General features: G+C 35.5%; 59 protein-coding genes, 2 pseudogenes and 1 other annotated feature (2 of these 62 cut by a window edge). Of the genes and pseudogenes, 6 read left to right on the forward strand and 55 right to left on the reverse strand.

The features are described from left to right. The 23 genes and pseudogenes from AC4BB5_RS12790 to AC4BB5_RS12900 form a co-directional block, all read right to left on the reverse strand. Positions 1-140 carry the 5' end (the start) of a type I restriction endonuclease subunit R gene (locus AC4BB5_RS12790; RefSeq protein ID WP_490456504.1) on the reverse strand. It extends 2,974 nt beyond the left edge of the window, so only the first 140 of its 3,114 coding nucleotides appear in the window; it begins with the start codon at positions 138-140; the stop codon falls past the left edge of the window. Positions 141-142: 2 nt separating this feature from the next. Then, the gene (locus AC4BB5_RS12795; RefSeq protein WP_490456505.1) at positions 143-1,399 is read right to left on the reverse strand and encodes a restriction endonuclease subunit S; all 1,257 of its coding nucleotides are present in this window, start codon (positions 1,397-1,399) and stop codon (positions 143-145) included. After that, positions 1,389-2,915 (reverse strand): class I SAM-dependent DNA methyltransferase, encoded by a 1,527-nt coding sequence (locus AC4BB5_RS12800; RefSeq protein WP_490456506.1) that lies wholly within the window; start codon positions 2,913-2,915, stop codon positions 1,389-1,391. Before AC4BB5_RS12800 ends, AC4BB5_RS12795 begins: the two co-directional genes overlap by 11 nt. Before the next feature lie 67 nt (positions 2,916-2,982). Further along, positions 2,983-4,593 carry an FRG domain-containing protein gene (locus AC4BB5_RS12805; RefSeq protein ID WP_490456507.1) on the reverse strand — a complete coding sequence of 537 codons (1,611 nt, stop codon included), beginning with the start codon at positions 4,591-4,593 and terminating at the stop codon, positions 2,983-2,985. A 177-nt stretch (positions 4,594-4,770) separates the two neighbouring features. After that, the gene (locus AC4BB5_RS12810) at positions 4,771-5,184 is read right to left on the reverse strand and encodes a hypothetical protein (RefSeq protein ID WP_490456508.1); all 414 of its coding nucleotides are present in this window, start codon (positions 5,182-5,184) and stop codon (positions 4,771-4,773) included. A 20-nt stretch (positions 5,185-5,204) separates the two neighbouring features. Further along, positions 5,205-5,645: a hypothetical protein gene (locus AC4BB5_RS12815; protein WP_490456509.1), complete on the reverse strand. Its 441-nt coding sequence runs from the start codon at positions 5,643-5,645 to the stop codon at positions 5,205-5,207. A gap of 260 nt (positions 5,646-5,905) precedes the next feature. Then, positions 5,906-6,157 carry a DUF8617 domain-containing protein gene (locus AC4BB5_RS12820; protein WP_490456510.1) on the reverse strand — a complete coding sequence of 84 codons (252 nt, stop codon included), beginning with the start codon at positions 6,155-6,157 and terminating at the stop codon, positions 5,906-5,908. 90 nt (positions 6,158-6,247) lie between these two features. After that, positions 6,248-6,706, reverse strand: a complete 459-nt coding sequence (locus AC4BB5_RS12825) for a YrhA family protein (RefSeq protein WP_490456511.1) — start codon at positions 6,704-6,706, stop codon at positions 6,248-6,250. A gap of 53 nt (positions 6,707-6,759) precedes the next feature. Then, positions 6,760-6,897 (reverse strand): annotated as a pseudogene (locus AC4BB5_RS12830) (YxiG family protein); the annotation flags it as partial. Between the two features lie 62 nt (positions 6,898-6,959). Continuing rightward, positions 6,960-7,355, reverse strand: a complete 396-nt coding sequence (locus tag AC4BB5_RS12835) for a pentapeptide repeat-containing protein (RefSeq protein WP_490456512.1) — start codon at positions 7,353-7,355, stop codon at positions 6,960-6,962. 21 nt (positions 7,356-7,376) lie between these two features. Beyond that, positions 7,377-7,511: a pentapeptide repeat-containing protein gene (locus AC4BB5_RS12840; protein ID WP_490456513.1), complete on the reverse strand. Its 135-nt coding sequence runs from the start codon at positions 7,509-7,511 to the stop codon at positions 7,377-7,379. Between the two features lie 295 nt (positions 7,512-7,806). Next, a complete protein-coding gene (locus AC4BB5_RS12845) occupies positions 7,807-8,049 on the reverse strand; it encodes a hypothetical protein (protein WP_490456514.1) in 243 nt (80 codons plus the stop codon). A 210-nt stretch (positions 8,050-8,259) separates the two neighbouring features. Continuing rightward, positions 8,260-8,706 carry a hypothetical protein gene (locus AC4BB5_RS12850; protein WP_490456515.1) on the reverse strand — a complete coding sequence of 149 codons (447 nt, stop codon included), beginning with the start codon at positions 8,704-8,706 and terminating at the stop codon, positions 8,260-8,262. A 23-nt stretch (positions 8,707-8,729) separates the two neighbouring features. Next, positions 8,730-10,112, reverse strand: a complete 1,383-nt coding sequence (locus AC4BB5_RS12855) for a T7SS effector LXG polymorphic toxin (RefSeq protein WP_490456516.1) — start codon at positions 10,110-10,112, stop codon at positions 8,730-8,732. Next, positions 10,099-10,470: a hypothetical protein gene (locus tag AC4BB5_RS12860; protein ID WP_490456517.1), complete on the reverse strand. Its 372-nt coding sequence runs from the start codon at positions 10,468-10,470 to the stop codon at positions 10,099-10,101. Before AC4BB5_RS12860 ends, AC4BB5_RS12855 begins: the two co-directional genes overlap by 14 nt. After that, positions 10,471-10,725 (reverse strand): DUF3130 family protein, encoded by a 255-nt coding sequence (locus AC4BB5_RS12865; protein ID WP_490456518.1) that lies wholly within the window; start codon positions 10,723-10,725, stop codon positions 10,471-10,473. Between the two features lie 247 nt (positions 10,726-10,972). Further along, a complete protein-coding gene (locus AC4BB5_RS12870) occupies positions 10,973-11,101 on the reverse strand; it encodes a type II toxin-antitoxin system RelE family toxin (RefSeq protein ID WP_490456519.1) in 129 nt (42 codons plus the stop codon). Positions 11,102-11,311: 210 nt separating this feature from the next. After that, positions 11,312-11,521 carry a helix-turn-helix transcriptional regulator gene (locus AC4BB5_RS12875; RefSeq protein ID WP_490456520.1) on the reverse strand — a complete coding sequence of 70 codons (210 nt, stop codon included), beginning with the start codon at positions 11,519-11,521 and terminating at the stop codon, positions 11,312-11,314. A 466-nt stretch (positions 11,522-11,987) separates the two neighbouring features. Next, entirely contained in the window at positions 11,988-12,344 is a 357-nt protein-coding gene (locus tag AC4BB5_RS12880; RefSeq protein ID WP_490456521.1) for a DUF2200 domain-containing protein, read from the reverse strand. A 190-nt stretch (positions 12,345-12,534) separates the two neighbouring features. After that, positions 12,535-13,704, reverse strand: coding sequence for a M20 metallopeptidase family protein (locus AC4BB5_RS12885; protein WP_490456522.1), 1,170 nt, complete (start codon positions 13,702-13,704; stop codon positions 12,535-12,537). Positions 13,705-13,729: 25 nt separating this feature from the next. Continuing rightward, a complete protein-coding gene (locus AC4BB5_RS12890; protein ID WP_490456523.1) occupies positions 13,730-14,929 on the reverse strand; it encodes an MFS transporter in 1,200 nt (399 codons plus the stop codon). A gap of 644 nt (positions 14,930-15,573) precedes the next feature. Next, positions 15,574-15,882 carry a hypothetical protein gene (locus tag AC4BB5_RS12895; RefSeq protein ID WP_490456524.1) on the reverse strand — a complete coding sequence of 103 codons (309 nt, stop codon included), beginning with the start codon at positions 15,880-15,882 and terminating at the stop codon, positions 15,574-15,576. Positions 15,883-15,984: 102 nt separating this feature from the next. After that, complete coding sequence (locus AC4BB5_RS12900; protein WP_490456525.1) at positions 15,985-16,917, reverse strand: helix-turn-helix transcriptional regulator; 933 nt, start codon at positions 16,915-16,917, stop codon at positions 15,985-15,987. A gap of 76 nt (positions 16,918-16,993) precedes the next feature. Here AC4BB5_RS12900 and AC4BB5_RS12905 point away from each other — a divergent pair, with 76 nt between their 5' ends. Next, a complete protein-coding gene (locus AC4BB5_RS12905) occupies positions 16,994-19,219 on the forward strand; it encodes an ATP-binding cassette domain-containing protein (RefSeq protein WP_490456526.1) in 2,226 nt (741 codons plus the stop codon). A gap of 208 nt (positions 19,220-19,427) precedes the next feature. On the opposite strand, the gene AC4BB5_RS12910 is transcribed toward AC4BB5_RS12905, so the two are convergent. The 6 genes from AC4BB5_RS12910 to AC4BB5_RS12935 form a co-directional block, all read right to left on the reverse strand. Then, a complete protein-coding gene (locus AC4BB5_RS12910) occupies positions 19,428-19,715 on the reverse strand; it encodes an SHOCT domain-containing protein (RefSeq protein ID WP_490456527.1) in 288 nt (95 codons plus the stop codon). 81 nt (positions 19,716-19,796) lie between these two features. Continuing rightward, complete coding sequence (locus tag AC4BB5_RS12915; RefSeq protein WP_490456528.1) at positions 19,797-20,843, reverse strand: hypothetical protein; 1,047 nt, start codon at positions 20,841-20,843, stop codon at positions 19,797-19,799. Between the two features lie 24 nt (positions 20,844-20,867). Further along, positions 20,868-21,569, reverse strand: a complete 702-nt coding sequence (locus tag AC4BB5_RS12920; RefSeq protein ID WP_490456529.1) for a response regulator transcription factor — start codon at positions 21,567-21,569, stop codon at positions 20,868-20,870. Positions 21,570-21,582: 13 nt separating this feature from the next. Next, positions 21,583-23,046, reverse strand: a complete 1,464-nt coding sequence (locus AC4BB5_RS12925) for a sensor histidine kinase (protein ID WP_490456530.1) — start codon at positions 23,044-23,046, stop codon at positions 21,583-21,585. Positions 23,047-23,101: 55 nt separating this feature from the next. Then, on the reverse strand, positions 23,102-24,061 hold the full coding sequence (locus tag AC4BB5_RS12930; RefSeq protein ID WP_490456531.1) for a DUF4822 domain-containing protein: 960 nt from the start codon (positions 24,059-24,061) through the stop codon (positions 23,102-23,104). Positions 24,062-24,302: 241 nt separating this feature from the next. Next, the gene (locus AC4BB5_RS12935; protein ID WP_490456532.1) at positions 24,303-25,010 is read right to left on the reverse strand and encodes a DUF975 family protein; all 708 of its coding nucleotides are present in this window, start codon (positions 25,008-25,010) and stop codon (positions 24,303-24,305) included. A gap of 356 nt (positions 25,011-25,366) precedes the next feature. Here AC4BB5_RS12935 and AC4BB5_RS12940 point away from each other — a divergent pair, with 356 nt between their 5' ends. Next, the gene (locus AC4BB5_RS12940; RefSeq protein WP_490456533.1) at positions 25,367-25,846 is read left to right on the forward strand and encodes a DUF3955 domain-containing protein; all 480 of its coding nucleotides are present in this window, start codon (positions 25,367-25,369) and stop codon (positions 25,844-25,846) included. Between the two features lie 97 nt (positions 25,847-25,943). Here the strand turns inward: AC4BB5_RS12940 and AC4BB5_RS12945 are convergent, their stop codons facing one another. The 8 genes from AC4BB5_RS12945 to AC4BB5_RS12980 all read right to left on the reverse strand — a co-directional run bounded on the left by AC4BB5_RS12945 (position 25,944) and on the right by AC4BB5_RS12980 (position 35,343). Further along, positions 25,944-27,329 carry an aldehyde dehydrogenase family protein gene (locus AC4BB5_RS12945; RefSeq protein WP_490456534.1) on the reverse strand — a complete coding sequence of 462 codons (1,386 nt, stop codon included), beginning with the start codon at positions 27,327-27,329 and terminating at the stop codon, positions 25,944-25,946. A 130-nt stretch (positions 27,330-27,459) separates the two neighbouring features. Continuing rightward, entirely contained in the window at positions 27,460-28,179 is a 720-nt protein-coding gene (locus AC4BB5_RS12950) for a hypothetical protein (protein ID WP_490456535.1), read from the reverse strand. A 176-nt stretch (positions 28,180-28,355) separates the two neighbouring features. Next, positions 28,356-29,654, reverse strand: a complete 1,299-nt coding sequence (eno, locus tag AC4BB5_RS12955) for a phosphopyruvate hydratase (protein ID WP_010763068.1) — start codon at positions 29,652-29,654, stop codon at positions 28,356-28,358. A 158-nt stretch (positions 29,655-29,812) separates the two neighbouring features. Further along, the gene (tpiA, locus tag AC4BB5_RS12960) at positions 29,813-30,568 is read right to left on the reverse strand and encodes a triose-phosphate isomerase (protein ID WP_490456536.1); all 756 of its coding nucleotides are present in this window, start codon (positions 30,566-30,568) and stop codon (positions 29,813-29,815) included. 133 nt (positions 30,569-30,701) lie between these two features. Beyond that, positions 30,702-31,892, reverse strand: a complete 1,191-nt coding sequence (locus tag AC4BB5_RS12965; RefSeq protein ID WP_490456537.1) for a phosphoglycerate kinase — start codon at positions 31,890-31,892, stop codon at positions 30,702-30,704. Positions 31,893-32,028: 136 nt separating this feature from the next. After that, entirely contained in the window at positions 32,029-33,030 is a 1,002-nt protein-coding gene (gap, locus tag AC4BB5_RS12970; protein ID WP_069634608.1) for a type I glyceraldehyde-3-phosphate dehydrogenase, read from the reverse strand. A gap of 40 nt (positions 33,031-33,070) precedes the next feature. Further along, positions 33,071-34,108, reverse strand: a complete 1,038-nt coding sequence (locus tag AC4BB5_RS12975; protein ID WP_490456538.1) for a sugar-binding transcriptional regulator — start codon at positions 34,106-34,108, stop codon at positions 33,071-33,073. Between the two features lie 359 nt (positions 34,109-34,467). After that, on the reverse strand, positions 34,468-35,343 hold the full coding sequence (locus tag AC4BB5_RS12980) for a YitT family protein (RefSeq protein ID WP_490456539.1): 876 nt from the start codon (positions 35,341-35,343) through the stop codon (positions 34,468-34,470). Between the two features lie 228 nt (positions 35,344-35,571). On the opposite strand from AC4BB5_RS12980, the gene AC4BB5_RS12985 reads away from it, so the two are divergent. Continuing rightward, positions 35,572-37,026 carry a glycoside hydrolase family 1 protein gene (locus tag AC4BB5_RS12985; protein ID WP_490456540.1) on the forward strand — a complete coding sequence of 485 codons (1,455 nt, stop codon included), beginning with the start codon at positions 35,572-35,574 and terminating at the stop codon, positions 37,024-37,026. Next, the gene (locus tag AC4BB5_RS12990) at positions 37,026-38,369 is read left to right on the forward strand and encodes a PTS sugar transporter subunit IIC (RefSeq protein ID WP_490456541.1); all 1,344 of its coding nucleotides are present in this window, start codon (positions 37,026-37,028) and stop codon (positions 38,367-38,369) included. Before AC4BB5_RS12985 ends, AC4BB5_RS12990 begins: the two co-directional genes overlap by 1 nt. 22 nt (positions 38,370-38,391) lie before the next feature. Here the strand turns inward: AC4BB5_RS12990 and AC4BB5_RS12995 are convergent, their stop codons facing one another. From AC4BB5_RS12995 to folB, 10 genes are all read right to left on the reverse strand, one after another. Beyond that, positions 38,392-39,189 (reverse strand): ankyrin repeat domain-containing protein, encoded by a 798-nt coding sequence (locus AC4BB5_RS12995; protein ID WP_490456542.1) that lies wholly within the window; start codon positions 39,187-39,189, stop codon positions 38,392-38,394. A gap of 91 nt (positions 39,190-39,280) precedes the next feature. Continuing rightward, on the reverse strand, positions 39,281-40,015 hold the full coding sequence (locus AC4BB5_RS13000) for a MurR/RpiR family transcriptional regulator (protein WP_490456543.1): 735 nt from the start codon (positions 40,013-40,015) through the stop codon (positions 39,281-39,283). Positions 40,016-40,255: 240 nt separating this feature from the next. Next, on the reverse strand, positions 40,256-42,025 hold the full coding sequence (gene aspS / locus AC4BB5_RS13005) for an aspartate--tRNA ligase (protein WP_490456544.1): 1,770 nt from the start codon (positions 42,023-42,025) through the stop codon (positions 40,256-40,258). 33 nt (positions 42,026-42,058) lie between these two features. Then, a complete protein-coding gene (gene hisS / locus AC4BB5_RS13010; protein ID WP_490456545.1) occupies positions 42,059-43,357 on the reverse strand; it encodes a histidine--tRNA ligase in 1,299 nt (432 codons plus the stop codon). Between the two features lie 36 nt (positions 43,358-43,393). Then, positions 43,394-43,642, reverse strand: coding sequence for a hypothetical protein (locus AC4BB5_RS13015; protein WP_490456546.1), 249 nt, complete (start codon positions 43,640-43,642; stop codon positions 43,394-43,396). Further along, positions 43,620-43,827 (reverse strand) — a binding site (T-box leader). (Overlaps the previous gene by 23 nt.) Before the next feature lie 94 nt (positions 43,828-43,921). After that, entirely contained in the window at positions 43,922-44,725 is an 804-nt protein-coding gene (gene folP, locus AC4BB5_RS13020) for a dihydropteroate synthase (protein WP_490456547.1), read from the reverse strand. After that, entirely contained in the window at positions 44,722-45,318 is a 597-nt protein-coding gene (locus tag AC4BB5_RS13025) for a non-canonical purine NTP pyrophosphatase (RefSeq protein WP_490456548.1), read from the reverse strand. Before AC4BB5_RS13025 ends, folP begins: the two co-directional genes overlap by 4 nt. A gap of 12 nt (positions 45,319-45,330) precedes the next feature. Continuing rightward, complete coding sequence (gene folE, locus AC4BB5_RS13030; protein WP_490456549.1) at positions 45,331-45,897, reverse strand: GTP cyclohydrolase I FolE; 567 nt, start codon at positions 45,895-45,897, stop codon at positions 45,331-45,333. Between the two features lie 4 nt (positions 45,898-45,901). Continuing rightward, the gene (gene folK, locus AC4BB5_RS13035) at positions 45,902-46,390 is read right to left on the reverse strand and encodes a 2-amino-4-hydroxy-6-hydroxymethyldihydropteridine diphosphokinase (protein WP_490456550.1); all 489 of its coding nucleotides are present in this window, start codon (positions 46,388-46,390) and stop codon (positions 45,902-45,904) included. Further along, positions 46,387-46,752, reverse strand: a complete 366-nt coding sequence (folB, locus tag AC4BB5_RS13040) for a dihydroneopterin aldolase (RefSeq protein WP_490456551.1) — start codon at positions 46,750-46,752, stop codon at positions 46,387-46,389. Before folB ends, folK begins: the two co-directional genes overlap by 4 nt. 192 nt (positions 46,753-46,944) lie before the next feature. On the opposite strand from folB, the gene AC4BB5_RS13045 reads away from it, so the two are divergent. Continuing rightward, positions 46,945-47,877 carry an aldo/keto reductase gene (locus AC4BB5_RS13045; RefSeq protein ID WP_490456552.1) on the forward strand — a complete coding sequence of 311 codons (933 nt, stop codon included), beginning with the start codon at positions 46,945-46,947 and terminating at the stop codon, positions 47,875-47,877. A 211-nt stretch (positions 47,878-48,088) separates the two neighbouring features. Here the strand turns inward: AC4BB5_RS13045 and AC4BB5_RS13050 are convergent, their stop codons facing one another. The 8 genes and pseudogenes from AC4BB5_RS13050 to AC4BB5_RS13085 all read right to left on the reverse strand — a co-directional run bounded on the left by AC4BB5_RS13050 (position 48,089) and on the right by AC4BB5_RS13085 (position 56,540). Then, on the reverse strand, positions 48,089-49,849 hold the full coding sequence (locus AC4BB5_RS13050; RefSeq protein ID WP_490456553.1) for a choline/carnitine O-acyltransferase: 1,761 nt from the start codon (positions 49,847-49,849) through the stop codon (positions 48,089-48,091). 124 nt (positions 49,850-49,973) lie between these two features. Further along, positions 49,974-50,420 carry a D-aminoacyl-tRNA deacylase gene (gene dtd, locus AC4BB5_RS13055; RefSeq protein WP_490456554.1) on the reverse strand — a complete coding sequence of 149 codons (447 nt, stop codon included), beginning with the start codon at positions 50,418-50,420 and terminating at the stop codon, positions 49,974-49,976. A gap of 11 nt (positions 50,421-50,431) precedes the next feature. Beyond that, positions 50,432-52,645, reverse strand: a complete 2,214-nt coding sequence (locus tag AC4BB5_RS13060) for a RelA/SpoT family protein (protein WP_490456555.1) — start codon at positions 52,643-52,645, stop codon at positions 50,432-50,434. Between the two features lie 396 nt (positions 52,646-53,041). Beyond that, positions 53,042-53,689 carry a beta/alpha barrel domain-containing protein gene (locus AC4BB5_RS13065; RefSeq protein WP_490456556.1) on the reverse strand — a complete coding sequence of 216 codons (648 nt, stop codon included), beginning with the start codon at positions 53,687-53,689 and terminating at the stop codon, positions 53,042-53,044. 17 nt (positions 53,690-53,706) lie between these two features. Further along, positions 53,707-54,456 (reverse strand): 16S rRNA (uracil(1498)-N(3))-methyltransferase, encoded by a 750-nt coding sequence (locus AC4BB5_RS13070; RefSeq protein WP_490456557.1) that lies wholly within the window; start codon positions 54,454-54,456, stop codon positions 53,707-53,709. A gap of 1 nt (position 54,457) precedes the next feature. Continuing rightward, positions 54,458-55,405 (reverse strand): 50S ribosomal protein L11 methyltransferase, encoded by a 948-nt coding sequence (prmA, locus tag AC4BB5_RS13075; RefSeq protein WP_490456558.1) that lies wholly within the window; start codon positions 55,403-55,405, stop codon positions 54,458-54,460. A gap of 14 nt (positions 55,406-55,419) precedes the next feature. Beyond that, a complete protein-coding gene (locus tag AC4BB5_RS13080; RefSeq protein WP_490456559.1) occupies positions 55,420-55,905 on the reverse strand; it encodes a DUF3013 family protein in 486 nt (161 codons plus the stop codon). After that, positions 55,859-56,540, reverse strand: a pseudogene (locus AC4BB5_RS13085) (DNA-3-methyladenine glycosylase). Before AC4BB5_RS13085 ends, AC4BB5_RS13080 begins: the two are co-directional and overlap by 47 nt. Positions 56,541-56,708: 168 nt before the next feature. On the opposite strand from AC4BB5_RS13085, the gene AC4BB5_RS13090 reads away from it, so the two are divergent. Then, positions 56,709-57,671, forward strand: the 5' portion of a protein-coding gene (locus AC4BB5_RS13090; protein WP_490456560.1) for a replication-associated recombination protein A. Its footprint extends 327 nt past the window's final position; only the first 963 of its 1,290 coding nucleotides appear in the window; the start codon lies at positions 56,709-56,711; its stop codon lies beyond the right edge, outside the window.

Consider the following 57,671-nt stretch of genomic DNA (forward strand, 5'->3'; position numbering starts at 1 on the left):
TCTTGATAATCTTTTCGATCAGCTAGCTCACCACCAACTGTTAATTCTTTACCATTAACGATTTGATAACCAACTTCTTCCAACCATTCTAGTGATGCTTGTTCTAGAATATTTTCATCATTTTCATACTCCTCTTGCATAGTTATTCCTCCTCGTCTGTTGGTAGTTCGATTTCGCCTGATAGAAGTTTAGGCAATAAAGTATCTCTTAGTTCATTTAGATTAGAGTTTTGTTTGGATAATGATTCTAACTGAGAAAATAAATCTTGTACAAGCAAATTAAACTTAAGTAAAATGTCAGTTGTAGGTAATACTATCTTATATTGATTTGCTCCTGACTCCCAAACAGCATAAGGAATAGTACTTCCTCTAGAACTACTTTCAGCAAATTTTATAAAATTCGTTGAAAAAATATGAAGTAAGCTAAAATATTGAAATTCTTGTTTCAATGGTCTCAACACAAATGTAGTAGTTCTAGTTATTCCATCGAAATTCGCTAAACAAACTCTATGAAAATATACCCTCATTGCACCAACTAAAATGTCATTTTTCTTATATCTAATTAAGCTACTTTTAGCCTCAGATGCACTTTTATATTCATAGAAAGTCATTTTTTTCATTGGAAGTGTTTCAATTGGATTATAACGTTCATGGCTCTCTAAATCCTTTGGACTAACTGATTTGTTAATTTTTTCTACAGTTTCTGATATTGTTCTCATTTCCCATTCGAGAGGTATTTCACCCAATTCGCTTTCTTTCATCTTTCCACTGGTAGATTTATAAGGTCTTCCATTTTCATCGGGGAATTCAAAATCGATAAACCATCTCTTAAATAGTGTTGATACTAACTCTTCTATCGTTGAAATCATTTGATAGTTCAACTCAATTTTCTTATCTATTCCTCTCAATAAATCAACAATTTTATTTTGTTTATTTAAATTAGGTATTTCAATAGGTAATTGTTTAAAATCCTTTAAAACTATTCTCGGTATTGCTGACCCAGACCCATAACCTTCTTTAATCATTTTGATCATAGAAGGATTCTTTAGCATATAAGAAAGATAAAATGGATTAATAATTTCAGGATTTGGCCTCAAAATTGCTATTGAAGATAAAACTACAGCTTCTATATCTTCTGATAAACAAAAACAATATTGTAAATAACTATTACCATCTTTTGCTATTAATACATCATTTTTTATAGGTTTACATCCAGATTTAACCAACTTATTATAGTTATCCTTGGATATTAATTTAAATCCGGTTTTCTTAAACCCCAATTTTGTCATATCTTTAACTGAAAGCATTGGAAGTCCTGAACTAGCTGCTTTAGGACTTGAATGTGAACCATCAGTAATCTTTAAACATACCTGATTCAAATTATACTTACTAAATTTCATATCCTATCTCTCCTAAGGTTCTTCTAATCTCAGCTTCTAATGTATGAGATATAAGAAATTGCTCTGATAATTTAGTCGTTAACCTCTCTGCTTTTTCTTCAAAAAGTTCATTATCTATTTCTTCCTTTGCAAATCCAACATACCTTCCTGAAGTTAAAATATACTTATGTTCTTGAATATCTTTTATATATACCGATTTACTAAATCCAGCTATATCTTCATAATTTAGATCAGTTGTGCCTTTCCACGCATGATAGGTATCTGCAACTTTTTTTATATTTTCTGTAGAAAATTCTTTATGAGTTCTATCTGCCATAAACCCTTCACCCTTAGCATCAATGAATAAAATCTCATTTTGACGATTTCGTTCGTTACCTTTATTCTTTGATTTAGTAATAAACCATAAACAAACTGGAATTGGTGTTGAATAAAACATTTGATCTGGTAATGTCACAATACAATCCACCAAATCATTTTCAACTAAATTTTTTCTAATTTCAAACTCTGCTTTCGTACCTGTTGACATACTTCCATTAGCCAATACAAAACCAGCAGTTCCTTCTGGCGCAAGTTTTGATATAATATGTTCAATCCAAGCATAGTTTGCATTATTCTCAGGTGGTACACCATATTTCCAGCGAACATCATCTTTTAGTTTATCTCCGCCCCAATCACTAATATTGAATGGAGGATTTGCCAAGATGTAGTCCGCTTTCAACCCTTTATGCAAGTCATTATGAAAAGTATCAGCATTACTAGAACCAATATTGCCATCAATACCGCGAATCGCTAAATTCATTTTACATAATTGCCATGTTGTTGGATTAGACTCTTGCCCGTAAACTGAAATATCACCAATTTTTCCTGTATGCTCTTCAACGAACTTCTCTGATTGAACAAACATTCCACCACTACCGCAACAAGGGTCATAAATTCTACCTGAATATGGTTCTAACATTTCTACTAATAATTTAACTACTGAACTAGGTGTATAGAATTCTCCTCCACCTTTTCCTTCAGCACTCGCAAATTTAGATAAAAAATATTCATAGGTTCGACCTAAAATATCTTTTTTCTTTCCTTCTTCGTCACCTAATTTTTCAGCATTAGTAAATAAATCAATTGTTTCACCTAAACGGATTTTATCTAACTGAGGTCGAGCAAAGTTTTTAGGTAATACACCTTTTAACGACTGGTTTTCCTTTTCAATCGCAATCATAGCTTCATCTAAAACTTGACCAATCTCAGGTGCTTTCGACTTTTCGCTGATAAATTTCCAACGTGATTCTTTAGGAACCCAAAATATATTTCCAGCAGTATACTCATCTTTATCTTCCGGATCAGCAAATTCTTCGTTCTGTAACTCTTTGTATTTTTCTTCAAAACTGTCCGAAACATACTTTAAAAATATCAATCCCAATACAACATTCTTGTATTCTGCTGAATCCATACTGCCTCTTAATTTGTCTGCTGCTGCCCATAATGTTTCTTCTATTTTTAAATCAGCCGATGCCATTGTTTTATTTCCTCCAATAACTATTTATCGTTACTTATTATAACAATTCTTCCTTAAATAAAATAGCTTAGTCAATATACTCTTCTTTTAAGTATTCTGCTACTTTATCAATTTCAGGATAAACCGTTGCTTTGTTTAACCCAAATAGATTCAACGTTTCTCGTAATGACTTTTTATCACTACTTTTAATCGCTAAAACAACTTTTTTCCCTTTTCCAGCCCTAAGCTGATTAATATCTTCATTTTCAAACATATTCAATGAACAAGCAATGAATGCTCCATCTTGTTGAATAATTCGTTTATTGTCTTTTGTTGGAAGCACAATATAATTGTTGCATAAATCTTCTTTGATTATTTTCGGTGAAAAAGCTGACTTCTCTGACAGAACCTCATGAATTAATCTTTGAACAGCCTCATCTTCATTAAAATCTTCAATAGTGCGATCAATAAACGAAGAAGCTAACAAAGCAATTTTTTGTTTAAATGTAATATCAAAGAATGCCAATGAACAAATCAACGCAACCGTATCACTTCTAGTATATTTAGGGTTGGGTTCATGGAAAACAACAACTTCCCCATCCACTCCTTCATTAGATGCACTTTTTTCAACTGCAAAATATAAACCCATTAAGGCATTTCTACTAATATCCAATAAACGGGTTGGGATACTATAATGCTGCATTTTCTTCAAACGATCTAGATGAGTCAAACAATGTTCATATTCATCAGGATTTCTGATTTGGGATTCTTCACAAAGGATTTTTTCATTCTTAAAAAATTTCCCACGATAAATAGATGGTTCAAGGATATAATTGATATTTGTATGACCTCGATAGTATAAATCTTTACCTTTTAATTCTTTCGTTTTTTGAAATAGATACTTTGTCACAGAGTCTTCATCATTTGTTGATTGAATTGTTTGATCAATGTCTTCTATTTCTCTTCTATAATCTTCTAGTGTTTCAATAAATTTTATCTGAACTAAATCAGAGAAAAAAAGATAATCTGTTTGAGCATCCAATATAATCTCTTCACTAATTAAAAATGAAGAATCTTTGTTAAATTTATCTATGATCTTATCTGTTATATCATCATACGTTAAACCTACATCATGTAAACTTATTCTATCTACAATAGACATAATTCTATTCTCTAAAAAATCTCGTTTAAATATATTTGAAATATAATCATACTCTTCTATTTTTGATAGTTGATATTTAAAATTAAGTTTTAAGAAGGGAAACAGATTGTTTTTTCCGACTTCAACAATCGGAATTCTAAGTTCCAAAGGTTCTTTTTGGAAACTAGGAGCTCCTGCCAACTCACCAATTAAACTACGTTTTTGTTCTAATAGATTAAAATAAGAAAATATTATAGTAACTAATGCTTCTATATCAGAAATAGTCAATTCTTGAACAATAAGTCCCTTATCTACTTGTTTTAATTTTTGAATTAACTCATCAACATTTTCTATTTTTCTCTCATTTAAAACTTTTCTAATTTCCTCTTTAACGCTTTTATTAGTCGCATAATTTTTCTTTGTTAGTTTTCTAAGAGTTTCTCCTATTGCTACGTATTTATCTTTTATAAGCTTTTCAAAAAATAACTTATAAAAACTTTCCAATAATATTTCACTTTCCAAAATATAATTTTTTATTTTTCTAATATCATCATTCATAAATTTCCCACCTTTTTTATTAAAGGATTTGTCTATACAATAAGAAATATCCATCTTACATTATACTCTATTCTGAAATAAAAATCGTTCATTTTTGCTAAATTTATTTATAGTTACTACTATTTTATATAAAGAAGACAGAGCATCATTTCAGTACTCTGTCTTCTCACATATTTTTTAGTTCATATATTCATCTTTCCACACAGAATTACCCTTAATATACTTATACAAATTGGGAATATCTTCAATAGCATCTTCACATATCTTTCTAAAAGTCTCTTCTAAAAAATATTCTTCTTGTGAAGGAAACTCCTCTTTATCAAACTGATCCTTATAATATTGATACATTACCTTTGGAGACAAACTATAATTTATATTTTTCCTTCCAAAAAAATCTTCTATAATTGTCCATTCTAAGTTACCAGAAAAAGTCTCTATACATTCTTTGAACTCTTCGTAAGCTTCTAATTTAACATCATCTGAGAAACGGAATACCAATCCTGGAATTTTATAATATATATCGTCTGAAAAATACATTTTATACTTTAATTGCCTCATCGAAAAATTATCTTTAAGATAATCTGCAATCATTCTTTCATTGCTCATCTGTTTTACAACTCACTTCCTAAGACCATACCCTTAATAGCAATTAATTCAGAATTAAATAAGTAAAAAACAAGATTTTGAGAAATAATTTTCATATCATATTCTTTTGTATTGGTAAAATATAGTACAAAATAGTCATCATCCGCAAACACTAAAACTTCATTACACCTGATTTCTTCGTTGATGTTAATTATTGGAAAACCATTCTGCTCTCTAACAATTTTACTGGAAATCAAAGTAATTTCATCGTTTACTTGTTCTGGGAATATACATTCTATTTCTCCCAAGCCCCCTTCCTCATTGATCCACATCATTACGCTCTGCTCAATACGGTACGGAGTAAAATTATCATCCATTTTCTCCGTTAAAATATCAAAATTTCCTATAGATTTATCGAAACTATTTTTAATTTTTATTGTACTACAAACTACTTCATTTATTTTCACTAGCACTCCTCATTAACTATTTAGTTATGCCATCATATCTTATTTAATCTTACTTACATTCCTCTTACATATAGTTAATCTTGTTTTTGATACATTCGATGGTTATTTACTAACTAACGCAATCTCAATAACTTCACAATTATTAATTGAATTACAAACCGTTTTCAATAGCTATTTGTAAGTTTATTGAGAAGTTAGGACCTGCTATCCAAAACTTAATCACTTGATTACCAATCTTGTAATATAATCCATTTTATTCTTTAATCACTATCAGGCACTTCTTCTTCCAATCTATAAATGGCTATTTTCCCTTCTTTAAAATAATGAAGTCTTCCACATACCCTACATTCCCAAATAGAACCTGAAGGCATTTTATCGACAAGCTCCTCTACAGTTTTTGGATTTGATTCTAGCACATCGTAATATTCCTTCTCAGGAAAAACCATTAATGGATTTGTTGTCTCTAAGGTTTCATCATTGAGCATGTTTCCGCATAAACATCTTATTTTCATAGTAAAACTACTCCTCACATTTATGGACTAATGTTTTAGTATTTTTCCGTAGATAGTTAAGCTTAATAAATTTGCATTAATAGTTAAAAATTATTCTAAAGCATTTTTCAACATTTTCTCAAGCAATTCTTCAATAGTATTGAATCTTTCAATCATCTCGCCAGAAGGATTATCAAGTTCACAAAACATGTTTGAAGACTTTTCGTAAACAAACCAGCTAATATTTGATTCTCCTAAAAAAATAAATTGTTTGTTCATTTCAACTTCATACCATATTTTATTGTATTCAATTAATCCATATATACTCTGTTCGATGCCATCATCACTGTCTAGTAAGTATTCATCAGTACCATATAAAATTGTTCCATTGAATTCTAAACCATTAATTTCTTTTAACACATCGGTGAAATTAACTGGAAACCTAAATGCAAACTCAGTTAAACTTTTTTCATTTAAACTTGATAATTCATTATCAGTTACGCCTCGATTTACAAGTTCTTCATAGTTCTTTTTTTCTCTTATTATATCTTTCAGTAACTTCTTCCACATTTATATTATCCTTATCTTTCGATGGAAAACATCTTTTTCTCTCATCTGTCGTATTATTTATAAAATGTGCTTATGTTCGAGAATTCAATGCTATAGTTTGTTGTTACTTCGTTTTCTAACAGCTCTAATTCCATCAACAACTTATTTTCTAACACGTCGAAATAGAACCAATTTATCTTAGATTCAAATAATTCAGCTAGCTGTTAGTAGATAGTCATTATTAGAAGCATTCCTAATTATCTAAAGTCACAAATTATCTATCATTACAATCCAATAACCAATTACACGCTTCCTCATTCTCCAATATAACAGGTTCATCTAACGAACCAATATTAATCGATTCCACCATCGCTTTATCTAAATTAATAATATTTTTAAGCACTACACCTTTAAAAATCGTCTCTTCAATATTTACAAGTTCAAAATCAACATTGGCGAGTGTAGCATGACTAAAATCTGCCTCCCTTAAATCACTAGCAATAAAGCTACTATCCTTAATTGTAGAAAATGAGAAATCTGATTCTGGTAAATCTGCCTTTAGAAAATTAGTATTGTCAATTTTGGCTTGTTTAAAAAAAACAAAATCTGCTTTGGCCTTAGCAAAATTAGTATTAATTATATTAGTTTTCTTAAAACTAGAAGAGTACAATTCTGTTCTAAAAAAATCTGTTCATTTGATGATCATCCCATCAAAAACGCATTCTGTTAAACTCGCTTCTGTCAAATCAACACTTTCTAGATTACTTTTTTCAAAATTAGCTTTATCTAAGATAAGTTCGATTCCTTCTCTGCCTAAAGACTTCACATATAGACTGTGTAATTTTAACTGTTCATTTATAGTTGTTTTAATGAATTATATCCTCCTATGAAAAATCGGCTATTTTTTTAATACCGATACACATTATTCATTTATCCGTTTTTGGTATTCATCTTTCCACGCGAAATTATCCTTAATATACTTATACAAATTGGGAATATCTTCAATAGCATCTTCACATATCTTTCTAAAAGTCTCTTCTAAAAAGTATTCTTCCTGTGAAGGAAATTCTTCTTTATCAAACTGATCCTTACAATATTGATACATTACTTTTGGGGATAAACTATAATTTATATTTTTCCTCCCAAAAAAATCTTTTATGACCGTCCATTTCTAAATTCCCAGAAAATGATTCAACACATCTCTTTAATTCATCGCATGCTATTGAATCTACATTATCTTGAAAACGAAAGACTAATTCAGGAATTTTTAAATACTTATTATGATTCAAATACATCTCGTATCTCAAGTGTTTTGTAGGAAAATTCTCTTTAAAATAATCAGCTATTAATGTTTCATTGTTCATTTTAAATTTACTCCGTTGCGTTATTTAATTTTTATTCCACCTTGGTTCAACTTTTCTAGCATTTTAAAATAGTCATCTTCTAATATAGGGATATCAATATATCTTGGATCATAGATATACTTTCCATCTGAAAAAAATTGATGATAATCAAATAATCTAGTGTCCACCGAATTCTAATACTTTTAATTTATCAAATCATTAGTATTACCATTATTTATTCTCAATATTTATCAGCTGCATATTTTCTTCATCCACAGGTTCGTAACCAAAAACAATTGATTTATAGTTAATTTCATTTGTTATTTGTTTTAATTTTTCCTTTACTAATTCAATTTTCTTTTCTTCAGTTAGATCGTTCTTTTCCCAATTAGCTTCAGAAAAATTAAGTGTCATATCTCCAAAAACTTCATCAAAAGAAATAATGATTAACACATCTGTAACTTCTATTCCTAAGTCTAGTCTACTAATTAAAATATTACATGTTCCTGACGTTTTAAAGTAATTAGTGAAACTTGAAATATCAGCGTATTCAACATCGGCATTATCCAAAAAGAAATGAGAGTTTTTTATATTGTGCTCATCAAATTTTAGAAACTTAAAAATTGTATCAATATCCCTTACTCTAATATCTTCAAAAATCAATTCTAAATTTTCCATATAAATTTATTCTCCTATTTAAATTAATCAATAAATCCTTTAAAAGTTCCGTCCATGTTCAACCGTATGCCTCGTCCATCCGGCAACCATTTTTCTAAAAAATTAACGCCATTTTTTGCTTTGGCGATTTTAAACTCTCCTTGCGCATTCATTATTTCATTAAGATGATTCATAGCAGTCTTATTTATTTGCTCAGAATTTCCCTTTACACCACCCCAAATACTAGGATTTCTCCCAGCATGTTTTTGTAGTGCATGTCCAACAACTGTCTCCCCACCTCGTTTAGGTAGAGTAGCTGTTTCTGTCACTTTAGCAAAATCGACATTTATTTTACTAACCTCACTACCCTTCTCCACTATCTTAACCCGTTCACCAGATCTTTCCAAATCCCTTAACATATCCAACTCTTTGGCAGTCAGCTTCACACCATCTAACAAGTGATCCCCATTTTTCATCAACTTCGCTGCCCTAATAACGTCCTTCACCTTATCAACCGGCATAACTGCCAGAATAAGAAAAATACTCGACTTCACTTTTTGCCCAGTACTTGATCCATCATCCAGCAAAACTTCCACATCATCTAAATTAAGCAACATCTTGATTGTTTCAGGTCCAAGCTTCATCAGCATTTCCCAATCTTGTTTCCCCAACAACTTATTATAATCAAGTGTTCGTCCTTCATCCAGTTTTCCATTTTTATAAATCGCAAACTGCTTGCCATCATGATCTTCATGAATCACAACGATCTCATAACGGTCCTCTTTATTCTTCTCATTAAATGCTTGAATATTTTTAAACCAGTCTTGGTCTTTCCATGAAATTTTCTTATAACCATCGACACCGCCAATAAAATTTCCTGCGTTTCCCAGCACTGCTAAGCCTTGTTCAATCGAAGAAATCACGGTTTGAACCTCTGAAAAATCACTTCCGTGTGCGGCTTCAAAGGTTTGATACTTTTCTAAAATCTCAATTTCTTTCCCTTTGCCTAGCATACTTCGCTCCATGAAAAACTGGTTGATAAACGGGACATTTTCAAAAGCTTTCGCAGCGGCTTCCATTAAAATATCATTCTCAGCTTGTAGGCTTCTTAATTCTGATTTTAATCGTTCTAAATGATCTGTATCCAACTGATTTTCAGCTGCACCGACTTCAGATGTAAAAGCCGAGACATATTCAGTTGTTGCATCATCCACTTCATAGAGTGCATTAAAGATCGCATCTGACACCGTTGTATAACCGTCAAAATAATCTCTTGAAGAATCCCAGCCTGTACCTGATAATTCTTTCGCTCCTTTAAATTGTTGCTGCGCTTGATCGAATGATTTAAACTGGCTGACGATTTTTAGTCGTTGTGTGGTGATTTCACTTGATAATTCAGCCCATTCGCTATAATCAATTTTCGGCATCTTGTTCCTCCTCTTCTTTTCGTTGAAGGAGGATGAGGTCTTCTTGCAACTGCTCTTGTTTTCTTTGTTCTGATTTGCTTAGTATATGTAACTCCTCTTGTCCTTCCTCGAAATGGCGCATGATTGAATGCTGTTCTTGTTCTAAATCCTCTAAATCGATCGTTGCTGAACGTTCTGCATGTGTTCCTTTGCTGTAATAGAGAATTTCATTTAAGACTTCTCTTTGTCGTTGATGTAAACGAGCAATATCCTGTATAAGATGTGTTGCTTCATTTTCTTTCTTTTTCAAGTCTCTCACACGATCTTCTACTTTATCTGCCTGCCACCGCAATTTTCTTTTCTTGTCCTCAATCATCATCTAGCCTTTCCCTCTTTCTGCTTTTTCAATCGCTTGATGGATCGTCATCAGTTTTTGCACATCACTAGATGCATAGCTTTCAAAGTTTCTAATACTTGAAGCTAACGAGGATAAACTGCTCTTTAGTCCAGAAGCAGCCGAACTTTGAGAAAAGGAAAATGATTTTTTCGGTGAAAAAGAAACATCTGATAAACTGTTAGTAAATTTATTCGTAATCTCACTAACAACGCCCTGATCTGTACTGATTTTTGTCATCTAAAAACTCCTTTTTAATTTTTGATTATACAATACAATCTTATCATCAACGAATTAGTCAAAAAAGAGAAAAAAATGACTATTTAACCATATTATTTTACTATTTGACTTTAATAACCATTATCACATAAAAAATGATTTTTTTATTTTCATCTACAAATGTTAATAATTTCAAAACAAAAAAAGTCTACATGTAAAATCAACAACTCTTACAGGTAGACTCTCTTTTTACATAAAGATAATTCAATTATTTATAAACTTTACTTCTATGTCGAACTTCTAAAGCAAGGACACTCAACTTAACATCTTCGATTTTGCAAATTATACGATAATTCCCAACTCGATAACGCCATTTCCTTGAATAGATTCCAAACAAAGCCTTACCTCTACTTTTGAGGTAGGTTGCTCCTTTAATCTTTTTGGTTCACTAGTTTAAAATCGTTCGACTATCAAATTTGTCAGTTGGCAATACTCTATAGTTCATTGGACGAGTCTTGGGATTTTTCAACTATTCTTCGTGCGCTGTCTCTCAACCTTCCTCGATTTATTTATACTCAATTGTACCATGACTCTAGCAACGAACCTTTTAACCATCAAAATCTTCTCCTTTTAAAATTTCATCAAGTGAAAAATCAAAAAAGAAACTTAGTTCGACTAACGTATCGATATTCGGATACGATTTTTCATTTTCCCAACGCGAGACCGTTTGTCTCGTTACATGAAATTTAGCAGCAACTTGCTGCTGTGTTAAATTTTTTTGCTCTCTGCGGATTCTCAACAAATTTCCAATCTCCATAACATGTCAGCCTACCTTCAAAACGCTTTTTTATCTATGAAATTTCTTTGTGACTTCATCGATAAAACTACGTGACGGTTTTAGGCAATTCTATTCTCATAATTTGCTCTGTTGAGACATTTTCTTCATCAAAGAAGCTATTTCCTCGATGATCGTAAAAAAAGTGTTCCTTCATGATTACTCCTCCTGTCTGTGTTATCTTAAATATCACACAGTCAGACGAATTTAAAAAGCAATTTTGATGTTACATTGTTGGATATTAATAGAGTATAAGCAGATTTTTGCGATTTTTTGTCGTTTTTTTTATACTTAATTCATTTTTAAAGTAAACAGACCTCATGTTTTGAAAAGAGTTCTTTTGAGGTTATTCTGATGTTTTTAACCATTAGCTTTTGGATCAATAACGGACCAATCAGTTTAAACTAGAGAACTGCTAGCTTAAACTGATTGGTCCGTTTTATTAGGATTATTTTCTTAGTATCTTCTCCATTGCTTTGCCCTTGGCTAATTCATCAATCAGTTTATCCATATAACGAATTTTCTGCATTAACTCATCTTCTATCTCTTCCACACGATAGCCACAGATTACCCCTTTGATTAGGGAAACATTAGGATTTAGTTCGGGTGCTTCTGCAAAAAACGTTTCAAAATTAACTTCTTCATCTATCTGTTTTTGTAGTCCCGCTTTATCATACCCTGTCAGCCAAATAATGATTTCATCGACTTCTGCCTGTGTTCGACCTTTTCTCTCTACTTTTTTGATATATAATGGGTAGACACTAGCAAAAGACATTGTAAATATTTTTGGTTTTTTCGCTTCCATTTTCCTCATCCTTTATTGAGTATTTTATCTTATTATATCTTTTTTTTGATCATTGATACATTTTAATGGTTCAATTCTGTTTTTCATTACTTATTCTCTTCTATTCTGCCAAACTTTCAAGATAAATACTAGCTTTGTTGTAAATAAAAAAAGAACCTCAACACGATTGTTAAAGTTCTTCTTCTATTCTCTATTCTTGTCCTAAAATATCCAAAATAATCTGCGCATGCATGCCAGATCCGACTGGGAAACATTCTTCCATGATTTTGAATTTTGGATGATGATTCATATAGCCACAACCTTCAGCCGCTGTTCCGCCCCCCAAAATAAAGAATGATCCTGGCTTAACATCTGTGTAGGCAGAAAAATCTTCGCCACCCATCATTTTAGGTGCTTCAAACATCCGCTCTTTACCAACAACTTTTTCAGCTACTGCCATAACGATATCTGTTGCATCACTATCGTTATTGACCTCACTATAACCTAGTAAATAATCTAGGTCATACGTCGCATCATACATCTTACAAATACCATCGATAATTCCTTCAATCCGTTTTTTGATGAACATTCGAACTTCTTTATCATTCGTCCGAACCGTACCTTGGATTTGTGCCGTATCAGGAATGACATTCGCTGTTTTTCCTGCGTTAAATTCACCGATCGAAATAACCGCATTATCAAACGGACTAATATTTCTTGACACAATATTATTCAAGTTATTGATAATTTCTACTCCGATCATGATTGGATCAACCGAAAGATCCGGTGTTGAACCATGCGAGCCTTTTCCTTGGATTTTCAATGTAAAGACATCGGATGCCGCACTAGCAGGTCCTTTTCTAGTTCCTACCATCCCAACTGGAATATTCGGCGCGATATGCAGACCGAAAACCATATCTACATCATCCATCACACCCGCTTCAACCAATAATTTTGCACCACCTGGCGGTTCTTCTTCAGCTGGCTGAAAGATAAATTTTACTGTGCCTGCAATTTTATCCTGCATTCCGCTCAAGACTTTAACTGCGCCCAAAAGCATAGCGGTATGTGTGTCATGTCCACAAGCATGCATCACACCAGGATTTTCAGATGGAAAATCTACATCTGATTCTTCCACGATCGGCAGTGCATCGATATCTGCTCTTAACGCAATTGTTTTCCCTGGTTTATTGCCTTTTAAAATAGCGATTACACTATTTTCAGTCAACGAGCTAACCTCTAAGTTAGGAAAATCAGCTAATACTTTTTGAATATATTTAGCAGTTTCTACTTCATGAAAAGATAATTCTGGGTGACGATGTAAATGTCTTCTCCATTTCACCATATCTGCTTGCGGCATTTGTTCTTGAATGTTTGTCATTGTTGTTCCTCCTTTTAGTTTAAAACTATTTTTGTTTAATGAACATGATCGTCACAGCTGTCAACAAACCAACAACTAAAAAGAAAATAAAGGTCGAAATATACTGCCCATTTGACAGTTCAACTAATTTCCCGATAAGTGTCGGTGAAACAAAACCGCCAAGGATTCCACCTGTGGCAAGTGTTCCATAACTTGGTGCAAACTTAGCCCCTTCAAATATCCGCAGTGGAATACTCATCATCGTAACAAAAGAGATGATTAAAAAGAAATTCGCTAGACCCATCACGATTGATAGTAAAACTAGATTCCCAATATAATAAGATCCAAATGCAGAAAGTGCTCCTAAGATGGCCGTAATCGCAACAACTGCTTTTTCTTTATGTTGGAAAAATTTCCCCACAACATAGCTTCCGCCAATTGAACCAATCAGCATGAACAAGCCACCTACACTGCTGATTACAGCGGCACCATTTAGATCCAAACCGCGTTCCCCCGTTAAGAAACTAGGCACCCAACTTGAAAGTCCATATAACAAACAGTTGATGAAAAATGAACTTAGAAATAAAATCCAAACTCGAATATCTGACCAAATCACCAAAATAGAGATCTTATCCGTTTTGGTTGCAATCGCCTCTACTTTTTCTTTCATTTTTTCATTCCTAGGAATAGCGACAATGAGAAAAATAGCAATCGCAGCAGCTAAAACAGTTAGAATCATATAAGCATTTTTCCAACCGGCATTTGTGATGATCGGTGATAATGCCAATGGTCCAATAAAGCCCGCTACACCAGAAGATGACAGCAGAATCCCTTGAGCAAAAGTCCGTTTTTCCGGCGGAAAATTCATCGTAACTTCTTTACTTGCAGATGACGCGTAACCTGAGTGCGCTAACAACCCAGTTAAAAATCGCAACGACATAAACATGATCAAGGATGTTCCAAAACCAAATAAGAATGAAAATACCCCCATTCCTAAAACTGAACCAATCAATACAATTCTAGAACCGACTTTATTGATGACCAATCCCATGGGAATCTGCATGATTGCATATCCTAAGAAAAAAGCACTCATGATCATCCCTTTCGCTGCTGGTTCCAATCCAAATTCAGTTGAAATCGGGATTAGAGAATACCCCACTGAAAGCTTGTCGATGTAAACCATTGTGTAACCTAAAAAAAGCGCAATTAATAACAACCCAGTTTTCTTTGTTCCATTTTTTTCCATAAGACCTCCTAATTTAAAAGCGGAATGAGCCGTTCAGCATCGATGAAAAATAGGAAAATATAACTGAGGTGCTCTTTACCTCATTTATATTTTATCTTTTTTCCGAGATGCTGACTCATGCAGCTAGATAACAATAGAAGCGGAGCAAGCCCGTCTAGCCTTGACTGAAAAATAGAAAATTATGATTGTGGCGCTCTTTACCTCATTCATAATTCATCTTTTTTCCAAGAGACTAGCCACCCTATCAGCACGAGTACTCCGCTTTACCTGATAAATAAAATAAATGCTATTCATTAAGTATAATCTATAATCGCTCTAAAATGAAGAGGAAAATGAGAGTATTATGAATTTAACATTAGTTTAACCAGATATGAATCTAATAATAAAAAAGCATTAATTCGTAAAAAACAATCCATGCTTTAGAGAAGTCGTTAAATTAAACGGACCATAAACCTAAGAATAGAAACATAAATCCTATAACAAATCCGAAAAGCATTTTCTATTTTCCTGTTCTGATCTTACAATCAAGGGAATAGAAAAACTAGATACACGAGTAAAAGTAAAAAAACATAATATTTAAGGCTTGCTCCATGAAAAATACCCTCTTCCACACTTTTAAACGGAAGACTAGCAATGAATTCTTATTATCTATTAACTAGAGTGAGCAAAATAACATAGATAACAATATAAATCACAGCGGTCATTCCCACGACAAACCAATCCACATTATGAAAAAACTGACTAGGACTCTGTTTCTTTTTCCCTGTTTTTCTTTCTTCTTTATTTTGTGTATACGTGGTCTCAATAATAAAAAAGAGAATATAGATGAAAATCAAATACGTTAAAGTTGATGGTATACGCTCAAATGTGTTAATGATATACAAGTAAATAGTCAAAAAAGTAAGATAGGTCAGCAGTCTTTTGGATACTATTTTATCGACCAATTTTTTCATAAAACTCACTCCTTTTGATTTATTATATACCAAGTACGCACAAAATATCGATTTCTTACAAAGATATCCGTATCCTATATACTTCCTCTCTTTCGTATTTTTTTACGAATAAATCTTACTTAATTCACTTATCTTCTCTTTAAGTAATTCCACTAATTCTCTTGGCGCTGTGACCATCGCTTCTTTTCCCAGTAACAAGAAAAAGTCTGCTGTAAAGTCAATATCCGATTTATCGATCAATAAGGAAAGTTCTGAGCGACGCTTTTTATGCTGATGTACCCCTTTATGTAAGTAACGATTTTCTAGACATTGTTTGACACCGTTCTCCGTCAAATAAGCAAAAAGTTCTAATCCTTCTTTCGGTTCATAATCCTCTTCAATCTGATTTAGTTTAATGAACGTATCAAACGATTCTTCTGTTACCTTCAACTGTTTGATTCGATCTATCCGAAAATGTCGAGGCTCATGTACCTCTTGATCCAACGCAAATAAATACCAAAAACCATTGCTGGCGTATATACCGATCGGGTCTAAAATTTTTTGAGAGATACGTTTCATCGACTGATAATGAACTTTAATCCGTTTATGATCTAAAGAAGCTGTAATTAATTCATTCAAATAAGGTGCAGACACTGCCTGCTTTGGTATAGAAAGTTTAAAATGATCCGACAACTGCATTAGTTTTCGCTTTACTTCTTTTGGCACAACTTCCAGCAGCTTCTCTTTTGCTGTAATCGTATTCACTTTGAAAGGAAAATCTTCATATTCAGCAAGTGATTGGATTGCAAAATACAATGAGAATAATTCCTTTTCTGTAAACAATACCGGCGGTAAAATTTGATTTGGTAAAACAGTAAAACCACCATTACGGCCTTTTTTAGATTCAACATATAAACCCAAATCCGCTAAATCTGAAATATAGCGGTACACACTACGAACAGATAAATGAAATCGATCTGCTAATTCTTGTGCAGTAAATTCTTTTTTATTTTGGATATACCAGAGCATATCGTATAAGAGCGTTTCTTTTTTCATTCGTTACACTTCTTTCTATAAACTGACAATTACTGTCATATTAAAGTATTATACTTAGGATAAAGGAGGAATGATCATGAGTCAAATTAACATTCGTGGCGCCCGTACTAGAAATTTAAAGAACATCGATGTAACAATCAATAAACACAAAATCAGTGCGTTCGTTGGTGTGTCTGGATCAGGAAAATCTTCATTGGTTTTCAACACGATTGCTGCCGAAGCACAACGACAAATGAATGAAACTTATCCCAGTTACATTCGAAATCGCATGCCTCATTTAGAACTGCCTATCGTCGATTCGATCGAACATCTTTCACCTGCTGTTATCATTAATCAAAAAGCCCTAGGTGACAATCGACGTTCAACCGTTGGAACTGCCACAGATATCAACCCTACCTTACGCTTACTTTTTTCAAGATTTGGGCAACCTTTTGTTGGCTTTTCAGATTTATTTTCCTTTAATAGTCCAACTGGTATGTGTAAAACCTGTGAAGGTTTAGGAATCATTACTGAATTTCATTTAGATGCGTTATTGGATTATCAGCGTTCATTAAATCAAGGAGCTATCTGCTTTCCAACTTTCGAGCCTGGGAGCTACCGCTGGAAGCGATATGTAGATTCTGGTTTATTTGATAACGATAAACCATTGAAAGCATTCACTTCAGAAGAAATGACTCTCTTACTTTATTCAAAGGAAATCAAACCGCCAAATCCTCGCATCGGCTGGTATAAATCTGCTACATACGAGGGCTTGATTCCTCGTATTACCCAGACTTTTATTCAAAATCCATCCAAAAGTTATCAGCGTTACTTGCCTGATATTCAACGTATAACGGTTCAAGAAAAATGTCCTACTTGTCAAGGGTATCGTTTAAATCAACAGGCGTTATCTTGTAAAATCAATGGCAAACATATTGGGGAATGTTTGGACATGCAATTAAATGAATTAAGTGATTTTTTGCGTAGTTTAACACAAGTTGGGGTTCAGCAAATATTAGGTGGTGTGTTACAACAGCTTGATCATCTTTGTCAGGTAGGCTTAGATTATCTTGATCTGGCTAGAGAAACTGGAACGCTCTCTGGTGGTGAGTCACAGCGAATCAAGTTAATTCGTTCAATTGGCAGTAGCTTAAGCGATCTGATGTATATTTTTGATGAACCTAGTATTGGCCTACACCCTCAAGATATTCAAGCAATTGGACAGCTGATTCAAACAATCAAGGCCAAAGGAAATACCGTCTTATTGATTGACCATGATCTTGACATCATCCAATTGGCAGATACTGTTTTTGAGTTAGGACCAAAAGCTGGCGTACACGGTGGAGAACTAATCAGTGTAGGAAGTTATGAGCAGTGGGAGGCTAGACAAAAAGAGCAAGAATCTCTCACTCGGAATACTCGACCAAAGTTACCAGATACAACTTTTCAACTAACAAACCTTTCAAAAAATAATGTTAAAAACATTTCTGTACAACTTCCAAAACAACGACTGATTGCGATTACGGGTGTCGCTGGTTCTGGTAAAAGTTCTTTCGCTAAAGCATTACAGGAACAAAGTAGTACAGATATTTTTTATGTCACACAAAAAAGTTTACGGACAAGTCGTCGTTCAACTGTTCTTTCTTTCATCGGTTTATTTGATGAGGTCAGACAATTGTTCAGTCGTAAAAATCATGTTGCTGCTAGTTTGTTTAGCTTTAATGGCAAAGGTGCTTGTCCAATCTGTAAAGGTAAAGGCTTTATTGAAACCGAATTAGCTTTTCTTGATCCAATTCGCAGTGTCTGTGAAGCTTGCCGAGGAAATAAATACCGAAACGAAGTGCTTCATTATACGTATGCTGACAAAAATATTGTTGACGTACTCGCAATGTCTGTTGAAGAAAGTTGTCAATTTTTTTCAGATCAGCCAAAGATCGCGAAACAGTTATTTTGGTTAGATGCGATCGGGTTAGGTTATCTGACCTTAGGACAAACCCTTAATACACTTTCTGGTGGAGAATTGCAGCGCTTAAAATTAGCGAGTAATCTAGAATATCACAATAAAATAATCATTCTAGATGAACCGACAACTGGTTTAAGTACCCAAGATATCCAAGCGTTACTTACCGTTTTTGATGAATTACTTGAAAAGGGAAATACCATTCTCGTGATTGAACATAATATAGAATTGGTTAGACTTGCTGATTGGATGATCGAGTTTGGCCCGGGATCGGGGAAAAAAGGAGGCAAGGTGATTTTTGAAGGGACACCTGCTGATGCGGTCACTGCACACGCTTCTGTTACTGGAAAATTTTTAGCATAATCATATATTAGATATAAAAAAGACAAAGTGAGTGGGACATAACTCTTCGAGTCATATCCCACTCACATGGAATCCAAATAAACGGTGGGAGCAGAAGCACTCCCTTCGGAAATAAGCTGAAATTCACAAAAATTTAAAGAGCAATTTTCGTGAATTCCTTCTTATTTCTCGGGATTAAACACTCCTGTGCCATCCTCTTTGTTTCTGTCTACTTTTTCAATACTTCTTTTTTATGCAAATACTCTTCTTCTGTGATATTTCCTTTAGCAAATTCTTCATCTAGCACATCTAGTGCTGAAGGTCGAGCCGCTTGTTGAGGTGATTCTGATTGAGTTTTATTGCTTATGTTTGTCGGTTGATTTGTTTTATTTTTCATAAAATAAACAACGCCAATAATCACAACAACTAGTAAGATCCACCAAAATAACCCCATACCAAACATCCCACCTCGCATCATGCCACGGCCTCCGCTAAAAAAATTTGAACAATAACCCATATCTAATCGCTCCTAACCTATTTTTATTTAGTATAAAATGAAAATATGTCAAAAGTGTGTCGAATAATTCGCTGGATTAGGTTAAAGTTCAATGCGCTGAATCAATTTTTGATAAGACGAAAATGAAGGATGCTTTGTAAGCTCACTATTTTCAACTACTAACGTCTGTTGATCAACGATTGCTTTGGTCAAGTGATCGGAAAAAGTCACAAAATCATTTTTTGTTTCCTCATTGTATTCTAAAGAGAAATATTTTGACTGTCGATAATATTTTTTCAGATTCTCTGCAACAATTTTTTCAGGTTGATCTGCAAAGTATTCATCATAACGTGCGCTATCGATTTTTCCATCTGTCACAGTCAATTGTAGTCTTCCAATCAAGCCATTCCCAAAATCTTCAGCGTAACCGATATATTTAGTCTTTGATGGTTGTTTGATTTCATCTGCTAACTCTGCTGCAATTGCCATCAAGCCTTCTCTTGCAGTAGTCGAGGAGCCTTTGACGGTTTCAAAATTTCCCGTTATACGATTTTCCTCTCGCATTTGTCTTTCTACAAACGTGATTCCGTTGACGACCGTTACTAAAGTAGTGTCGGTTCTTGGATTTTGAGCTTGAAAGAACGCATAATCTGAAAGACGTTTATTAGCTCCTGCGTATTTTGATGCGTAGTAATTTTCAGCGCCGTATTCATTAAATTCAACGTGAATGATTTTATGCGTATCGTCGGTAACAATTTCAACTATTCCTTTATTTCCAACATCAAAATACCCATCATTGGTAAAATAATTGCCTTCCATCAAGCCTAATGGCGGTTGATTTGACCAAAACATTTTTTTGAGTTTGTCTTCATAACTATATAAAGGCTTTGGATTTGAGCCAAATGTTGTTTGAGTAGCGCCTGTAACAACATCGTAGTTATAAGAAGTGTTTTCAAAAGATAGTTCATTCACACCTTTTTCCTTTGTCTCCTCACTTGATGAAACTGTCTCTGAGGTAGGTGTATTCACGATGGGTGGTCTTACTGACGTACTCGTTTTTTTCGTATCTGCTCTTTGATCCGGTTTACAAGCTGAAAGACCAACGATACTGCATAAAATGAAAACAGCAAGTAGATAGCTTTTTTTCATAGATATTCTCCTTTTTTTCCGCCACTAAGCGTTAAAGCGATAACCACTGCCCCATATAGTCTCTATCGGAATTTCTGATAATTTTCCTTTTTTTAGCTTTTCTCTAATTCGACCGACATGGACGACAACCGTGTAGATATCACTATCGAGGTCATCCATATCCCAAACTTGACGAAATAACTGTTCTTTCATCCAAACCCGATTCGGATGTTCCATAAAAAATAGCAGTAAATCAAATTCTTTCGTTGTAAAAATGATTTCTTCGCCTAAAACAAATACCCTACGAGCACTTTTATCAATCATTATTTGACCAATTTCTACAATGTCATTCACTTGATCTGTTCTAGTCAATAACTGATAACGCTTGATATGGGCTTGTACACGAGCAACCAATTCACTTGGGCTAAATGGTTTGGTCATATAATCATCTGCACCTAAGCCTAGACCTCTGACTTTATCGATATCTTCTTTTTTAGCAGAAACGATCATTAGCGGGATATTTTTCTTCTCTCTAATGCGACGACAAATCTCAAAGCCATCCATCGAAGGCAGCATGATGTCGATCACGATCAAATCAAAGGATTCATTCAGTGCCCGATTTAGGCCAATCAGTCCATCACTTGCGATCTCTGCTTCCATATGATTGATTTCCAAATAATCTTTTTGCAGTTCCGCAATACTTGCATCGTCTTCGATCAATAAAATACGTGATACTTCGTTTGACATTTGACTGTCCTCCTTAGGCTTTTTTTAATAAGATCGTAACAGTCGTTCCATGATGTAGTTCACTGTCAATCTCGACTTGACCCTCATGCATATCGATAATTTGCTTGACGATAGCAAGGCCTAAGCCACTACCGCCAGTATTCGCTGGTCGCTCTTCTTCTCCTCGATAGAAATGATCAAAAACAAAGGGTAATTGTTCCGCTGAGATGCCTTGCCCATTGTCCGTTACGCGTACTTCCACCATTTCTTGACTTTCAGACACGTCGATTTGGATCAAAAGTGGGCGGTCAGTCGCTTTAAATTTCAAACTATTTTCAATCAAATTGATAAAAACTCGGTTTAATTGCATTCGGTCTGCTAGCACATGGCTCGGGCTTGTTTGGTGATTAGATAATTGAAGCGAAACTTGGTTATCTTGTAACTGAAATTCCTCAATGATATGTTTTAAAAACTCGTTGATATTAATTCGTTCGAAGTGAAAAGGGATTGCCGCTGCATCTAATTTAGAATACAAGAACAGTTCTTCAATCAATTCATTCAAGGAAAGAGCTTTGGTATGGATAGTTTGGAGATATTTAGCTCGCTTTTCTGGAGAATCTGCTACTCCATCCAGTAATCCTTCAACATAACCAATAATTGAGGTAATCGGCGTTTTAAGATCATGAGAAATGCTTGCAACAAGTTCTTTGCGATTATTTTCAAGTTTTGCTTGTTCCTCTGTTGAATAAATCAAGGCTTCCCGCATTTTTTCAAAATCATCTGTCAACTGCTTTACTTCCATGGCTGTTTGTTTTTCAGGCCTGCTCATGGATGCTTCTAATTGACCATTGCTTATAGAAGACATTCCTACACCTAGATTTTCTAAAGGTTTAATGATTGTTTTTTTCAATAAATAATTTAGAAAAAGTAATCCACTAAGTGCCACAAGTAGAATCGTTACGATAATCAAGACGCCCCATTTAGTCATGAATTCTAAAAAATTATTTTCTTTTTTTAAAACTAATAAACTACCTGGAACATGCTCACTAAAATAAAAATCAAATTTCATATAACGATATAAACGACCTGCATTATCAATAGTCCCTTTTGTTTCGATATTATTGTCATCGAATTTAGGAAAATGAACAATCAGTGATTTTTCCACTAGTTCTTGCGAATAATAGGCTATATTTTCTTGTTTCCGTACAACAACTCCTAATGATTCACTTTCAAATTGACTGATCATGTTCTTTAGGTCAGACTCTGGCGCAAGTAGTTGATCTGGATCAGATTTTGCTATCCCACGTAATTTGATATACGCTAATTCTTCCTCTGGACTCAATGAGCGTTGTTCTGTAAATGTTTTATACAAGGTGCTAGGACTAGGGATTTTTCCTGTCGTTACATAAAATACAATACAGATGATTGAAAAAAGTGAAAAGCAAGCAATTGCAATACCCCCAATATATGAAATGAGAAATCGTTTTTTTATTGTCATGTTTTTCTCCTTTCGTTCATTTATTAAGGGAACAATTGCTTTCACTCAGAACATCTTAAAAGCTAAATTCAGGTTTAAACTCACCAGTATAAGGTTCATGCTCTACAAATACAGTGAGATCATTGCCAGCTTGATCTTTCCCCATCCGTTTATACGTAAATTTCTTGTTATTCAGTTCTGTTAATTCTAACGCGGCACCATATTTATTTTGCCCAATGGATACATGCGCTCTAATTTTATTGTGATTCAATACGTCAAAATAACCAAAATCGCCACGGCTAACACCTGTTTCTAAATTGAAAAATTCGTATTTATTTGTATCAGCTGCAAATTTAGCTAAGCTAATAAAATTTTTATTAAACTCCGTTACATCGTTGCCAGATTCATCTACAACTTTCGTGCCGTTCCATAACGTTTTTCCTAAAATTTCAGCACCAGATTTTTTCGTCTCTATTTTTCCTGTAGTTGTATCCAGTGGTTTTTCTTTTTCTGTAAAAGCTAACTCAGTTTTATTATACGGGATATGCTCAACAAATACATCTACTTCATTTCCAGCTTTATCTTTACCTTTTCTTGTGTAGGTAAATTTTTTGTTTGTCAATTCAGTAAGTCCGACAACGGCTTGATAATTCATCGTTTCAGAAATCAGAATACGCTTTGTTCCATCATTTGTAATAAAAAACGTGCCACGATCGCCACGGCTCTCACCAGTATTAGCGTCGAAAAATTCATAGCGTCCTGTCTCAGCATCATATTTTGCTAACCCAATAAAATTAGCGTTTTCTGCCGTTAGATCATTGTTGTCTTTGTCGTAAACTTTGGTTCCTTGCCAATTGGTTTTTCCTAAAATCTTTGTTTCTTTGTCACCTTTATGTTTGTTTTCTTCATGTTTTAGCTGTTGTGTTTGTTGCTTACTGCTATTTTTTGACCCCATAGACTCTTGTGCCCCAACACTGCAACCTGCTAATAATAATACTAAACTTGATACTCCTACGATGATTTTTTTATTGTTCATGATTTCTTGCTCCCTCCTATAATTAGGTAAATCTTTTTATTGCTTATCTTTATTATAAGAAGTCGATATAAACAGGTACTAACAAGAAAATAAACAAATTATAAACAATTCAGTTGACCTATTCTATTGCTTAAAAAAAAGAACCTGGAACATCACTCTACGAGTCATATCCCAGCTTCAAAAAATCCGAATAAACGGTGGAAACAAAAGCAACTCCTTCTGTTCTCATCTCTTAATCGCTTTAAACTGTTGTTGTTTTCGGTAAGTTTTCATAGAATGCAGCTTTTGTTGCACTGATGTATGGCGTTAGCCATAGATAGCCGATTCCTAGTGATAAAATGGCTAAGATATGCCAGCCGATAAAGCTTAAGTCTAACAAAAACAACTGACCTTTATACCCTTTCATTATCTGTCTACTACGCGTAATCGAATTTAGAAAACCTGGACGTACACCAGTTTCTTCATAGGACTCATAATAAACAAAATATGCTTGAGAGTATGAATAACCTTTAATGATTCCTGGAATAATTAAAAGCAGTGACCATAAAAAAATAAAGACAAACATCAATACGTAAATACCAATCAGCCCTAAAATGACCGGTCCTGCAAACCCACGAAAAGCATCTGAGAATGGGCGAATTTCTTGTCTTTTACCTTTTAAAAGATCAAGGAAGGTCCAAGAGATTCCAGCACTAAAAATAGTACCTAAAATACCACCAACAAAACCACCACTCCCGCTTCCAGAGTTACCATCATAACTTGACGGATTATTTAATAGATCTGGATTATTTTGAACGAATGTAATAGTAGGTAATAATAGTAGAAAAAATAAAAGAAGTCCAATTGCAATTGAAATCAACGTCGGCACCAAACACATCAATACACTGTCTTTCCAGCGACCACGCAATATTCCTTTTGCTTCATTTTTTAATTCAGCTCTTGTTTTCATAAAAATTTCCTCCTTTCAATTTATTACAATCAGTATAACAAATAAATAGTTTTTGAAAAAAACATATGCGTTAAACTCCTTTGTTAAATAAGAAATTATAGTGACCCTCGTTTCTACAATAAAAGATACAAATTTTATTACTATACTTGAAATCTGTACAAACGATTTTACTCAAAAATTTAGGGATCATGCTCAAATTTCTATTTATAAATTCTAGGTGCTATAATTTACTCATGAACAACAATACGAAGCAAGAGTTGCTTTCCCCTTATTTAGCAGGGCGCAAGGAATGCTTTCTTGAGAATAATATGATATTCTACTATGCTTGAGATACATCAACGAAAGGAACTTACACTATGGAATTTGGAGATAAGATTAAAGAACTCAGAACAAAAAATCAATTAACACAAGAAAAATTTGCTATTCGTTTAAATGTAACCAGACAAGCAGTATCAAACTGGGAAAATAACCGTAACCTTCCAGATCTTGAACTGTTGATCCTAATTTCTAGTATTTTTCATATTTCGCTTGATGAATTGATTCTAGGAGGAAACAACGTGAATAACATGACCGAAAAATTAATAAAAGATGGCAGCAAAACCAGACGAGCAAAATTAAATATGGTTACAACACTGATTGGAGCCTTTTTACTACTCTTTGGCTGCGCTTGTATTTTCATCAAAGTAAATTCAGTTGAATATATTGATGCCTCAGGTATTCTACATGAAAATTTTTATCTTTTACCTATAGGTTTCTTATTCATTTTCTCTGGGTTAGTTGTTTTTTTGGTTACAGGTATCCGATTTATCTTTGATAATGTTCGTAACAGAAAATAGTCATTGATCATCATAAGCAGAATTAAAGCACAGTCATTTTCAGACTGTGCTTTTTTAGTTTTATTGTTAGTCTATTGTAATGGAGCAAATTGTCATTTTATAATAAACGCTTTAGCCAATCGAATTTTTTCTGATCATAAGGCGGATAAATCAATTTTGCCATCGTGTCTTTTCTACCATAAACAATTGCTTTTTTATGAGAAAAAGTTTCGATACTGTATTTCCCATGATAGTTTCCCATTCCTGATGCTCCTACACCTCCAAAAGGTAAATCATCATTGGCTACATGAATAATGGTTTGATTGATTCCACCACCACCAAAAGAAATCTCATGTAAAATTCGTTTTTGAACATCTCGATCATCTGAAAATAAATAAACAGCTAACGGTTTTTCACCCTCTTTAACAAACGTGATTGCATCATCTAATTGTTGATACGCACAAATTGGTAATAGTGGCCCGAACAACTCTTCTTTCATCAAACTATTCTCTCGGCTTAAGTCAATATCAAATAAACTAGGTGCAACAAATCTTGTCGCACGATCATACTCTCCCCCAAACAGTAGTGAGTCTTGATTTTCGTCGATCAATTGAATAAACTTGTCGATCGCAGGTCCTTGAACAATCCGACCATAATCTGTATTCCCCTGAATCTTTGTTCCATAGAATTCAATGATTTTTTCTTTCAAAGCAATTATCAGTTTGCTTTTAACTTTTTCATCTACTAAAACATAATCCGTTGCAATGCATGTTTGACCTGTATTCAAGAGCTTGCTCCAAATAATTCGTTCAGCAGCTAACTCAATATCCGCTTGCTCTGTAACGATTGCGGGACTTTTACCACCAAGCTCTAAAACAACTGGCGTCAAGTATTTTGCTGCTGCTTCCATTACGATTTTTCCAACTTTAGTACTTCCTGTAAAAAAAATGAAATCCATGCGCTCTTTTAAAACAGATGCATTATCAATTGAATTAGGCGAAAGCACTTTGACATATTCTTCATCGAATATTTCTCCAATAACAGTGCCAATCACTGCAGCCACATTCGGTGTCCTTGATGACGGTTTTACGATTGCACAATTCCCTGCTGCAAGTGCACCGATCAACGGAACTAACGTTAACTGAAGCGGATAATTAAATGGGCCAATAATATAAACTGTTCCAAAAGGTTCTAGAAAAACGGTATTCTTGTTTAATAAAGAGGAGATCGCTCTTGGTTTATTTATAGGTTTCGTCCATTTATCCAGGTTTCTTAACATATCTTTGATTGCAGAAAGAACTAGCCCTAGCTCTGTTGCGTAAACTTCTGCTTGAGGCTTTTTTAGATCTTTTTCAAAGGCCCAGTAAAAATCTTCTTCGTGCTTTTGCACACTTGTTAATAGTTGTTCAAGTTTTTCTTTTCTGAAAGATATTGATTTTGTTTGGTTTGAATTAAAAAAGATACGTTGTTTTTTCATTATTCCTTGGAGATCTAATTGATTCATGGTCTGTCCTCCTCGTTTTATTTTTAGTATAACACCGATTCTTTCTTTTGGATAACCAGGATGGGCAGGAGTACTTATTTCAGAAAGTATTGCTTCTATTTCCACTGTTTATTAGGGTTTTACTTATATGTTAATTAACCACTCTTTCTAAAACCCATGGTCGTGCCGTCCCTTCTGCACCTTCCTTATTTGCAGAAGAACTAAGAATCATTTGAGTCTCTTCGTAGTTAGAAAAGCTATATCTAATCGTTTTATCTTTGTTTAAGTAGTTCAACTCAGATTTCCCAAGTTCAAAGGTCAATGGAATTGTTTCAACATCCAAGTCATTTTCACTTTGCGCGATCAACAACTCCACTTTGTTAGGGTCAAAAGTAGCTCTTACCTGAATATACGCTGGAAAATCTGATTCTGTCGACTTCCATCTTCCTAAAATACTTTCTTTGGATATCTTTCGTGTCTTTTCCAGCTCTATTGGAGCCAAATCTCCACCACTAACTAGATCATTCCCGCTTTGCTCGATTCCATAGCTAGGATAAACAATGATTCCTTCTTCTTTTACTTCAAAAATGTAATGAAATTTTTTATCATTTTTTTGGTGCGTAACGACTCTACTTTCTTCAGTATACTCAATCTCTAGTTTCGTTGAATTAAAAATCAAATTTTTTTCAGCATAAACTATTTTATAGTTTCCATAATCATAACTATTAGCTACCCATGAACCAACTAATCTTTGCACTAGCTTTTCATCAATCCTCTTTTTTGAATTATCTACTTTTCCTTTTTTAGTCATACAAGAAGCTAAAACTATTAAAGTAGTGCAGAGGAATACAACCCTTAAAAATCTTTTCATTTTTTACCATCTCCTTCAAAATAATCTTTTGATCTATTAAGTATAACTGAACCTACTAGTTTATTGAATATGCAAAAAAACACCCCTTGACTAAACAAGAGGTGTTTTTACGTATGAGTATAAGGAGAAAAGATTCAAGAATCAGTTGTCCCTTTTTACTTTATAATCAACTAAAATTATTTGTTTTTTAAGTTGTAGAAAGATTTCAACCCTTTGTATTCAGCAACTTCGCCTAATTGGTCTTCAATTCTTAATAATTGGTTGTATTTAGCAATACGGTCTGTACGGCTTAATGAACCAGTTTTGATTTGACCAGCGTTTGTTGCAACAGCGATATCAGAGATTGTTGAATCTTCTGTTTCACCTGAACGGTGAGATACAACTGCAGTGTAGCCAGCTTCTTTAGCCATTTCGATTGCTTCAAATGTTTCAGTTAAAGTACCGATTTGGTTAACTTTGATAAGGATTGAGTTCGCGATTCCTTTTTCAATACCTTCAGCTAATTTAGTTGTGTTTGTAACGAATAGATCGTCACCAACTAATTGAACTTTGTCGCCTAAAGCAACTGTTAATTTTTTGAAACCATCCCAGTCATTTTCATCTAATCCATCTTCGATTGAGATGATTGGGTATTTCGCACATAACTCTTCGTAGAATGCGATCATTTCTTCAGTTGTTTTTTCGCCTTCGCCTGAATCAGCTAAAACGTAAACACCTTTTTCTTTGTCGTAGAATTCAGAAGACGCAGCATCCATAGCAAGAACGATATCTTTACCAGGTACATAGCCAGCTTTTTCGATTGCTTCGATGATTACTTCGAAACCTTCTTCGTTAGAACCAAGGTTAGGAGCAAAACCACCTTCGTCACCTACAGAAGTAGCTAATCCACGAGCTTTTAAGATTCCAGCTAATGCGTGGAATACTTCAGCACCATAACGTAAAGCTTCTTTGAATGTAGGAGCGCCTACAGGCATGATCATGAATTCTTGGAAGTCGATACTGTTATCAGCATGTGATCCACCATTGATGATGTTCATCATTGGAGTTGGCAATACTTTTGTATTGAATCCGCCTAAGTAGTGGTATAAAGGTACTTCTAGGTAATCAGCAGCAGCACGAGCTACAGCGATTGAAACACCAAGAATAGCGTTTGCGCCTAATTTACCTTTGTTAGGAGTTCCATCTAAATCGATCATTGCTTTGTCGATAGCCATTTGGTCACGTACATCGTAGCCAATGATTGCTTCAGCGATGATGTTATTAACGTTGTCAACTGCTTTAACAACCCCTTTACCTAAGTAACGAGATTTGTCGCCATCACGTAATTCAACCGCTTCGTATTCACCAGTTGAAGCTCCAGATGGAACCATTCCACGACCAAAAGCACCGCTTTCAGTGTATACTTCTACTTCGATTGTTGGGTTACCGCGTGAGTCTAAGACTTCGCGTGCGTAAACATCAGTAATAATTGACATGTTTTGTCTCTCCTTTGAGTTTGTTTTATACTAAGGGGATTCGATTCCCTTAATTATGATTGTAGTGAATAAACGTGCGCTATGCAAACATTTTTTGCATAATTCATAGATTATTCAATGATTTGTCTATTTATTGCGTATATTGTTATAAGCCGTGATTATTTAACAGCATCTAACAAAGCTAAGAATGAGTCAGCTTCAAGGCTCGCTCCGCCGACTAAAGCACCATCAACGTTTTCTTTTGCCATATATTCAGCAATATTTTCTGGTTTTACAGAACCGCCGTATTGGATACGAACAGCTTCTGATACTTCTTTACCGTATAATTTTTCAACTGTTGAACGTACAACACCACAGATTTCATCAGCGATGTTTGCATCAGCAGATTTACCAGTTCCGATTGCCCAGATTGGTTCATAAGCAATAACCATTGAAGATACTTGCTCATTCGATAAACCAACTAAACCATTTGTGATTTGTCCTTCGATCCACTCAGCAGTTTTGCCAGCTTCGTAAGTTTCTAAAGATTCACCACAACAAAAGATTGGTGTCATGTTGTTTGCAAAGATTGCTTTTGCTTTTTTGTTGATGTCTTCGTCTGTTTCGTGAAAGTACTCACGACGTTCAGAGTGACCAATAATTACATATTGAATGCCTAAATCTGCAATAGCAGCTGGAGAGTTTTCACCAGTGAACGCACCTGAGTTTTCCCAGTAGCAGTTTTGTGCAGATAATTGCACTTCAGAATCTTTAAGACTCCAAGCAAGTGGCGCTAAGAATAACGCTGGAGATCCGATTACTGAATCGACAACATCTTTTGATGGGACAGCATTTTTTACTGCTTCAGCAAAGCTTTGCGCTTCTGCTAAAGTTTTGTTCATTTTCCAGTTACCAGCGATGATTGGTTTACGCATGGAAAAGCACATCCTTTTCTTATTATGGTATAGCATAGTTTGGATTGGCATAACCAATCCAGTTTTACAAGCTCGACCTAGCAACATTAATAGATAACAAATGTCAAGGTCTAAACAGCTTGTTCAACTTTTTCTATTTATCGTTAATTGCCGCTAAGCCTGGCAATTCTTTACCCTCTAATAACTCTAAGCTTGCGCCTCCACCAGTTGAGATGTGAGTGAATTTGTCGGCAAAGCCTAATTGGATTGCAGCTGCAGCGGAGTCGCCACCACCAATGATTGTTGTTGCATCTTCTAAGTTTGCGATTGATTCACAAACACCGATTGTTCCATTAGCAAAGTTGCTCATTTCGAATACGCCCATTGGTCCGTTCCAAACAACTGTTTTTGCGCCTTCTAATGCTTGAGCGAATAAAGCAATTGTTTCAGGTCCAATGTCAAGACCCATTTGTCCATCAGGAACATCACCAGAATGTTCTTCTGTTGGTACGTCGTTCGAGAATTCTGCTGCTGTGATTGAATCGATTGGCAAGATTAATTTGTCGCCTGCTTTTTCGATCAATTCTTTTGCTAACGCAACTTTATCTTCTTCTACTAAAGAGTTACCAATGTTCATGCCTTTAGCTTTGTAGAATGTATATGTCATTCCGCCACCGATAAGGATTTTATCTGCTTTAGAGATCAAGTTTTCGATAACACCGATTTTGTCAGAAACTTTTGCGCCACCTAAAATTGCTACAAATGGACGTTTTGGTGCAGTCACTGCTTCACCAACGAATTTGATTTCTTTTTCCATTAAGAATCCAGCAACTGTTGGAATACCAGTTGATGCAATGCCAACGTTAGAAGCGTGCGCACGGTGGGCCGTACCAAACGCATCATTAACAAATACATCGCCTAAAGAAGCCCAGTATTTACCTAATTCAGCGTCATTTCCGCTTTCTTTTTTACCGTCGATATCTTCAAAACGAGTGTTTTCAAACACTAAAACGTCGCCGTCTTTCATGTTATTAACTGCTGTTTCTAATTCAGTACCACGAGTTTCAGGAACGAATGTTACGGATTTACCCAATAATTCGCCTAAACGTTCTGCTACTGGTTTTAGTGATTTGCCAGCTTTATCTTCTTCAGTTTTAACACGACCTAAGTGAGAGAATAAAATTGCTTTCCCACCATTGTCGATTACATATTTTATTGTTGGAAGTGCTGCTACGATACGATTATCGTTCGTAATCACGCCATCTTTCAAAGGCACGTTAAAGTCAACACGTACAAGAACTTTTTTGTCTTTTAAGTCTACATCTTTGATAGTCTTTTTAGCCATTAAAAGTTACTCCTATCTATTTTTGATTTTGAAAAGAATGATTTTCCTTAAACTTATAAAAAAAGCGGGGAAGCGCGTTGCTTCCCCGCTTATTATTTCACAGTTGTTCAAATTTCACTAATAATAAGAATTAATCTTATAAGTTAGCGAAGTACTCTAAAGTACGAACTAATTGTGCAGTATAAGACATTTCGTTGTCATACCAAGCAACAGTTTTCACTAATTGTTGATCGCCAACAGTCATTACTTTAGTTTGAGTAGCATCGAATAATGAACCAAAAGTCATACCTACGATATCAGAAGAAACGATTTCGTCTGTGTTGTATCCGTAAGATTCGTTAGCAGCTTTAGCCATAACTTCATTTACTTCTTCAACCGTTACTTTTTTGTCAAGAACTGTTACTAATTCAGTTAATGAACCAGTTGCTACAGGAACACGTTGAGCAGCTCCGTCTAATTTACCGTTTAATTCAGGAATAACTAGACCGATTGCTTTAGCAGCACCAGTTGTGTTAGGTACGATGTTTTCTGCTGCAGCACGTGCACGACGGAAGTCTCCACCTGGGTGAGGTCCATCAAGAGTCATTTGGTCACCTGTGTAAGCGTGGATTGTAGTCATAAGACCTTCTACAACACCAAAGTTATCTTGTAAAGCTTTAGCCATAGGAGCTAAACAGTTAGTCGTACATGAAGCACCTGAGATAACTGTTTCTTTACCTGTTAAGATATCGTGGTTAGTGTTGTAAACGATTGTTGGTACGTCATTTCCGCCTGGAGCAGAGATAACAACACGTTTAGCACCAGCTTTTAAGTGTAATTCAGCTTTTTCTTTTGAAGTGAAGAATCCAGTACATTCAAGAACGATATCTACACCTAATTCGCCCCATGGTAATTCTTCTGGGTTACGGTTAGCAAGAACTTTAACTTCTTTACCGTTAACGTTGAAAGATCCATCATGAACTTCAACAGTTCCGTTGAAACGTCCTTGAGTTGTGTCATATTTTAACAAGTGAGCCAACATTTTAGCATCTGTTAAATCGTTGATTGCTACTACTTCGATTCCTGCTACATCTTGGATACGACGGAATGCTAAGCGTCCGATACGTCCAAATCCATTAATACCTACTTTAACTGTCATTAAAGATTTCCTCCTTATGAAAATCAAAAATTTTTTTATTTTAAAGGGTTGCCCCTTTTAAAATCTCATTTGCGGCAGCTTCATCTGTGATGAGCCACGTTTGTTTTGGTGCATTTTTCATATAAGCGCGGATTGCTTTAGCTTTTGACTTTCCGCCTGCAATTGCAACGACATTTGAAACTTTTTTTACATCTTTTAACTGAAGTCCGATGCGAGGGATTTTGTATACGACTTCCCCTTCTTCATCAAAGAAATACCCAAAAGATTCAGCTACAGCATTATTTTGCTTTAACATAACCATTTCATCATCTGACATTTTACGACGTGCTGCCATGTGCAAGGCTCGCCCAATACTATGAACAACACAATTGCTTTGTTCAATCAATGTGAGAACTTCTTGAATTGATGGTTCTTGTAAAAGTGAGTTATAGGTTTCAAGGCTCAACTGTTCTGGAACATATAAAGCTCTATGGTGTCCACCAGTCTTACTAGCCATCACAGCACTTACTGAGTTAGCTTGAACGGTCATTGCTTCACCGATTCCCCCTCTAGCCGGAACAAAAAGATTATGTCTTTTTTCCGTTTCTAAAGTCCCCATGTGTTCAGCTGTCATCGCCATTGTCGTGCCGCCCATAACAGCAACAATATTATCACCATCAGGTAAGAGTAGATCCAATGAATCCGTCAAAATATCGCCAAATTCATAAAGTACTTTCTCCTGATTGTCACTATTGCCTGCTACAACGATACAACGCTTAATCCCAAAATATTGGCTGATTTCTTTTTCAACTTGATGCATACCAAGTAATTGATTCATTACTGACTCTAATCCTTGATAAACTTCTAAGCCTTTTTCAGTTAATGTCATTCCGCTTTTAGAAGTTTCTATCAGCTGTAAGTTTTTCAGAAAATCGGTCTCAGTTCTTAAGACTCGTTCTGTAATCCCCATACTATCAGATAGACTTCTACGTCCAATAGGCTGCATCCAGTAAATATTACGAAGAATATGAAACCTTTCCTGCATTACATCGAGCAAATCTGGAGCAACTGCTTCAATCATTTTCAATTCATCTAGCATGATGCGCTCCTTCGTTGGTCTGAAAACGTCCAAGTAAGACTTAAAACGACCTATGAACTTTAAAAAAATAGGATTGACGTTCTTCTTTCGCATTGTTAAATTCTATTAACAGTCTTAAAAGCGTCCCTCAATCTTACAAACATAGTTTAACAGTTTTCACCTTTCTTTTCAAGAAAAAGAGATTATTTTTTTGAAATTATCAGTCTCTTCTTTGAAATTTATTAGTTCTTATGTCTCTATATAATTCTCGCTATACTGAATATTGCCTTAGAAAGTTCAAAGATGAGGCTGGGACATAACTCTATGAGTTACATCCAGCCTCAAGGAATCCAAATAAACGGTGAGCGCAGAAGCAACTCCTATAAGTCCTCTTCATAAAAACGCCCAAGAATTTTAACATTATCAGAAATACTCACAAAAGCAGACGGATCAGATTCTTTCATAGCCGCTTCTAATGCAGGCAATTCAAAGCGAGTCACAACAGTCAAAAGTAATGTCTGTTTATCATGACGATACGCACCTTCTGCTTCATGAATAATCGTAATTCCCCGTCTCATTTTCTGTTGGATTCCTTCAATAACTGCCTCCGGATTTTTAGTAATGATCATAACCTGCATCTTCTTTTGCTTCGTATAGACTGCATCGGTCACTTTCCCACTCACAAAAATCGATAATGCACTGTAAAACATATACTGCCATCCAAATAAATATCCTGCAACGAAAATAATCAAACCATTAAAGTACATCGAAATCGATCCTACAGAACGTCCTGTTTTCTTACGGATCGTAATACTAAAAATATCCAATCCACCTGAAGAAAGACCGTTTTTCAAAGCAAATCCAATACCAGATCCCATTACTGCTCCACCAAAAATCGCACAGATAATTGGATCATTTGACAGACTTGTTTGCGGTACGATTTGCATAAAAATCGATGTTAAAGTAACTGTCAAAAAAGTAAAGATCGTAAACTTTTTCCCGATTTTACGCCAAGCTACAAAAAACAGTGGAATATTCAATGCATACAGTGTAATTGACACGGGTACTTTAAACCCTACGATCTTTGTTGACAGAGTTGTTAAAATTTGCGCCAATCCAGTAATCCCACTGGAATAAATATTTCCTGGTTGGTAAAAAAAGTTCATCGCAACAGATGCCAAAATCGCGTAAACGATTGACACTGAAAGTTTTGTCGTGTAGTCATGGACAGGTAAACTTTCAAAGAATTTTTTCATGTAGAAGCAGCCTCACTTTACTTGATTCATTTGGTTCTCATTATACGTGCTTTAGGGTTGGAAAAAAAGCACAATCTTCTAATAAAAGAAAAGTATGGGTATTTTTTCATTTTTATTTGAGCGTTTCATAATCATGCAACGTGTTGCACATCGGAGAAAAACGCTTACAAAAAGATATTTTTCAGATATGATCGACTTGTACAAAATTTATTGAAATGAGGAATGATTATGCGTCACACAGAATTAGATCAATTTCCTAAAAATTTTTTATGGGGCAGTGCATCTGCAGCTTATCAAGTTGAAGGTGCTTATCAAGAGTCTGGTAAAGGTATTTCTGTTTGGGATACTTTTGTCAAACAACCAGGTACAACCTTCAAAGATACAAATGGAGATGTTGCAGTAGATCACTATCATCGTTTCAAAGAAGATGTTGCTTTAATGGCGGAGATTGGTTTGAAAGCTTACCGTTTTTCCATAGCATGGTCACGTATTTTCCCGGATGGTAAAGGCTCTCTCAATCAAGCTGGTCTTGATTTTTACAATCAGCTGATTGATGAACTTTTGAAATATAACATTGAACCGATCGTAACACTTTACCACTGGGATCTCCCCCAAGCTCTGCAAGATGAGTATGGCGGCTGGGAATCACGTCAAATCATTGAAGATTTTACTAATTATGCCACGATTTTATTTGACGCTTTTTCTGATCGAGTAAACTATTGGGTAAGTTTGAACGAGCAAAATGTTTTTATCACTCATGGCTACTTGCTAGGTACCCATCCACCTGCTGTTCGTGATGTTAAACGAATGTTTGCTGCCAATCATATTGCCAATCTCGCTAATGCTTCAGTAATCAAAGCATTTAAAAAAGGTGGTTATAACGGTCAGATCGGTCCGAGTTTCAATTATGGACCTGCCTATGCTTTTGATAGTGATCCACTGAATGTCTTAGCTAAAATCGATACTGAAGAATTGATGGGATTTTTCTGGTTAGATGTTTATGCAACGGGTAAATATCCGCGAACTGTTATCAAACAATTAGAAAAACTAGGTCTAGCACCTAGCATCACAGAAGCTGATCAAGAATTGTTAGCGTGCGGTGTTCCAGATTTCATCGGTTTAAATTATTATCAAACTGCAACGGTCAAAGCCAGTACTACTAATTCTTTCTCTGGAGAGATGAAAATGAATAACTCTGGTAAAAAAGGAACTAGTCAGGAAATGGAAATTCCAAGAGTAAGTAAATTTGTCAAAAATCCGTACCTTGAGCAAACAAATTGGGATTGGACAATCGATCCTGTAGGGATTCGAGTAGCCTTAAGAACGATTGAAAGCAGGTATCAGTTACCCGTTCTGATCACAGAAAATGGTTTAGGGGAGTATGATAAATTAGAAAACGACAAAATCCACGATCCTTACAGGATCGAATATCTACAAAAACATTTACAAGAGATTCAAGAAGCCATCACAGATGGCGTTCAAGTCTTAGGTTATTGCACTTGGAGTTTTACTGATTTGCTGAGTTGGTTGAATGGTTATCAAAAACGGTATGGCTTTGTTTATATTGATCGGGATGAAAACTCAGAGCGTACTTTAAATCGTTACAAAAAGGATAGTTTTTATTGGTATCAAAAAGTGATTGAAACAAACGGCAATTATTTGAATGAAATGGGGGATAAATAATGGAGACGTTAGAAAAATTTCTGAATAAATTTATTGGTCCAATTGCTCAAAAAATGAATGGTAGTAAATTTTTTAGTGCGTTAGCCGAAGCCTTTATGCGAACAACACCAATTACGTTAGGTGTTGCTTTACTTATGATCGTCGGGAATTTTCCGATTCCTCAATGGATCGAATTTTTAGCAAAAACAGGTATGACTGCACACTTTAACGCAGCGTTGGGTGCTACAATCAACTTGCTTTCAGTGTATGTGACCTTTAACTTTGCTTACATTTATTCTAAAAAAGAAGGGCACGATCCACTCCCTGCTGGTCTTTTAGCTATTGGTTCATTTTTCATCTTAATGCCGCAAATGATTCAAACATATACACTTGAAAAAGCAGTTACAGAGTTTCCTGCTCAAACGGTTGTAACCGCAAGTACTAATGTAGAAGCATTTGCTAGTCAATATACTGGCGGGACTGGATTATTTGTTGCAATTATTGTTGGTTATTTCACTGCCGTTTTGTATGGATTTTTGATCAGAAAAAATCTAACAATCAAAATGCCTGATACAGTGCCGTCCAATGTTTCTGAATCTTTAAGTCCAGCTATTTTATCTGGCGTGATTTTAGCTGTCTTTTTTATTGTTAGAATTCTTTTCTCATTTACATCGTTTGGTAATATTTTTGCTTTTATCACAACCTTGATCCAAGCGCCATTGCAATCATTAACTGGCTCTCCAATTGCGATCATCCTTATTTTTACTTTAGCAAATATGTTATGGTTTTTCGGGATTCATCCAAACATGGTTTATGGTGTGGTAATGCCAGTGATGACAGCCAATATGCTGGCGAATATGACCGCTTACCAGCAACATCAAGAACTACCTTATCTTGCCATGGCTGTTGTTTCTTATGTATGCGGAAATGCTTTTGGTGGTCAAGGAAGTACCTATGGTTTAGTTATTTCCATGTTTACAGCAAAATCTGAGCGATACAAATCGTTATTTAAATTAGCAGGTCCGCCAGTTATTTTTAATGTGAATGAACCGCTGATTTTCGGTATGCCATTGATGTTGAATCCATTTTTCTTTGTTCCAATGGTCGCTTCTCCTTTATTGATGGGCGGTATTGCTTGGGGCATGTTATCAATTTTAAATTTCTCTAAATATAATCCGTTGATTGCCTTACCTTGGACAACGCCAGCACCGATCGCGATGGCCTTAAAAGGTGGATTTAATTACTTATTGATCTTTATCGTTTTATTAATCGTCAATGTACTCGTGTGGTACCCCTTCTTTAAGATGGCAGATAAAAAAGAGTATCTATTAGAACAAGAAAACGCAAAAACAGCAGAGGTTTAAGCCTCTGCTGTTTTTCTATTAATTAGTAAGAATTAAGTATATTCAACATTTCAGAATAGCCAAGACTTCTAGCATAGTCTTCAGCTGTTCGTCCAGTATTGTCTTTCAATGTTTTATCTGCTCCACCTTCTAACAGAACTTTCACGATTTGTTGATAGATTTCAGATCCATCTCTTAATGCAACTGCTTCGATCAAAGCGGTATAGCCATAATCATTTTGATGATCGATAGCTGATCGGCCATCCTTTAATAACAGTTTAACGTTTTCAAGATGTCCTTTTTCAGCGGCTGGAATCAATGCATTGCCGCCAAAACGATTGACTTTTTGCTGATTGGGCACTTGTTTTTCTAGCATATAGGTCAAGATCTCTGTTCTCCCTTGGGCTCCAGCATATAAATAAGGACTATCCGAAATATGATCTTGTACATTAATATCGGCACCTGCATCAATCAGCATTTTTGCACTCTCAATAAAGTTTTTATGTGTTGCAATCAAAAGTGGTGTTTCACCTTGAGTATTGACTTCATCGATCGTATAGTTTTTATCTGTCAGTATCTCTTGCACTTTTGCAGAATCGTTATCCATTACTGCTTGAATCAAAGATCCTGCTGTAAAAGAATGATTTGACGATTCCTTTGTATTCATTGCGTTTCCCTCTTTTGATTCACTTGCATTCTTTGTACTACTTCTATCAATTGTCATTCCCGTACTCTCCTTTATTGGTTGTTTTAAATCAGCTTCTTTAGATTGACAAGCCGAAAAAATAAGTAGCAGTAGCATCAATAATGATATCTCTAACAAGTACTTTTTCCTATTCATAATCATCCTCCTTCAGCAGTGTTTATATTCAGTATAATACATAAATATAAACAAACTATAAACACTGTTTGCCTTAGAAAATTACGGAAGATTATTGCTTCTTAAAGCAAAAAGCCACTAAGTATTCAATTAAAGCAACCGTTGGAATCTGAGAGGATAAATCAAAATTATAAGGTAGCCGTTGATTTTCGATATAGTAAGGGATGTTAATCGTAGATAGTTTGGCTAAGGTGTTGTCATGTGTATTAGTGATACTGATGATCTGATTATTGCTTAACTTCAAAAGTTGAACCATCTCTATAATCTCTGAGGTTTCACCTGAGCTAGAAAAAATAAGAATAATACTTTCGTTGTCTTTCATTTGAGTAGAGAGAAATGGTGCATATGGCTCATTCGAATGCATGGCTTTAAAACCGATCGTGTTAAATTTTCTAGCAGCGTAACTTGCCATAATTCCAGACGAGCCCATTCCCACGCAATAAATAAAACTTGATTGTTTTAAGAGTGTGCTCACTACTTCTACTTGCTCAATAACATTCTCAGCGAAAACTTGATTCACAAAAATTTGTTCAAGAGAAATCGTATCCGTTATTCCTTTTCCCGCAAGTTTGCTCACTTCATTTTTGACATAGCGCTGAAAATCGTGATAAGAATCAAATCCACATTTTCTTACGAATCGTGTGACAGTGGAAGGAGAACACGGAATCTGAGTTGCAATTTCACGCGCAGAAAGTGTAAAAATGGTTTCTAGATTTCTAAAGATATAATTTTGTAGCACTTCATCCGCGTCAGATAGATGCTTGACTGCTGAGATTTTTTCTAACATTGGCTTAACCTACTTACATTAAAATTTATGTGTATATTATAGTGGAGCTGTTCATATAAGTAAAGGAAGCGAATTCATATTACATACATTTAAAAACTAAGAACACCCATTTCTAATGAAAAAATCTTGTTTTAGATAAAGGATGTTAACTTGATTAGCACTTATAATCACTTCCTAGACAAGTATGAAAAATAAAAAGCACCCAAAATGCCATTGCTCATTTTGGGTGCTTAAACGTTTCTATTCGTCGATTGCAGTTACATCGATATTCAATTCAAATAATTGTAATGGTGAAACGACACTTGGTGCACTTGTCATTGGGTCAGCTGCTTTCCCATTTTTAGGAAAGGCAATCACTTCACGAATATTATTTTCACCAGCCAACAACATCACTAAACGGTCTAACCCTAACGCGATTCCGCCATGTGGAGGGAATCCATAATCTAAAGCGTCTAATAAGAATCCAAATTGTTCTTGGGCTGACTCTTTAGTGAAACCTAATGTTTCAAACATTTTTTCTTGCAGCTCACGTTTATGGATACGTAATGAACCACCGCCTAATTCGTAACCATTTAATACGATATCGTACGCTTCAGCATAAACTTTTGCTGGGTCTGTCGAAAGTAATTCAATGTCAGATTCTTTAGGTTGTGTGAATGGATGGTGAGCAGAAACGTAACGACCAGCTTCTTCATCATATTCAAATAATGGCCAATCTACAACCCACAAGAAGTTGAATTTAGATTCATCGATCAATCCTAATTCTTTCCCTAAGCGAGAACGAACAGCACCTAATGCAGCAGCAACGATTTCTGGTGTATCTGCACCGAACATCAAGATATCGCCAACTTCAGCATTTGTTGCTTTGATCAACTCGTCAGAAACATCTGTTAAGAATTTTGCGATTGGGCCTTTTAGACCATCTTCTTCAACTTTTAACCACGCTAATCCTTTAGCTCCAAATTGGCTTACGTAAGTACCTAAGTTGTCCATATCTTTTCTTGAATATTTATCTGCAGCCCCTTTAGCGTTCAATGCTTTCACATGTCCACCATTTTCTAGAGCCATTTGGAAGACTTTAAAATCAACATCTTTTATCACATCCGCGATATCGATCAATTCCATGTCAAAACGTGTATCTGGTTTGTCACTTCCGTAACGTGCCATCGCTTCATCATAACTGATACGTGGGAACGGTAATGTGACTTCGATTCCTTTTGTTTCACGCATCACTTTCGCTAACATTTCTTCCGTCATTGTTTGAATTTCTTCTGAAGATAAGAAAGTTGTCTCTAAATCCACTTGGGTAAACTCTGGTTGACGGTCACCACGTAAATCTTCATCACGGAAGCAGCGAACGATTTGATAATAACGATCAAAGCCTGCATTCATCAATAACTGTTTAAAAATTTGCGGTGATTGAGGCAATGCATAGAAATGACCTGCATGTACACGTGAAGGAACTAAATAGTCACGAGCTCCTTCTGGTGTTGATTTACCGAAATACGGTGTCTCAATATCAATAAAATCAGTGTCATCTAAATAATGACGAATCGATTTTGTTACTTCATGACGTAATTTTAAGTTGGCTGTCATTTGTGGCCGACGTAAATCTAAATAACGATATTTCATGCGAATTTCATCGCCAACGTTATTCTCATCTTCAATTAAAAACGGTGGTGTTTTAGCTGTATTCAGAATCGTGATATCTGTTGCCATCACTTCGAATTCACCAGTTTTCATTTTAGGATTAATCGCTTCTTTATCACGATAAGTCAACTCTCCAGTAATTTCAATTACATATTCACTACGGCATTTATCCGCGATTTCCCAAGCTTCCTTTGAATGCGCTGGATTGAATACAACTTGTGCGATTCCTTCACGGTCACGTAGGTCGATGAAAATAACTCCGCCTAAGTCACGACGTTTTTGTACCCAACCTTTTAAAGTAATTACCTGGCCTACTAAATCTGCTGAGACTTCTCCGCAGTATACAGTTCTTTTTGTCATTAGTCTTTGCTCCTCTTCATTTTTTGCTGTTTATTAATCAAACATTACTGTCATCATCTCATCATAGACTTCATCAAATCTTTCATAAATATCTGAGAGTGGAAATGTTTTTTCATTACGATTCGCCATTGATTTTACATTCACAACGCCTTCTGCCAATTCAGTTTCACCTAAAGTTAAGGCAAGTTTGGCATTTAATTTAGCTGCTGTTTTAAACTGCGCTTTCGCTTTGCGAGCCATGAAATCACGATCTGCTGAAAAACCAAAATTACGGATTGCTTGAACAAGTTTTAACGATTCAATATTCGTTTGTTCACCAATGCCAACCACGTACGCGTCAATCTCATTGAGTACTGGAACCACAACACCTTCTGCTTCCATCGTAATCAAGACACGCTCAATCCCCATCGCAAAACCAAAACCAGGAGTCGCAGGTCCGCCTAGTTCTTCGACCAAGCCATTATAACGTCCGCCAGCACAAATCGTTGCTTGAGCGCCCATGCCTGGTGCTTCACTCATTACTTCAAAAATCGTATTCGTGTAATAATCTAATCCTCGTACCATATTGCTATCTACTTCAAATGGAATATTCAATTCGTTCAGCATCGTTTGGACTGTTTCAAAATGCTCTTTTGACTCCGAACTTAAATAATCCAAAATAGATGGTGCATCGGCTACGATGGCTTGATCTTTTTTATCCTTACTATCTAACACACGTAAAGGATTCTCATGTAAACGACGTTTTGAATCTTCACTTAGTTCAGCTGATTTCGGTTCTAAATAATCGATCAACGCTTGGCGATACGCAGCTCTTGTTGCTTTATCCCCTAAAGAATTGATTACTAATCGAATTTGATTGATTCCCAATTGTTTGAAAAAGTCTAAAGCCATCGCCATACTTTCTGCATCTACAGCTGGATTCTCACTACCAAATGCTTCTGCTCCGATTTGATGAAATTGTCTTAAACGCCCTGCTTGAGGACGCTCATAGCGGAACATCGGCCCCATGTAATAGGTTTTATATGGTTTAGCAAATTCTGGTCCAAACAATTTGTTTTCAACAAATGACCGAACGATTGGCGCTGTTCCTTCTGGGCGCAGCGTCACATGACGATCTCCTTTATCATAAAAATCATACATTTCTTTTGAAACAATATCTGTCGTATCTCCTACACTGCGAGAAATTACTTCATAATGCTCAAAAATCGGCGTGCGAATTTCCTCATATTGATAATCACGAAAAATCAAACGAGCTGTTTCTTCAACAAATTGCCATTTTTCTGAAGTTCCTGGTAATAAGTCATTGGTTCCTTTTGGTTTTTGATAACTCATTTTTTCATCTCCTATTTATTGTCCGTTGTTTGTATTCTATATTGGTAAAAATTGGTTGGGATTTGAGTAGTTCTGAAGCGCTTGTAAAGAGTAGGTTGCACTTTTTATAATCAATTGCCTCCGCTGCTTGTTTGGATCATGGTATTGAGTGATTACTAGTACGGTAACCGTCTCTTTACTTCCATTCGCCAAGTGTTGTTCATCATCTATTCTGGCGGAACCAATCGTAGTGATGAACAACAAAAACTCGCCCTTGTATAAATACAAGGGCGAGTGAATAGACACACGCGGTACCACCTAAGTTCGAAAGATTGCTCTTTCCTCCAACGATTAACGCTCGTAACGGAACGGCTTTTCTTCCGCTCATCTCCAGAATGTCTTTCGATTTCTCTAACGAAGTTGCTTTCAGCCACGGCAACTTTCTCTTCTACAATCAGTTTGAAATCTACTCGTTCTTTCATCGATTTTTTTATAGTATCTATAAATTACTAGAGAATGGAAATAAAGTCAAGCAGAATTTCAGTTAGCTTTACAATAAACATCGTAAAGAGCTAACAACACTCATTACTTACTATTCAACGATTCCCATACATTCAATGCATCTCGCATTCCTTTAACCTGATGAACTCGAACAATTTCCACGCCTTTATTTGCAGCAAATAATGACGCTGCAATTGACCCAAAGTCACGTGCTGATGGGTCAGATTCATTTGTCAAAGCTGCTATCGTTCTTTTTCTTGATACTCCATATAGTAAAGGATACTCTTTGTAACGAAAGTCTTCAGGATGTTTTAAGATGTCAATATTTTCTTCCTGCGTTTTCCCGAACCCAATACCGGGATCAAAACAAATCCGCGCTGAAGCAATTCCAGCCTTTTGACAAAGTTCTATTTTTTCCTGATAAAATTGTTGGATATCTTCAGCTACCGATAATTCGATACGTCTTTTACGTGAATGCATAATCACCAAACCGCTATCAGAGTATTTTTGTGCAATTTCGATCATTCCGTTTGTATCCAAACCTTTGATATCATTGATGATATTAGCACCTTTTGCTAAAGCCACATCTGCAACTTCTGGAAAATACGTATCAATTGAAATAGGTTTATCCGTTCTGTTTCTGATGGCTTCTACTATAGGTACGATTCTTTCTATTTCTTCTTTAGCAGAAATTTCATGATAGTTTGGGCGTGTAGATTGTCCTCCGATATCTATAATGTCAACATCTGCTGCCAGCATTTCTTCACAATGCGCTATCGCTTTATCTAGCTCATTAAAATACCCACCATCTGAAAATGAATCTGGTGTAACATTTAAAATCCCCATGATTTGGGGGACTTTTTTAGTAAAGTATCCCTCTTCCATCATCTTTGTTGCTCCTTTAATTTTTCGATCAATTGCTTCAATGCCAGTACTCTTGGACTTAAATGATCACGTTGGATTTTTGGTAGTTGTGCGAGTGTTTTATGCTTTCTTGGTAAATAAAAAATTTTATCAAAACCATAACCAAGTTCCCCTACTTCTTCTCTTGTCAATTCACCTTGAAGTTTTTTAGCAGAAATAAGATACCTACCATTCGGCCATGCGTAGACTAAAACCGCATGGAGTGTAATCACTCTTGATAATGATTCATGTCCTTCAAATAAACTAATCAGTTGTAGATTTTTTTCGGTATCTGTCATACCAGCTTTAAAAAAGCGCGCTGTTTGAACGCCTAAAAGATCTGGAAAAGCTTCTATTTCTAAACCACCATCATCTGCTAATACTGGCTGTCCGATCATTTCCGCATAAAACCGAGCCTTGATCAGTGCATTTTCAGTATATGTTTTGCCCGTTTCTGCTACTTCATCATCCGTTTTAAAATAGTTTGTATAGGACTCAAACGTGATTTTACTCTTAGGGAAAACTGACTGAATTTCTTCTAGTTTCCCTTGGTTGTTCGTCCCCACAATGATCTTCATTTCACCCATCCTCTATGATTCGATTGCTCTTAAAAAATCGTTTTTGTGTTCTCTATCAGCTTTGAATATGCCTTGATAGTGGAAGGTTTTTGTTAGGCTGCTTGGTGATTTAACTCCCCGCATCGTCATACACATATGTTCAGCCTCGATTGCTACAGCCACTCCTTTAACGGGGATGTGCTCAACAAGCTTGTTTGCGATCATGATCGTTAAATCTTCTTGTACACTTGGCCGTTTCGCACAGTATTCTACCAATCGTGGTAATTTGCTTAAACCTAAAACTTTATTCTCATTAGGAACATAAGCAATATGTGCTTTTCCGTAAAAAGGCAATAAGTGATGCTCGCACATAGAATAAAATTGAATATCTTTGACCAGTACCATATCGTCTTCATTCATACTATCAAATAGAGCATAGTCGTCAAATTCTGGTGCTCTCAAAGAAGAAAATACTTCTTTATACATTTTTGCTACTCGAGTTGGTGTATCTTTAACACCTGCTCGATTCGGGTCTTCACCGATTGCACTTAGAATTTGTTTTACTGCCTGCTCAATTGCTGCTAGTTGTTTTTCATCCATATTCTTACCAACTTTCTTTACTAAGCCAAACTTCTGCTTGATTCCCTGTACTTGCAATCAACTCTTCAAAAGTTTGCCCTTGGAATGTAGTATCCGAATAAACGTCTCTTAATGGCACTAACACAAATGATCGCTTAAGCATTTCTTTATGAGGAATAGTCAGACGTTCTGTTGCTACTTCTTCATCACCCATCAGTAAAATATCAATATCCAGGGTTCTAGGTCCCCAATGAATCAATCGTTCTCTACCTAGCGCTTTTTCAATAGCTTGAGTTTTTTCTAACAATTGAAGAGGTTCACACGTTGTATTGATTTGAATCACAGCATTATAATAATTTTCTTGCGGAACATCTCCATATGGTAATGTTTCGTAAAGTTTTGATTTTTTTAGTACTTGAATTTCACTTTCTTGATCCAGCAGCTCGACTGCTTTTTGTAATGTTTTTAAGCGATCACCTAAATTACTTCCCAAAGCTAAATAACTGATCATCATATGAAGTCTCGTTCCATTTCAATTTCAATATTATCAAATACACCGGGCATGGGAACGCTATATTTTCGAACACGAATAAGAGCGCTTTCTAATTTTTCACCGTGCTCAGCTTCGATATCATCTAAAATAGCTGAAGCGACAGCTTCTATTAAGTTGTAAGAATGAGTTGTTAAGCGTTCGGCAATTTGATCATTCACTTCCGCATAACTAACGGTGTCATTTACATTATCCGTCTTACCAGCCTGATCTAATGACAATCTTAATTCAACATCAACTTCTAATTGTTGCCCTAAAACTCGTTCTTCTGGTAAAACACCATTTTTAGTGTAAAACTTCATATTATTGATTCTAATTTTTCCCAATTTGCTCCCATCCTTCAACTATTTAATCACTGATACACTCAGTTGCAACTATTATACTATAGAAAAGCAATAAAACTTTAGCTTTCTGCTTTTTAAGACATTTTGTTACAAAAATTCTGATCATAAGAGAAAAAACTATCTTCTTTCTCTTTAATCAACTACACTAGGATTAGAAAGTCAGGAGGAATCATAATGACAGAAAAGGTTCAAATAGGGAACACAAATGTTTATTCAACGCCACTTGGATTAGGTTCTAATGCCGTTGGCGGTCATAATTTATTTCCAAATCTAAATGATAATACTGGTAAAGAAATCGTTCGTACTGCGTTGACTCATGGTATCAACCTGATTGATACAGCTTTCGCCTATGGAATGGGTCGTTCAGAAGAATTGATTGGTGAAGTGTTAAAAGAGTTTGACCGTAGTAAAGTAGTTATTGCTACAAAAGCCGCTCATGATCCTGCTAATGCTAGTAGATTTAATAATACCCCTGAGTTTTTGACTCGTTCTGTTGATGAAGCACTAAAACGACTTCAGACTGACTATATCGATATTTTTTACATTCATTTTCCAGATGAAACAACTCCTAAAAATCAAGCTGTTAAAGCTTTGCAAAAGTTAAAAGAAGCTGGAAAAATCAAAGCAATTGGGGTTTCTAACTTTAGCTTGGAACAAATTAAAGAAGCAAACCAAGATGGCTATGTTGATATTGTCGAAGATGAATACAGCTTGATCCATCGCGAAGCTGAAACTGAATTATTGCCTTATCTTAGAGACAATAAAATTTCTTTTGTCCCTTATTTTCCATTAGCTTCTGGCTTGTTGACAGGTAAATATGAAAGTAACGTAACGTTTCCACCTGAAGATTTACGTAGTAAAAAAGCAGATTTTCAGGGTGAACGTTTTAAATCAATTATTGAAAAAGTGAGTCAACTTAAATTGATTGCATCTGATTATAATGCTAGTGTGGCAGAAATCGTACTTGCTTGGTACATCAAAAATCCTTTTGTTGATGTTGTCATTCCTGGTGCAAAAAAAACAGAACAAGTGGTTAATAATGCCAAAGCGTTGGATGTTCATCTAACAGAAGAAGACTATCAACGAATCGATAGACTATTTAGTTGAGTTAAAAAAGATGTTACTCCCCCTACTGTCTATTCGTAATTAGGTCGTGAAACAAAAGTGGATTTCACTTTTGTTTCACGACCTCTTTTTATCTATTTAATGATGATGTAGCCTATCGTGGATAATATCAAAACCTGTTGAAGCCCTATTATATCGAGAGAACACGAAAATCGTTCTATTTATTATTTGTAGTATTTTTATGTTTGTTTTGCTAAATCCCTAAAAGATCTATTAAAGAAATCAGTGCACTAGAAATTGCTTCAAGTAGCTGAATTGCTTCATTTTCATATGTTTTTTTAGCTGAGATAGTCAAAATCACTCTTTCATCTAGAATGCCATAATAAATTCCAAACCCTGTTTTATTGACTGGTCCAAAGCTAAATGATTCTAACAAATCGTAAGGAATTCCAGTAGTAGATATAAAATCTTCACCTAATACTTTAAGAGCATCCGCACCGAAAAAGTTCGCGCCCTCCTCTGGATTAAGAGCCATTTTCTGCAAACCAAACAAATGACGTTCTAACCCCTTACCATTTTGACATTGGATGATCCGCTCAGAATGAGCCGTTGCAGCCTCAATGAATAATTCTATTAATTGTTCCTTAGATGTTGGTTCTATTTTGTTATAGAATGCTTCTGCAAACTTTTTTTTCTCTTGACTTACTGAACGAGCAGATTCCGTTCGACCTTCATAATACATACGCATTGCAACTGGTTCATAAACGGATTTCAACCTACCAAAAACTTTCTGCTGTGCCATTGTCAAGGCAATATGAAAAAAGGCATCTGGACTTACTTTCGCTTTTTTCATCCGTTCTTTCCCAATTTGCGAAATATCTCGGTGTTTGAGTACATACGAGTTATTCTCAATTTCTACAAGTTTTTGGGCTTTTTCTAAAGTTTTGATCATTTGCTTGTCCAATAACCATTCAAATGGTTGGACAAACTCAGAAGAGCCTTTTTTAGTATTTTCTTGTTTCAACTTATTAAACGGCTCAAAAACTTTAGTCAATAAATTTAAGGTTGGAACACCATCAATTGCTGTATGTTCCATATTAAAACCAATATGACCATTTTTTGTAATAACTGCCTGTGTCGTTTTTGCTAGAAATTGATGACTTGTATTCAGTAAAACATCGGTGATTCGTCCCTCTTTTGTCTCATCATCTCCATCTGAAAAGCTCAAAATAAATAAGGCATCTTCAATTTGTTTGAGATTTTTCCTGTTCAGCTCCTCTTTGTTGAGCTGTTGATAAATCAAATTCGATTGTTCTCTTCCAACACCTGTTAGATAAGGAAGTAGATTCTCGCCTTTTTTTGGGACCGTTTCAAGTGAAAGAATATAATTTAAACTCGCCAATATTCGTTCAAATGAATAGCGTTCTCCTAAATCATTTGTCACGTTTAGACGGAAGTAGATACCGTTTACAAATATCACAACATAAATTTCAGCGGCTTTTACTTCTCCTCTATAAAAAGAATCTCGCTCAGTTCCAGCTATTCGGCAACTTTTGAAAAAATTTAAATAGAATGACATATCGACATTTTGATTATTTCTTGTATATTCGATTGGATATGTACCATTCGCTAAGCTCAGGTAAATATCAGTCATTTGATAAATCAACTGAGCCGCTCGCATTTCTTTTGATTCAACCTGGTCATAATAACGCTCATCGATCATCAAAGCAAAATTTGACTCACTTTGTAAATAACCCCGACTCTCTAAATAACTTTCTTCCCAAAAAGGAGCTAACCAACTTCCAGATTGAGTGTTTGCATACTCAACCAAATCCTTTTGTAGTAGTAGTCCATCAGATACACTAAATGCTATAGCTCTTTTTTGAAAATCTTTTAGTTCGTCTAATGTAACCAATGGTCGCAACCAATCACTTAATGCGACGAGGGTTTCATGTAATTCTGGTACCGGTAATTTTTTTAACTTTGATATTAGTTCTTCTTTATATTTTTCCATCTTACACCTCAATGATCACTTTACGCTCATTATACCAAGTATTTGCCTTTCATATGCCTTTTTTTTATAACTTAAAAAAAAACATCACTCTTACTGCTATGCACTGTAAGAATGATGTTTTTGATTATTTATCGTTTGTATCAATAATGATCGTTACGGGACCATCATTGATTAGCGAAACGGCCATGTCTGCACCGAATTCACCTGTTTCGACAGGAATATCCAGCTCTTTCAGCTGTGTATTGAACAAATCATATAAAGGAATTGCCACTTCAGGTCGAGCTGCTTCTATAAAACTAGGACGGTTGCCTTTTTTAGTGTCTGCATACAATGTAAATTGAGAAACACTTAAAATACTTCCTTGAATTTCTTGGATACTCAGATTCATTTTACCGTCACGATCTTCAAATACTCTGAGTTTGCTAATTTTACGAACCAAATAAGCCACATCTTCTGCGCTATCTGATTGATGGATACCAAGTAAAATCATAAATCCTTGGCTTATTTTCCCTACACTTTTTTGATCGATCGTCACTTCAGCTTGACTGACTCGCTGGATGACTGCTTTCATAACTCTTCCTCCTAGCCATTGGTTCGACGAACGTTATAAACATCCGGTATGTTCTTGATTTTATCAACGATTGTTTTTAAATGGGCTAGATTTTGGATTTTTACCGTCACATGGATCATTGCCATTTTATTCTTCGTTGGTTTTGCTTCTACGCTAACTAAATTTTTGGTCATTGAACTAATCACTTGTAGCACATCATTCAATAAACCACTACGATTGTACCCGTAAATCTCTAAATCCGCATCGTATTCTTTATTCGAATTATCAGTATCTTCCCATTCCACTTCGATCAATCGTTGGGCAAGTTCTTCTTGATGCTGAACGTTAGGACAATCTGCTCTATGAATTGAAACGCCACGGCCTTTCGTAATGTAGCCGACAATTTCGTCTCCTGGCACTGGATTACAGCAACGGCTGATGCGGACAAGTAAGTTTTCAACTCCTTGAATCACAATCCCGCCTTCATGACGAACTTTCATTTTATCTGATTCTTTTTTGACAGGTTGTGTCATCAATTCTTCAGCTTCTTGTTTTTGACGTTCGATTTCTTGTTCTTTACGTTCTTTTTCAGTTAAGCGATTAAAGACTACTTGAGCACTGATTTCACCATACCCCACAGCTGCATAAAGATCATCTTCTGTTTGGAAATTAAAACGATCCAAAGCTTCTGCCATTTTGGCTTTTCCTAAGAATTCTTTTGGTGCAAAACCATGTTCAATCAAGTATTTACTGATTGAATCATGCCCTTTAATAATATTGACTTCTCGATCTTGGATTTTAAAGAATCGTTTGATTTTGTTTCGTGCCTTACTTGTTGCTACCATTTTTAGCCAATCTCGGCTGGGTCCAAAAGAATTTGGTGAGGTCAAAACTTCAATGATATCACCATTTTTCAGTGTATAATCCAATTGAACCATTTTCCCATTAACTTTAGCACCCGTGGTTTTATTTCCAATTTCTGTATGCACACTATAGGCAAAATCTAATGGTCCTGATCCTTTAGGCAATTCTGTTACTTCACCAGTTGGGGTGAAAACGTACACCTTATCACTGAAAATATCCCCTTTAACGCTTTCCATAAACTCAGAAGCATCGTAACTTTCATCTTGTAGTTCAAGGATTTCTCGGAACCAGCTTAATTGTTTTGTATCATTATCTTCATCAACTTTTTCAGTTTTTCCTTCTTTGTAAGCCCAGTGAGCTGCAACCCCAAACTCAGCGATTTGATGCATTTCATGGGTTCGAATCTGTACTTCTACGGGGTTCCCTTTAGGCCCGATAACCGTGGTATGGATAGACTGATACATATTCGCTTTAGGCATGGCAATATAATCTTTAAAACGTCCTGGCATCGGTGTCCATTTTGTATGAATCGCACCTAATACAGCATAACAATCCTTAATGGAATCCACGATAACTCGGATAGCCAATAAATCATAGATTTCATTAAATTGCTTTTTCTGATCTTTCATTTTGCGATAGATAGAATATATATGTTTAGGACGACCATAAATTTCAGCATAGATATCTAAATCTTCTGTAGCCAAACGAATGTCTTCAACTGCTTCTTCAACATAGGCTTCACGTTCATCCCGTTTACTTTGCATCAAATTAACGATTCGATAGTACTGGTTTGGATTGATGTAGCGTAATGCCGTATCTTCAAGCTCCCACTTAATGCGGCTAATCCCTAAACGATGCGCAAGTGGCGCATAGATTTCAATCGTTTCTTGTGCAATTCTGCGCTGTTTATCTTCACGTAGATGTTTCAATGTCCGCATATTATGCAAACGGTCAGCCAATTTCACCATGATCACACGTAGATCTTGAGCCATTGCCAATAACATTTTCCGATGATTTTCGGCTAATTGTTCTTCATGTGATTTATATTTTATTTTTCCAAGCTTCGTCACACCATCAACTAACATTGCAACATCTGCTCCAAATTCATTGGATAAATCTTCAAGTGTTACATCAGTATCTTCTACTACATCATGTAAAAAACCTGTTGCAACCGTATGTGGGTCCATCCGTAATTCAGCTAAAATTCCTGCCACTTGGATTGGATGGATAAAATAAGGTTCACCTGATTGTCTAACTTGGCCTTCATGTGCTTTTTCAGCATAATCACATGCTTTTTGAACGAAAGCAACATGTTGAGGTTCCATATATTTTGACACGAGTTTAATAACTCCTGGTCCTGTCATAATTTCCTCTTTTGGCATGGTTCTCACTCCTTTTACTTATGGGTCCGATAACCACTATCTCTATGTCAGCTTTGCTTCCTAGAATAGTGGTACTCCTTTTACTTATGGGTCCGATAACCATTATCTCTATGTCAGCTTTGCTTCCTAGAATAGTGGTACTCCTTTTACTTATGGATCTGACCTTCAACTCTTAGTATAGTAATACTTAGAGAATAAAGGAAATGGTGTGTCTTTTGGACAACTTGTACGGTGTATCGTCGAACCACCTCACGCCTCGTGATTTATGAAAATACTCCTTATGTTTATGTAAATAATCAATTATTTAAAAAAAAGAAAAGCACCACTTGAAACAGTAGCACTTCCAACATCTTTTATTATACTAACATTTTTCTAGATTATCAATTCCTCAAATTGTTAATTCCATTTTGAAATTAAAGGTAAAATTTCTCGACCATTACTGATTCCAATATATGACGCTCCTGCTTGAAAAAGAAGTTCAATTTCAAGTAAGGTCGGTGCTTTAACATTTACTTGAAATGTCATTCGCCTTTTTCGACCGGTTCTGAAAATGCTCATATCATAGATTGCTTGCTCCATGGTTAAATTCACTCCTAGAGAAATAGCATTGACATTTAACTCTGCAAGATCCATAGTTAACACCTGCTTTTGATTCTCGGTTAAATGACTGCTGTCTAAAAAGAAACCTAAAGCATTTCTTCCAAACGACAACTGCTCTAACGCTTGATAACTCTGATTTCCATGAAGCTTTAGCTGCTCAGGCGCCATAGTCACAAAAACATCCGATGCCCCATCTCTATATAACTGCCCTGTTTCAAACGCTTTTTTTGCTAAAGTTCCACCACCAAGCGGAAAATCAACAAAACTGCCTACTTGAATCATCGTTCCAGTTAACAATTGTTTTGCTCTTGCAACATTATAAGGTAAAACAAAAATTGAACGAACAGGAAATTCTTTTAAAAAAATAATCTCTTCTGTGAACTGTTGATCTGTAAATGACGGATCCATTAACATAATTGAAAGTTTTTGTAACTCTAACTCCATAAGTAGCCCCCTAAGTCTCACACTAATTCAAATTGATAACTAATGGCGCTCAATACGTACAAAGGCGCCGTTTCCGCTCTTAAAATGCGCGGACCTAATCCGCAAATGATACCACCCTGTTCTTGAAACTCCGCTATTTCTCTAGGTGAGAAACCACCTTCAGGTCCAAAAATAATCAAGAGTGATTTCCCAGCAGTTAATTCCGAAAGTGCCATTGCAAAACGGCTGCGTTCCCCAATTTTTGCAGACTCTTCATATGCAACCAGCACTTTATCATAATTAGAAAAAACATCAATCAACTCTTGTTCTTTCTCTAATAATACAATATCTGGTGCAAACTGACGATGAGATTGCTCGGCAGCTTCTGTCGCAATTTTTTTTAATCGCTCCGTCTTTTTTACCAATTTTTTATGATCCCATTTCACAACGGATGATTTAGCTGGAAACCCAATAAATTTATGGCTGCCAAGCTCAGTTCCCTTTTGAACGACCCATTCTAATTTATCCCCTTTTGGATAACCGCAAGCGATCGTAACATTAATTGGCAGTTCTTTTTCAGCTTGTTCTTTACTGATTTCTTTTAAATAAACCGTATCTTCAGTAATATCAGTGATTTCAGCAATGATTGCTAAACGATCACTAAACGCTAAGAAAACCTGCTGTTTTGGTTCCATCCGCATCACTCTTACGATATGATGATAGTTTTCTCCCATGATTGCATATTGTTCTTTCGCTTCATAAGGATCAGTTAAAAAGTAGCGTTGCATCTTACTCTTCCTCTGTTTTCTTTAGAATAATTGCGTACCAATCACCTTGTTGGAAAATTTGATCCACAAGAAAGCCTGCCTCTGTCATTTTTTCTAAAATCATAGCTTTCTTCTCATGAATAATTCCAGAAACAATCAAGGTACCATCATTTTTCAATAATCGCCATGCATCTTGGATCATCAATGTAATGATATCAGCCAAAATATTCGCTACAATCACATCTGCTTTGATTGTTACTCCTTTTAGCAAGTCATTAGCAGAAACATGAACATCACTTGCAATCGGATTCATGTCCATATTTTCCTTAGCTGCAGTCACTGCAACATCATCTAAATCATAGGCATAGACTTCCTTTGCACCTAGATATTTACTGGCAATACTTAATACACCTGAACCAGTCCCGACATCCAGCAATGTTTCTTCACCTCGTAAAACAGTTTCTAAGGCTTGCAAGGTTAAACGTGTTGTTGGATGCGTTCCTGTACCAAAAGCCATTCCGGGATCTAATGTAATTATTTTTTCAACCTCATCTTGTGCCTCATACTTTTCCCAACTTGGAACGATTGTTAGAAAACGAGTAACCCGAACTGGATGATAATATTTTTTCCAGGCAGTCGCCCAATCACTTTCTGCTACCTCGCTGACGCTTACTTCATTTTTACCAATTGCCAGTCCAAATTCTGGTAAACGAGTGATGCTTTCTTTGATAAAGGGTAATATTTCCGGCAGGAACGTTGTTTCAGGGAAATAGGCCATTACTAAAGCCCCCTCTTTGATGTGAGTGAATTGTTCTTTATCTAACAATTCACCGTAAAGATCACTTTGAAAATTTTCCACGTCTAAAGAGTCTTCGATGGCCACACCACTGGCTCCGGCTTCCATCATAATATTTGAGATAGCTTCAACCGCTTCGCTAGCTGTTTCAACTTTTACTTCCGTCCACTTCATACAATCACCTCTTCTTAATAGCTAGGATAAGCGATATACACATCGCCATCTGTTTTTTGATACTTTTGCACCAATGTTTCAAAGTCCTCATCCGACCACTTCAGTTCAAATATTTCTTGTTCTTCGTCTGTCAAGAAGTCTAATAAATCACTTTGCCCTTCTGTCAATACATCGTTTAAATACGTAACGAAAGCATCCAGTACAGACTGTTTGATTCCTTTTTTTCCTTCATAAGGAATTACAGCCAGATACTCGTCTTTATCTAAACTAGTTTTTTCAGGGCTATAAAATAAAATACCATCTTCAAATTCAATGATCTCTTCTTCTGAAACAGTCCCTTTAGCATCATCAATTTGTGCCTGAGCTGCATTTTCAGCAAATAATCGGAAAACAACTTCAATAGAATGATTTCTCGTATTCCAATCAAGCGCTACATCATATTCTGTAATTTTTTTAGTAATTTGTTGATCTAAATAAGTTAACATCGTTGCTTTTTTCATTTAGTTTCTTCCTTCCAGCCAAAGGCTTTTTGATCGATATCACTTCTTTTTTGTTTAGAAATATAAGGATTACCTGAAACAGCGTACCTTAATGGTAATTCAGTCCAAATTCCTTTATTAGGAATTCCTATTCGGGGAAGTGAAATAATTTCCTTTGGTATTTTTCTTTTTTCTGGAACAATTCGTAATGAGCTGTCAAAGATCGATTGCCCATACAATTCTCTATCGATACCTAAAGCAGCTACCAACTTACCAGGTCCATTAGATAACTCGATTCCATTTCTTCCTTTACGATTTGCTTCCATTTTTTTGATTCCTTTAACAGGCTCAATAGCGCGAATCATGACTCCTTGGGGCTTACCTTTTGCTTGAGTCACCATATTTAAGATCAGGTGGGTATGCATTGTGTATAAATAAATCGTTCCCGGCTTCTCATACATCGCTTTTAGCCGTGGAGTGTCCCGCAAGCCAAAACTATGAGCCGCTTCATCTTCAGGTCCAAGGTAAGCCTCTGTATCCACAATATAACCTGCAAGTATACCAGATTCTGTTTTATGTTCTAAGTACATACCTAACAAAAACTGAGCGATTTCTTCCGTTGATTTTGTATTAAAAAAATTTATCGTTTCATTCATTATTTCTCACCATCTCCTATAATACACGAATCTAGGTCTATTATCCATTGAAATAACAAACGATTAGTAAGATAAATCCTTATTTTTATTAGCAACCCTCGCTCTAAAACAAACATACGTTCTTTATGGTATAATAGATAAATAAAGAAGGAAAAAGGAGGTCCAACGATGCAAAAACCATTAGCTTATCGTATGCGACCACGTAATTTAGATGAAGTCGTTGGCCAACAACATCTTGTTGGTCCTGGGAAGATCATCCGCCGTATGGTAGAAGCTCGCATGCTTTCATCCATGATTTTATATGGTCCACCAGGTACTGGTAAAACAAGTATTGCTAGTGCGATTGCAGGCTCTACAAATTATGCTTTCCGCCTGTTAAACGCAGCAACTGATACTAAAAAAGACTTGCAAATCGTCGCAGAGGAAGCCAAAATGAGCGGCACGGTAATCCTATTACTAGATGAAGTTCATCGTTTAGATAAAACAAAACAAGATTTTCTACTGCCACATCTTGAAAGTGGCCGAATCATTATGATTGGAGCAACAACTGAGAATCCGTATATTACAATCAATCCAGCAATCAGAAGCAGAACACAAATTTTTGAAGTCAAACCACTGAATGAACTAGATATTCAAAAAGCAATCAAAGAAGCCTTATCAGATAAAGAGCGTGGCTTAGGAGAATTTCAAGTTGACCTAGAAGAAAAAGCACTACAGCATTTATCACGTGCAACAAATGGTGACTTACGTAGTGCCTTAAATGGACTGGAACTTGCTGTAAAATCGACGCCTGAAAATGACGATAAAAAAGTTGTTATTACCCTTTCAATCATTGAAGAATGTGTACAACGTAAAGCTTTGACCCATGATAAAAACGGCGATGCTCATTATGATGTGATATCGGCTTTCCAAAAATCAATTCGCGGTAGCGATGTTGATGCTGCTCTTCATTATCTAGCCAGATTAGTTGAAGCTGGTGACCTACCGATTATTTGCCGTCGTTTGATGGTCATTGCTTATGAAGATATTGGATTAGGAAATCCAGCAGCTGCAGCACGTACGATAACGGCTGTTCAAGCTGCGGAAAAACTTGGTTTTCCTGAAGCACGTATTCCACTTGCCAGTGTTGTT

The sequence above is a fragment of the Enterococcus sp. AMC1252 genome, from assembly GCF_058216515.1.

What these genes read in the sequence shown, in the direction of transcription:
- AC4BB5_RS12895 (WP_490456524.1), bottom strand. Translation starts at nt 15,882, where the DNA reads ATGAAAAAATTGGTCGATAAAATAGTATCCAAAAGACTGCTGACCTAT.
- AC4BB5_RS13000 (WP_490456543.1), bottom strand. Translation starts at nt 40,015, where the DNA reads ATGTTAGAAAAAATCTCAGCAGTCAAGCATCTATCTGACGCGGATGAA.
- AC4BB5_RS13060 (WP_490456555.1), bottom strand. Translation starts at nt 52,645, where the DNA reads ATGCCAAAAGAGGAAATTATGACAGGACCAGGAGTTATTAAACTCGTG.
- folE (WP_490456549.1), bottom strand. Translation starts at nt 45,897, where the DNA reads ATGGATGAAAAACAACTAGCAGCAATTGAGCAGGCAGTAAAACAAATT.
- gap (WP_069634608.1), bottom strand. Translation starts at nt 33,030, where the DNA reads ATGACAGTTAAAGTAGGTATTAATGGATTTGGACGTATCGGACGCTTA.
- AC4BB5_RS12915 (WP_490456528.1), bottom strand. Translation starts at nt 20,843, where the DNA reads ATGAAAAAAAGCTATCTACTTGCTGTTTTCATTTTATGCAGTATCGTT.
- tpiA (WP_490456536.1), bottom strand. Translation starts at nt 30,568, where the DNA reads ATGCGTAAACCAATCATCGCTGGTAACTGGAAAATGAACAAAACTTTA.
- AC4BB5_RS12875 (WP_490456520.1), bottom strand. Translation starts at nt 11,521, where the DNA reads ATGGAGATTGGAAATTTGTTGAGAATCCGCAGAGAGCAAAAAAATTTA.
- AC4BB5_RS13080 (WP_490456559.1), bottom strand. Translation starts at nt 55,905, where the DNA reads ATGAAAAAAGCAACGATGTTAACTTATTTAGATCAACAAATTACTAAA.
- AC4BB5_RS12845 (WP_490456514.1), bottom strand. Translation starts at nt 8,049, where the DNA reads ATGAACAATGAAACATTAATAGCTGATTATTTTAAAGAGAATTTTCCT.
- AC4BB5_RS12860 (WP_490456517.1), bottom strand. Translation starts at nt 10,470, where the DNA reads ATGATGATTGAGGACAAGAAAAGAAAATTGCGGTGGCAGGCAGATAAA.
- AC4BB5_RS12900 (WP_490456525.1), bottom strand. Translation starts at nt 16,917, where the DNA reads ATGAAAAAAGAAACGCTCTTATACGATATGCTCTGGTATATCCAAAAT.
- prmA (WP_490456558.1), bottom strand. Translation starts at nt 55,405, where the DNA reads ATGAAGTGGACGGAAGTAAAAGTTGAAACAGCTAGCGAAGCGGTTGAA.
- AC4BB5_RS12825 (WP_490456511.1), bottom strand. Translation starts at nt 6,706, where the DNA reads ATGTGGAAGAAGTTACTGAAAGATATAATAAGAGAAAAAAAGAACTAT.
- AC4BB5_RS12800 (WP_490456506.1), bottom strand. Translation starts at nt 2,915, where the DNA reads ATGGCATCGGCTGATTTAAAAATAGAAGAAACATTATGGGCAGCAGCA.
- AC4BB5_RS12985 (WP_490456540.1), top strand. Translation starts at nt 35,572, where the DNA reads ATGCGTCACACAGAATTAGATCAATTTCCTAAAAATTTTTTATGGGGC.
- AC4BB5_RS13050 (WP_490456553.1), bottom strand. Translation starts at nt 49,849, where the DNA reads ATGGAAAAATATAAAGAAGAACTAATATCAAAGTTAAAAAAATTACCG.
- AC4BB5_RS12910 (WP_490456527.1), bottom strand. Translation starts at nt 19,715, where the DNA reads ATGGGTTATTGTTCAAATTTTTTTAGCGGAGGCCGTGGCATGATGCGA.
- AC4BB5_RS12880 (WP_490456521.1), bottom strand. Translation starts at nt 12,344, where the DNA reads ATGGAAGCGAAAAAACCAAAAATATTTACAATGTCTTTTGCTAGTGTC.
- AC4BB5_RS12850 (WP_490456515.1), bottom strand. Translation starts at nt 8,706, where the DNA reads ATGGAAAATTTAGAATTGATTTTTGAAGATATTAGAGTAAGGGATATT.
- AC4BB5_RS12920 (WP_490456529.1), bottom strand. Translation starts at nt 21,569, where the DNA reads ATGTCAAACGAAGTATCACGTATTTTATTGATCGAAGACGATGCAAGT.
- AC4BB5_RS13025 (WP_490456548.1), bottom strand. Translation starts at nt 45,318, where the DNA reads ATGAAGATCATTGTGGGGACGAACAACCAAGGGAAACTAGAAGAAATT.
- folK (WP_490456550.1), bottom strand. Translation starts at nt 46,390, where the DNA reads ATGATGATCAGTTATTTAGCTTTGGGAAGTAATTTAGGTGATCGCTTA.
- AC4BB5_RS13045 (WP_490456552.1), top strand. Translation starts at nt 46,945, where the DNA reads ATGACAGAAAAGGTTCAAATAGGGAACACAAATGTTTATTCAACGCCA.
- hisS (WP_490456545.1), bottom strand. Translation starts at nt 43,357, where the DNA reads ATGAGTTATCAAAAACCAAAAGGAACCAATGACTTATTACCAGGAACT.
- AC4BB5_RS12990 (WP_490456541.1), top strand. Translation starts at nt 37,026, where the DNA reads ATGGAGACGTTAGAAAAATTTCTGAATAAATTTATTGGTCCAATTGCT.
- AC4BB5_RS12975 (WP_490456538.1), bottom strand. Translation starts at nt 34,108, where the DNA reads ATGCTAGATGAATTGAAAATGATTGAAGCAGTTGCTCCAGATTTGCTC.
- eno (WP_010763068.1), bottom strand. Translation starts at nt 29,654, where the DNA reads ATGTCAATTATTACTGATGTTTACGCACGCGAAGTCTTAGACTCACGC.
- AC4BB5_RS12980 (WP_490456539.1), bottom strand. Translation starts at nt 35,343, where the DNA reads ATGAAAAAATTCTTTGAAAGTTTACCTGTCCATGACTACACGACAAAA.
- AC4BB5_RS12820 (WP_490456510.1), bottom strand. Translation starts at nt 6,157, where the DNA reads ATGAAAATAAGATGTTTATGCGGAAACATGCTCAATGATGAAACCTTA.
- AC4BB5_RS12925 (WP_490456530.1), bottom strand. Translation starts at nt 23,046, where the DNA reads ATGACAATAAAAAAACGATTTCTCATTTCATATATTGGGGGTATTGCA.
- dtd (WP_490456554.1), bottom strand. Translation starts at nt 50,420, where the DNA reads ATGAAAGCAGTCATCCAGCGAGTCAGTCAAGCTGAAGTGACGATCGAT.
- AC4BB5_RS12930 (WP_490456531.1), bottom strand. Translation starts at nt 24,061, where the DNA reads ATGAACAATAAAAAAATCATCGTAGGAGTATCAAGTTTAGTATTATTA.
- AC4BB5_RS13070 (WP_490456557.1), bottom strand. Translation starts at nt 54,456, where the DNA reads ATGCAACGCTACTTTTTAACTGATCCTTATGAAGCGAAAGAACAATAT.
- AC4BB5_RS12810 (WP_490456508.1), bottom strand. Translation starts at nt 5,184, where the DNA reads ATGATTGCAGATTATCTTAAAGATAATTTTTCGATGAGGCAATTAAAG.
- folP (WP_490456547.1), bottom strand. Translation starts at nt 44,725, where the DNA reads ATGATGGAAGAGGGATACTTTACTAAAAAAGTCCCCCAAATCATGGGG.
- AC4BB5_RS12940 (WP_490456533.1), top strand. Translation starts at nt 25,367, where the DNA reads ATGGAATTTGGAGATAAGATTAAAGAACTCAGAACAAAAAATCAATTA.
- AC4BB5_RS12865 (WP_490456518.1), bottom strand. Translation starts at nt 10,725, where the DNA reads ATGACAAAAATCAGTACAGATCAGGGCGTTGTTAGTGAGATTACGAAT.
- AC4BB5_RS12945 (WP_490456534.1), bottom strand. Translation starts at nt 27,329, where the DNA reads ATGAATCAATTAGATCTCCAAGGAATAATGAAAAAACAACGTATCTTT.
- AC4BB5_RS12965 (WP_490456537.1), bottom strand. Translation starts at nt 31,892, where the DNA reads ATGGCTAAAAAGACTATCAAAGATGTAGACTTAAAAGACAAAAAAGTT.
- AC4BB5_RS12950 (WP_490456535.1), bottom strand. Translation starts at nt 28,179, where the DNA reads ATGAAAAGATTTTTAAGGGTTGTATTCCTCTGCACTACTTTAATAGTT.
- AC4BB5_RS12805 (WP_490456507.1), bottom strand. Translation starts at nt 4,593, where the DNA reads ATGAATGATGATATTAGAAAAATAAAAAATTATATTTTGGAAAGTGAA.
- AC4BB5_RS12795 (WP_490456505.1), bottom strand. Translation starts at nt 1,399, where the DNA reads ATGAAATTTAGTAAGTATAATTTGAATCAGGTATGTTTAAAGATTACT.
- AC4BB5_RS12885 (WP_490456522.1), bottom strand. Translation starts at nt 13,704, where the DNA reads ATGACAAACATTCAAGAACAAATGCCGCAAGCAGATATGGTGAAATGG.
- AC4BB5_RS13065 (WP_490456556.1), bottom strand. Translation starts at nt 53,689, where the DNA reads ATGGAGTTAGAGTTACAAAAACTTTCAATTATGTTAATGGATCCGTCA.
- AC4BB5_RS12995 (WP_490456542.1), bottom strand. Translation starts at nt 39,189, where the DNA reads ATGAATAGGAAAAAGTACTTGTTAGAGATATCATTATTGATGCTACTG.
- AC4BB5_RS12935 (WP_490456532.1), bottom strand. Translation starts at nt 25,010, where the DNA reads ATGAAAACAAGAGCTGAATTAAAAAATGAAGCAAAAGGAATATTGCGT.
- aspS (WP_490456544.1), bottom strand. Translation starts at nt 42,025, where the DNA reads ATGACAAAAAGAACTGTATACTGCGGAGAAGTCTCAGCAGATTTAGTA.
- AC4BB5_RS12855 (WP_490456516.1), bottom strand. Translation starts at nt 10,112, where the DNA reads ATGCCGAAAATTGATTATAGCGAATGGGCTGAATTATCAAGTGAAATC.
- AC4BB5_RS12905 (WP_490456526.1), top strand. Translation starts at nt 16,994, where the DNA reads ATGAGTCAAATTAACATTCGTGGCGCCCGTACTAGAAATTTAAAGAAC.
- AC4BB5_RS12890 (WP_490456523.1), bottom strand. Translation starts at nt 14,929, where the DNA reads ATGGAAAAAAATGGAACAAAGAAAACTGGGTTGTTATTAATTGCGCTT.